The sequence below is a fragment of the Paenibacillus sp. J22P218 genome, from assembly GCF_056269195.1.
This window is the reverse complement of the sequence record NZ_JBWDNL010000003.1, coordinates 460,503-518,173: the sequence shown is the minus strand read 5'-3', so window position 1 is coordinate 518,173 and position 57,671 is coordinate 460,503. Positions and strand designations below refer to the sequence as shown.

Genomic DNA, 57,671 nt, shown 5'->3' with positions numbered 1-57,671 from the left:
AGGCTTGATCGATAAAAACATCGCCACCGCCGACTCGAAGGCGCTTGACGGTAATGTCGCTTCCGGCGCAACGGGCGCAACGGTAGGCAATGCCGGCGGCGGCATCGGCAAGTGGCAGCCGCTTGTCGCGGCTAACGATCCGAAGGCCGTGCTCGTCGCAGCTCCTTATCCGGTTCTTAAGAAGGGCGATACGCCGAAGTTCGGTCAGAAGCATAAAGCGTACGCGTCCGAAGGTACCGTTGCCATCACGACTGCAGCGCAAAACCCTGAGCTTGCCGTTCGTATGCTGGACTACGGTTACAGCGAGGAAGGCCGCATGTTCTTCAACTTCGGTACGGAAGGCGTCAGCTACGAAATGAAGGACGGCTACCCGACTTATACCGATCTATTGATGAAAAATCCGGACAAGCTCGCTCCGGCGCAAGCGATCTCGCTTTATGCCCGCGGCAGCTACAACGGTCCGTTCATTCAAGACAAACGTTACGCCGAGCAGTTCTTCGCCCTGCAAACGCAGCGCGACGCGGTGAACATCTGGCAAAAGACGGACGCGGACAAATACAGCTTGCCGCCGATTACGCCTACGCCGGAGGAGAGCACCGAGTTCGCTACGATTATGAACGACGTGAACACGCTCGTGGACGAAATGACGCTCAAAATTATTTTGGGTTCGGATTCCCCGGACCAGTTCGAAAGCTACGTGCAGAAGATGAAGTCGCTTAACTTGGATCGCGCAATCGAAATTCAGACTGCCGCCTTGGAGCGCTACAACAACCGGTAACAGCAAGGTTAGACGTAAAGGAGGGGGCGGGGCGGCGCTGACCGCCGCCCTCGTCCCATTTTTTGGATCGAGGTGACTAGCTAGTGGTAAAAAGCAGGTTTGTGCGCGATTTTATGCTTAATAAATATTTGTACATCATGATGATTCCCGTTCTTGCCTATTACGTCATCTTTCATTATGCACCGATGTACGGCGCGCTGATCGCATTTAAGGAATATTCGCCGATGAAGGGCATTCTCGGCAGCGACTGGGTCGGTCTTAAGCATTTCTACGATTTCTTCAACAGCTATTACTTTGTTCGCATCCTTAAGAATACAATCGTCATCAGCTTATATTCGCTAATCTTCGAGTTCCCCGCGCCTATTCTGCTCGCGCTGCTCATCAACGAGGTTCGCAGCAAGTCGTTCAAGCGCGTCGCTCAGACGATCACGTATATGCCTTACTTCATATCGCTCGTCGTCATCTGCGGGATCATTACCGACTTTACGAATGCTGACGGCATTATCAATAGACTGCTCATGACGCTTGGTTATGACGGGCAGGCGATGCTCCAGAAGCCGGAGCTGTTCCGCCCGATCTACATTTTGTCGGAAATCTGGCAGCGCATCGGTTGGGAGTCGATTATTTATATCGCCGCGCTGATGAGCATCGACCAGGAGCAATACGAAGCGGCAAGAATGGACGGCGCGAGCCGGTTCAAGCAAATTTTCTACATTACGCTGCCCGGCATTATGCCTACGATTGCCATCATGCTCATTCTTCGCATGGGCAATCTGCTCAACGTCGGCTTCGAGAAAATCATATTGCTGTACAATCCGGTCACGTACGAGACGGCCGACGTCATCTCGTCGTTCGTCTACCGGAAGGGCTTGCTGGAGTTCGGCTGGAGCTACAGCTCCGCGGTCGGCTTGTTCAATTCCGTCATTAACCTGATTCTTCTGATTACCGCGAATTATATTAGCCGCAGAGTCAACAAAAGCAGCTTATGGTGAGGTGAGGCAAAATGAAAAAAGATACGAGTCTGCAAGAAAGAGCGTTCGACATCGGCATATACGGCATTCTAAGCTTACTGGTCATCGCTACGCTGTATCCGCTCCTGTACGTGCTGTTCGCGTCGTTCAGCGACGCGGGTCAGCTGATCGTGCACAAAGGCATTCTATGGAAGCCGGAAGGGTTCTCTATTGCCGCCTATAAGAGCGTGTTCGACAATCCAGGCATCATGATCGGCTACAAAAATACGCTGTTTATCCTGTTCTTCGGCCTTATGCTTAATCTGCTCATGACGGCGCTTGGCGCTTACGTGCTGTCGCGGAAGAACGTACTTTGGAACAACGCGTTCATGATCGTCATCGTGTTCACGATGTTTTTCAGCGGCGGCTTGATCCCGCTTTACCTCGTCGTGAAGGGCGTAGGCCTGCTTGACTCGTTATGGTCGACCATCGTGCCGTTCGCAATCAGCACATTCAATCTGATCATTATGCGTACGGCGTTCATGGGCATTCCCGATACGCTGGAGGAGTCGGCGAAGATCGACGGAGCGAACCATTTTACGATTCTATTCCGGATCATCATTCCGCTTTCCATGCCGGTTATCGCCGTTATGATTCTGTATTATGCGGTCGACAAGTGGAACGGCTGGTTCTACGCTTCGGTATTCATTAAGAGCCGGGAGCTGTTCCCGCTGCAGCTCGTGCTGCGCGAAATTCTGATCGCGAACTCGACCGACAGCATGTCGGCGGGGGCCTCGGCAGGAGACCGCCATCAGATCGGCGAAACGATTAAATACGCGACGATTATGGTCGCTACCGTGCCGATTCTTTGCGTGTATCCGTTCGTACAACGTTTCTTCGTCAAAGGCGTTATGGTCGGCTCGCTCAAAGGGTAACGGGATTCACGTAGTCCATTAACAAATTGTACGGGGAGAAGGGAGCTTGCACTGGATATGCAATTGCATTCAACGAGCAATATAACGGATATTCCGTCCATCTGGCAGGACATTCAGGCCAAGGTCGATCAGATGATCGCGTTAATCGGCGCGAAGTCGCCGCATGTGGCGGGGGCAGACGGCAAATACGACGACCAGCGCATCGACTGGTGGACGTCGGGCTTCTGGCCGGGGCTATTATGGGTCATGCACGAGGTGACTGGCGAAGATCGATATAAAGAATCGGCATGGGAGTGGGACGAGAGGCTGGAGCGCCAGATGCTTCTGCCGAACTCGTTCGACCACGACGTAGGTTTTCACTTCCTGCCGACCGCGGTTGTGAAGCACCGTCTCACTGGCGATGAGGATGCGAAGCGCCGCGCTCTGTTCGCGGCGAACTTCCTGGCCGGCCGATTCAATCTGAACGGCCAATTCATCAGAGCTTGGAACGGCAATATGCATGGCTGGTCCATTATCGATACGAGCATGAATCTGTCGCTGCTGTACTGGGCGTCGCTCGAAAGCGGCGATCCTCGCTTCGCGCAGATCGCGACGGCGCACGCGAATACGGTGTTGAAGCACTTCATCCGCGAGGACGGCTCGGTTCGCCATATCGTCTGCTTCGATCCGCTCACGGGCGAATATGACGAGACGCTCGGCGGCCAAGGCGCCGCGCCCGATTCCGGCTGGAGCCGGGGAGCGGCATGGGCGCTGTACGGCATGGCGAATACGTATCGCTATACGGGCGATGCCGCCTATCTGCGCGCTTCCCAGCGCGTCGCCCACTATTTCCTCGCGAATCTGCCGGAGGACCATGTTCCGCATTGGGACTTCCGCGCAAGCGAGACGCTGGAAGGCGAGCCGCGCGACAGCTCGGCGGGCGCGATCGCCGCTTCCGGTCTGTTGGAGCTTGCGGGACTGCTCGCGGAGAAGGAAGGACGCGTCTACCGTGAAGCGGCGGAGCGGATGCTCGGCTCGCTTTATGCGAATTATGGCACTTGGGACGACAACGAGCACGAAGCCATTCTGAAGTATGGAACGGGGCATAAGCCGGCGGGGCAGAACGTCGATGTGTCGCTGATCTACGGCGACTACTTCTTCGTCGAGGCGATCGCGAAGCTGAACGGCTGGAAGCAGCGGGTGTTCTAGTCTAAGCAGCATAAGAAGCATGGATAGCTCGAATGGACTTTTCCATTCGGGTTATTTGTGCTGTTATGGCGCTGTTTTGAGGGCGTGTGGACGTTTCGTCAATCGTTTTGAATGTTTTGCGCATTCCTCGTTCCGCGGTCTTTTGGTTATAATAGGGGTCTAATAGGCAACTTGCAGGCGAGGAGACTTAGCTTGAATATTCGAGAGATATGGCAGAAGCGAAAAAGCATTATCGTCACATGGCTCATTTCATATAGCGCTGTTCTGTTTGTTCCCATCCTGATCAGCTTGATCGTTTATTCCCAATCAAGCGCGGCGCTCAGCAGCGAAATTCACCGTGCCAACGATTCGCTGCTGAAGCAGGTCCGCTATACCATCGATAATCAGATCGATCTGATGAAGCGGCTTACAATGGAAATGACTTGGAACGCGAAGCTGCAGACGCTTATGTATTCCAGCCGCTCGGAGGCCGACGCCCAGTTCGAGGCATACCAGCTGGTGAAGGAATTCCGGATGTACCAGACGTCCTATGCGGCAATCGACGAATTTTACGTGACCTGGGAGCGGGAGGGCGCCGTGCTGCGTTCCGGCAACGTCAGAGACATGGAAACCGCATATTATACCCTGCATCGCACCGGCAAAATGAATTATGAGCAGTGGGTATCGGCCATCGAGCAATCCGAGCACAATCAATTTATGCTTCTTCCGCATCTGGATGCCGCGCCGCCGCAGACGGCGATCGCGTATATTACGCATCTGCCGAAGGACTTGAACGGCAAGGAAGCGGGAACGGTCGTCGTTATGGCCGACACGTCGCGGTTCCTGGATGCGATCGACAACATTTCCGGCTTCAGCGGCGGTTACGTGCTCATTATGAACCGCAACAATGAGGTATTGCTCTCCAACTTGCCGGAGCAGTCGGGTGAAGACGTCATCCTGGACAGCGTCCAAAGCGGCGGGGAAGCGATGCCCGCCTCGATGAAGGCTGGGGATTCGGAAATCTTTTACGTGCAGTCATCGGTATCCGATCTGAAGTATGCGCTCGTCATTCCGAGCAGCATCTACTGGGAGAAAGCGGAGTACGTGCGCAAGTTCACGTTCGTCAGCGTATTGATCAGCATTATGGGCGCGGGCGTGCTGACGTGGTTTTTCATGCGCCGCAACTATTCGCCGATTCAGCAGCTCGTCAGGCTGTTGTCGGACAAGAACGGGACGGAGGAGCGTACCGAGTGGAACGAACTCAGCTTCATCCAGCGGGCGATCAGCAAGACGAGAAGCGAGAAGGAAACGATCGCGCAGCAGCTGCAATCCCATCAGAATGTATTGCGCTCGAATATGATCAACCGGCTGATGAAGGGGAAGCTGGATTCGCCGATTCCGTACGAGGAAGCGTTCAGGTCGTTCCATATGAAGCTGTTGTCGGATGAGTTTGCCGTTATTTTATTTGTTGTGGAAAATGATGAAAGCCTATACGAGAAGCTGCCGGGCATCGATACGAACGATCGGCGGAAGTTAATCCAGTTTATTATTAGCAACGTTGTCGAAGAGCTGGTATCCGAGCATGGACATGCCGGCTACGTTGCGGAAATCGACGATATGATGGTTTGTCTGGTGAGCTTATGCGAGGAGAGGGCGGAATCTTACAAGAACGATTTGCATGCGATCGCAACCGATGCGCAACGCTTCCTGGTGCGGTACGAGATGGATCTTACCGTATCTGTCGGAGGCAAGCATGCATCCTTGGCCGGTATTGCCGCGGCTTACCGCGAGGCGGTTGATGCGATGGAGTATAAGATGGTGCTCGGCAAAAAAGGGATCATTACGTACGACGACATTCGCGTGAATCCCGAGGAAGCGGTACAATTCGGGTATTACTATCCGCTGCAGGCCGAGCAGCAGTTAATTAATCTCATTAAGATTGGCGACTTCGAGCAGGCTTCAGCCTTCATGAACGATATTATGGATCGCAATACGCAGAAACCAATCCTGTCGCTTACGCTCGCCAAGTGCTTCATGTTCAACCTGGTCGGTACGATGGTTAAGGCGATTAATGAGCTGGGCGACGGAGAGGGAAGCGTGCTGAGCGACAATCCGCTTTGGATGGACAAGATCATCGCTTGCGACACGATTCAGGAAATGCGGCAGGAGTTGGTGACGCTGCTGAAGAATGTATGCGCATTCGCGTCGGTAAGGATGGAGTCCAATGTTACGATGGAGCGTGCTGAGTCGCTCCGCGAACTGACAGCCGGCGTGCAACGGCATATTGAGCAGCATTACGGCGATTCGAATCTGAATGTAAATACGATCGGAGAGCATTTTGACCTGAAGGGCAGTTATTTGTCTAAGCTATTCAAGACGCAGACGGGCGAAGGGCTGCTGGATTATTTGCATAAGCATCGCATCGTACGGGCGAAGGAATGGATGGTCTTGCATCAGGAATCGGTAAGCGACGTTTCGAAGCTGGTTGGCTACAATGACGCGGCGACGTTCATTCGGGTTTTCAAGAAATACGAGGGCATTACGCCGGGCAAATATAAGGAAATGCATGATGGGAAGCGGATTACGCCGTGAAAGAGGTGAAGGGAAACATGGAACGACGGTATCGCGCGAGAAGTGTGATCTTGATAATGCTAGTCGTTGCTCTGCTGCTCGCAGCATGCAAGCAGACTGATGACGCGGCGGTTTCGCCTTCGCCTACTTTACAGCCTGCGGGCGATGGAAGCACCCTTACGTATTGGGCGGAGCTGAACGGCAACGCGGCTAGCGTGAAGCCGAGCTTCCAGGACGTCCCTTTCTTCCAAGAGTGGCAGAAGCGTACGGGGGTGAAGCTGCAGTTCATTCAGCCGCCTGCCAATCAAGCGAAGCAGGCCATCAATGTGTTGCTTGCATCGGGGGAACTGCCGGATGTCATCGAGTACGAGTGGGCGAACTTCCCCGGCGGACCGGAGAAGGCGATTAAGGACGGATATATTTTACGGCTTAACGATCTGATCGATCAGTATGCGCCTAACCTGAAGAAGTATCTCGCGAAGCATCCGGAGATCGATAAGCAGATTAAGACGGCCGATGGCAGCTATTACGTCTTTCCTTTTATTCAAGGCGACGTTAGGCTGCGCACGTATCAAGGTCCGATTGTCCGCCAGGATTGGCTGGACGAGCTGGGGCTTCCGCTGCCGAGAACGATTGATCAGTGGCATGACATGCTTGTGGCGTTCAAGGAGAAGAAGGGCATAGAAGCGCCGATGTCATTCCTCGGTACGCCGAACCCGTTGTTCGGTATCGAGAATGGCGGTTTCGTTGGAGCGTTCGGCGTTAAGAAAGGGTTCTATCTGGACGGCGAAGGAAAGGTGAAGTTCGGACCCATAGAGGCGGGCTATAAGCAGTTTCTAGCTTTGTTCCGGCAGTGGTACGCGGAAGGGCTGCTCGATAAGAACATGGCCACAGTCGATACGAAGACGCTGGATGCCAGCATGATTACCGGCCGGAGCGGCGCTACGATCTGGAATGCAGGGGCGGGCATCGGTACATGGACGCCGATCGTCAGAGAGCTGGATGAGAAGGCAAGCTTCGTGCCCGCGCCGTATCCGGTGCTGCATGATGGGGAACGCCCGAAGTTCGGTCAGCGCGTCTATTCTTATATGAGCAGCGGAGGAGTTGCCATCTCGGCCAAGAGCGACAAGGCGGTGGAAGCCGTCCGCATGCTGGACTACGGGTACGGACCTGAAGGGCATCTGCTCTTCAACTTCGGTATCGAAGGCGTCAGTTATACGATGGAAGGCGACAAGCCGACGTATACGGACCTTATTCTTCGCAACCCGGACAAGCTTGCGCCGGCCCAGGCGCTTGCGATGTACAGCCGCGCCAGCTACTTCGGACCCTTCGTGCAGGATGTGCAATATTTGGAGCAGTACTATATGATGAAGGAACAGAAAGACGCGATGGTAGTCTGGTCAGACACGGATGCGGATAAATATATGATTCCTCCCGTTCAGAAAACCGAGCGGGAGAACGCGGAGCTGTCGGCCATTATGCAGGACGTGACGACGCTCGTCGACGAAATGTCGCTCCGCATCATTCTGGGAACCGAGCCGGTCGAAGCCTATGGCGATCTGGTTTCCCAAGTCAAAGCGCTTGGCATTGATCGGGCAATTGCAATCCAAGAGGCCGCCTTGAAACGGTATAACTCGCAATAGAAGAGCGACAGGAGGAATGGATAAATGGATTCTTTTCGCGCACTGGTGCTGGAGAAGCAGGACGAGGAAGTAACGGCGAAGGTGGGGACGTTGCGGATCGATGATCTGCCGGAGGACGATCTGCTTATCAAGGTCGCATACTCCAGCGTCAATTATAAAGATGCGTTAGCGTGCAAGACAGGGAGCAATATTGTTCGCAGCTATCCGTTCGTTCCGGGCATCGATCTCGCGGGCGTTGTCGTATCCTGTGAAAACGGACGATATCGCGCAGGTGAGGAAGTGCTAATTACAGGGTATGGGCTTGGAGTCTCGCATTACGGCGGTTATAGCGAATATGCGCGAGTGCCTTCGGAATGGGCGGTGAAGCTTCCTGAGGGCTTGACGATGAAGGCTGCGATGACGCTCGGAACGGCTGGTTTCACTGCGGCGTTATCGTTGTACGAGCTGGAACGGGACGGACTCCGGCCGGATAAAGGACCTTTGCTCGTCACGGGAGCATCTGGCGGTGTCGGCAGCATAGCGGTAGCGATGGCTTCCCGGTTAGGTTATGAAGTGACGGCAAGCTCGGGAAAGGCGGACATGGGCGAGTATTTGCTTGGACTTGGCGCTGCACGCGTCGTATCGAGGGAAGAGGTCGTTTCCCAGTCATCCGCACCGCTAGGCAAGCAGTTATGGGCGGGAGCCATTGATTGCGTCGGCGGCAAAACGCTGGCATCGATTATCGCGAGCTTGAATTATGGCGGGGCCGTAGCGGCGAGCGGCATGACGGGCGGAATCGATCTCCCGACCTCCGTTTATCCGTTCATTCTGCGGGGCGTGCGTTTGATCGGCATCGATTCGGTCATGGCGGAGATGGAGAAGCGGCTCCACGTATGGGAGCTGCTGGCCGGACGATACAAGCTGGATAAGCTGGATGCCATGAGCGAGGTTATCGAGCTGGAACAGGTTGCGGCGTATACGAAGCGCATGCTAGAGGGGGATTCGCGCAAGCGGATGGTCGTGAAAATATAAAAAAAAGCGCTATCCGCCGTAGTAAGCGGGTAGCGCTTTTTTGTCTTATCCGCGTTGCAATCTGCGTGCGCGGAATTGCTTGTATTGGAAGTACACCGTGCAGCCGATGCAGTAGCCGAGCAGCGCGGCGAACGCCGCAGCGCCCATCATCGCCGCAAAGATGTTGCCTGCCGCTGCCCAGCCGAATAACAAGCTGATCAACGACAAAGTGAGGAAGCCTACGGCAAGCGAGTTGTTGAATCGTTGCAGCTCGGCTGCTTCCGTCTGGGACTTCGCTACGAGCTGCGTAAGAAACGGACGAGCGATCCGAATGAACAGATTCGCCTTCGCCCCGAATATAAGGCCGATCACCTGAATGACGAACAATGCCGCAATAATCCATGTTGCCTGCGTAAGGAAAAACGCTATTAAGAAGATCACAATACCTGCTTGATTGCTTCGCACGTACGGAATAGGTATCTCTTTCATGTGTATACCAACTTTCCTTATCGGAATTAAACTAATTAATTTGATTATAGATCGAAGCATCGTTTTTAGCAATAGATCAGATGCTCCAGTCGAACAATATCGCAAAAAAAGGTTGCGATATCCGTCCGCATTGAAATACTCGTCCTTTTATAGCATAGTTAGGAGAAATAACCTGCCAGAGGCATGGGCAACGAATGGAAAGCGAGCGTGCGGCAATTATGAGAGTTCATATCTTGATTGCGGATGACGATAAGCATATACGCGAACTGCTTCGGTTTTTTTTGCGCAAGGAAGGGTATGAAGTGTTCGAGGCGGAGGATGGCGAGCGGGCATCGGTGCTGATGGAACAGGTGCAAATTCATCTGGCGGTCGTCGATGTGATGATGCCGGCGAAGGACGGGTTGGCGCTATGCCGCGAAATTCGGTCGTACTACGACATTCCCGTACTTATGCTGACGGCGAAGGCGGAGATGGCGGATAAAGAGCAAGGTTTCTTGGCGGGGACGGACGATTACATGGTGAAGCCGTTCGATCCGAAGGAACTGCTGTTCCGCATCAAGGCACTGCTTCGCCGCTATCAGATGGTGTCGTCAGAAGTCATTCGGCTGAATGGAGTTACCATCGATCGCGGCAGTTACGAAGTGTGGATCGGCGATGAGCGGATATCTTTGCCGTTGAAGGAGTTCCAGCTGCTGGCGCAGTTAGCGGGTCACCCGGGTCGGATTTTCACGCGGGAGCAATTACTGCAGCTTATATGGGGTTCGGACTTCATGGGTGATAGCCGCACGATCGACGTACACATAAAGAGGCTGCGTGAGAGGTTCGAAGGCCGGGAGCAAGACCTCATCCTAACAACGATAAGAGGGCTTGGCTATAAGCTGGAAGTGCCCGGCAGATGAAAATAAAGACGAAGTCGCTTTACGTCCGAATCGTGCTCACCTTCGCTTTCATCGGTTTAATAAGCAGCATAGCGGGATTGTTATGCTCCAGTATGTATTATCAGTCCAAGCTGCTCACGGGCAATGAACGGAAAGCCGTTCAGATCGGCAATGAAATCAAGACGCTGCTGGAGAAGACGCCGCAGCTTGCGATGGACAGCTACTTGGCTCATATCGCTAATCTCGGCTACCAGATTTATGTCGTTAACGATCGCAAAGAAGGAGCGTTTTACGGCTCGTCATTTCGCAGAGGAGGACTTGATCCGGCTGACGAGGAACGCGTGCTGAACGGAGAACTATATTACGGCACAGCCTCGGGTTGGGGCTGGTTGTCGGTGTCCAACCTGTTCGAAGATAGCTTGCGCAACACGGTAGGCGTTCCGATGACGGTGAACGGTGATCGTTACGCGTTGTTCATCCGCCCCGATCTGCAGCAGCAGCTTGGCGATATTCGGATTATTATGGCGGTGCTGCTGGGCAGTACGTTCGTATTCAGCCTCTGTTTGATCGTTATCTTCACGACGTATATCGTTAAGCCTATCAAAAGGCTCACCGAAGCGACGAGACGGCTGGTCGGCGGCCGCTTCGATGTTGAGGTGCCGCTCGATGTGGCACGGCAGGACGAGCTCGGGAATTTGGCGCGGCATTTTACGGAAATGGCCTTATCGCTGAGGCAGCTGGACGAGATGAGGCAGCAGTTCGTCGCCAACGTGTCGCATGAAATTCAATCGCCGCTCACGTCGATTCAAGGATTCGTGCAAGCCGTTCTGGATGAAGGTTCGACGCTGGAGGAGAAGGAACGCTACTTGCACATTATCGATGAGGAGAGCAGACGCTTATCGGCATTAAGCAAGCAGTTGCTGACGCTCGCGGCGCTCGACAATCAGTCGCGCACGCCCGATGTGACGACGTACAGGCTGGATGAGCAGCTTCGCCAAATCATCATTTTGCTGGAGTGGGAGTGGACGAGCAAGGGGCTTGAGCTGACGCTCGACCTGCCGGAGACGACAATTACGGCGGATGAGGGGCTGCTCTATCAGGTGTGGCTGAATCTAATCGTTAACAGCATGAAGTTCACGAGCAAAGAAGACTCAATCCGAATTGCGATTCAATCCGAGCAACCGGAGGCAGTTGTCGTTACGGTGAGCGATACGGGGATCGGCATCGAGGCCGACCAGGTACAGCATTTGTTCGAGCGGTTCTACAAAGCGGACAGGTCGCGGGATCGAAGCCGCTCCGGGAGCGGGCTGGGCCTGTCCATAGCGAAGGATATCGTAACGCTGCACGGAGGAACAATTACCGCGGAGAGCGAGTTAGGCGTAGGAACGATCATTACCGTAAAAATTCCAAAACACCAGCTGCAGAACGTTTTGTAACACTCCGTTCATCGTGCGTTCATATTTCCTCCCGATAATGAGGGGAAATTGAACGGACTGGAGGATGATCGCAATGTTTGGATTATTGTTGTTTCTGCATTTGGCCGGTCTCGCGCTATGGATAGGTTCACTGGTGACGATATTGGTTGTGCTGCCGCTCGTAAGGAAGAACGTGAGCACGGTTGAAGCGAATCTTTTAATTGGCAAAATAACGCGCGCGTTCAGCTTGATCTCGCACCCGAGTGCGCTGTTTGTTCTCGTATCGGGAGTACTCATGCTCATTCAGATGGAGCTGGGTTCGGACAAGCCGCTATGGCTGGACGTCATGGAGAAAGGCGGAGGCACGATCGCCTTGTTATCGCTTATATTAACGGGGATATTCGGGGGTAAGCTGAGGAAGAGGATCAACCTGGCGGGCACTGCTTCCGGAGCAACGCAAGCGTCGGCTTCGCAAGCGGTGAACCTGTCGAGTTACTTGACGGTGTCGGCGATTATGGCGGCGGCGGTAATCGGGGTGCTGCTGGTCGTAAGTCTCAAGCTCTAGAGCATCGTGCGAGCGTAGAAACTGAATAAAGATAGAGTTCCCTTGCGTTGTTTTGGCAGGGGCTCTATCTTTTTTTTTTCGCTGGCGGTCCAGCATCTCTTCTCATTGCAGAAAGTGCAATGGATGAGCATGAAGGAAGCTGATGCGGCAGCTGCCGTTGCAGAAAATGCAACGCACTGGGCTACAAAAGGCCGCAGAAGCGCTGGTGATTGGGAATCCGTTGCACAATATGCAACGAGCAAAGCGCGAAAGGCACAAACCGTCGCAATCCGTTGCAGAAAGTGCAACGGGAAGCTGCTAGATAAGAGGGCGAACGTGGCTGACTGAACATTTTGTTGGCGAAGCTTGCCCGAATTTCTGTATAATGTCTCCATAACTGACGACTGGAGCATAGAAAGGGCGGATTAAATCATGTCACCAAGGAATCCAGAGAAGGACCGCATCGCCAGAGAACGGCGCATCGAACAAATATTGGACAGCGCGCTTAAAGTGATGGCGATCAAAGGCTTCCAGCCGACGAGCATGCAGGACATTGCGAAGGAGGCCGATGTTAGTATCGGCAACGTGTATCACTACTTCGAATCGAAGGACGAAATATTCAGCGAGGTGCTTCGCAGAGGACAGACGAATTACGGGATTCATGTGACGGACATTTCGAAGACGACGTTCCCGCCGCTTACGAAGCTGACTACGATCTGCTCCTCGTGGCTGTCCATTCAGACGAGCTGGGCGTTCACCATTCTGATGCAAAGCGCGCGCTTATCCGATGCAACGCCGAATGAGATCAGACGGGCGGTAACCGATCGTTTCACGACAAATTTGCAGCCGGTTGCGAACATTATGCGCGACGGAATCGAAGACGGAACAATCATCGAGGGTGATCCGCTTCAGCTAGCGTTTTATTTCGTCAGCCTCATCCAAGGGTTAACGCTCCAGCGTATGCCGGGCTACGAGGTGCCGATAGACATGGATGTCGCTGCGATAATCCGATTGTTCGAGGCCAAGTCTTCCGCAAGCCGCTAAAAAAATGTTGTTGACAACGATTGAGAAGTCATGTAAAAATAATCAACATACAAACCGAATCAACGTTCAATTTGTGAAAACGACAATTACATCACTCGAGTCTACCAGACAACTGGAGATTTGACGTTTGTGAATTATGAACCAGGGAGGCAGCTTTAGCCTGGCGAAACGTTAAGTCTTTTTATTTTAGACATAATACCAAGTATTCAGGTATGAATAATATTTAAACCGTCTGAGGAGGGAACACATATGGCTACCGACATACTCGTTGTCCAGCAATTGAATAAGACGTTCAAAGCGCCGGCAGGCGATGTTATTGCACTGAATCAAATCGAGCTGAAGGTGAAGCAAGGCGAATTCATAACCATCATCGGTCCGAGCGGCTGCGGCAAAAGCACATTGCTCAAGATCGTCGCAGGGCTGGACACTCACTATGACGGCACGGTACTGCTGAACGGAAAACGGATTGACGGGCCGAGCATTGAGAAAGGGGTTATTTTTCAAGAGCCGCGCTTGTTCCCTTGGCTCACGGTTGAGAAAAACATCGCCGCCAACCTGTCGCTGAAGAAGCCGGAAGTGAGGAAGCGGGTTGACGAGCTGATCGAGCTGGTGAGGCTCAAAGGGTTCGAGAAATCGTATCCGCGAGAACTGTCCGGCGGGATGGCGCAGCGGGTAGCGATCGCAAGAGCGCTGCTTCGCAATCCGGATGTGCTGCTGCTGGATGAGCCGTTCGGCGCGCTCGACGCTTTCACAAGGTCGCATATGCAAGAGGTACTGCTCGATATATGGCAGAAAAACCGGACAACCATGCTGTTCGTAACGCATGATCTGGACGAAGCCGTATTTCTCGGAGAGCGGGTCGTCATCATGAATCCGCGGCCGGGCCATATTCGCAGCATACTGCCGATTGATCTTCCGTTCCCGCGGAAGCGGACGGGAATCTCCTTTCAAGAGCTGCGGACGAAGGTGCTCAGTGAATTCGAAAAGGTCGAAGGGCCGGAGATTGATGTAGGCGCAGGCATTTAATAAATTGAAATGTAACTCAATAAACCAATATACAGAAAGTTAAGGGAGAGAGATCAATTATGAAAAGATTGCAATGGTTAACGGCAGCAATAATCGTGGTAGCGGTGTTCCTTAGCGGCTGCGCTGCGAACAATGGCGGGAAATCCGAGAACGGCGGCAACAAGTACGAGGGCTTGACCGTTCAGATCGGATATCAAGGCAGCGGCGGACTATTCGGCAAGATCATTGAAGAGAAATGGTTCGAGCAAGAATTCGATAAGCTGGGCGTTAAGGTTGAATACGCGGAGTTCCAAAGCGGTCCTCCGATGACGGAGGCGATGGCTTCGAACCGACTTGATTTTGCAGGCCTCGGCAATATGCCGATCATCGCGGCGCAAGCGGCGAACATCAAGTTCAAAGTCATTTCGCAGGCGCTGGAAGGCAAGAACAACGTGGCCATCATCGTACCAAAGGATAGCGATATTCAAACGATTGAAGATTTGAAAGGCAAGAAGGTAACGGTAGCAAAGGGCAGCAACGCCTACAACTTCCTTTATCGCGGCTTGGAAGAAGCGGGGCTTAAAGCTTCCGATCTGGAAATTATCCAATTGCAGCCGGATGAAGCGCAACCGGCGTTCGAGACTGGCAAGGTTGACGCTTGGGCAACTTGGGATCCGAACATTACGCTCAATACGCTAACGGACAAAGCGCGCGTGCTGACTGACGGCGAGCAGCTTGGCGTCTTGTCTCCTTCCTTCAATATCGTAAGAGAGCAGTTCGCGAAGGACTATCCGGAGCTTGTTACGCTTTATCTGCAAGTGCTGAACAAAGCATTGGCTTGGGAAAATGACAACTGGGACGAAGCGTTGAAACGTTATGCGGATGAACGCAAAGTGCCGGAGGCGCTTATCGAGGGCATCTTCAAGCGCTCCAAGACGATCAGCATTCCGGTAACCGACGACATTATTGCCGAGCAGCAAAAAACGGCTGACTTCCAATATTCGATCAAGTCGATTCGCAACGAAATTAAAGTAGCTGATGTATTCGATAACAGCTTCATTGAAGAAGCATTGAAATCGCCGCTGAAGTAAGCGGCTGAGCATACAGGGAAAGGAGGCGTAAGTCATGGCTCAAGCAAGTACGGAGAAGTTGGCGGCGCCATCCATTGCAGCAAACAAGAGCAAATCGAAGAGACGGCCGAGCAGCCGTCTCCAGATTCAAACATTTAATCTGTTCCTAGGTATTCTGGTACCAGTCATCATTCTGGTCATTTGGCAAAGTGCCGGGATGATGGGCAAGCTCAATCCGACGCTGCTCCCGACGCCGGGCCAGATTATAGAGGAGTTCGTTAACCTGACGGCATCGGGCGAGCTGTTCCTTCATCTGCGCATTTCGTTCTGGCGCGCCTTGCTTGGTTTCCTGCTAGGCGGAGCGATCGGCTTGGCGGCAGGCTTATGGGTGGGTTTCTCGTACCGGACGGAACGGCTTATCGATCCATCGTTGCAAATGCTGCGCACGCTGCCTCATTTGGCGCTCGCGCCGTTGTTCATTCTATGGTTCGGCTTCGGCGAAGCTTCGAAAATATTGCTTATCGCCAAAGGCGCCTTCTTCCCGCTATACGTCAATACATTTCTTGGTATCCGCTCGGTTGACGGCAAGCTGTTCGACGTTGCACGCGTGCTGCAATTCAGCCGCTGGCAGTTGATCACGAAGCTGGTGCTGCCGGCGTCGCTGCCGAATATTTTCTTAGGCGTAAGGCTGTCGATCGGGGTAGCTTGGCTGGGACTCGTCGTTGCGGAAATGATGGGCTCGAGCTCAGGTATCGGCTTCCTCATTAACGATGCTAGATATTTCTCGATTACAACGGTTGTATTCGTGGGCATTATCGTCTTCGCGGCTGTGGGTAAAATAACGGACTCGCTGGTGAAGCTGCTTGAGAAACGGCTGCTGCGCTGGCAGGACAGCTACAAAGGGGGCGGCAATCATGGCTGAGCAGGTTGTTGCTAACAAGGCGAAGCCTGCAAATCAGGCAGAGGAACGCCGAGATTGGTTGGATTTTTTCCCGAAATGGACGCATGCATGGTTAGTGCCCATTGTCATCGTAGCGGTGTGGCAATTCGTGAGCGGCTTGGAGCTGCTGCCTAGAACGATGCTGCCATCGCCTGTTCTTATTGGGAAAAGCTTCATCGATCTATGCGTCAGCGGAGAGCTGTTCGAGCATCTCGGCATAAGCGCTTATCGCGCTGGATTAGGTTTCCTGCTAGGCGGCGGGCTTGGGCTGCTGCTCGGGCTGTCTGCCGGACTTGGCAAAGTCGTCGAGAAGACGCTTGATCCTTCGCTGCAAATGTTGCGGACCGTACCGCTATTGTCAGTCATTCCGTTGTTCATTCTCTGGTTCGGAATCGGCGAGTTCTCGAAGGTGCTGCTCATTGGACTTGGGGCGTTTTTCCCGGTGTATGTAAATACATTTCTAGGTATTCGAAGCACAGAAACGAAGCTGTACGAGGTGACGCGGATTCTGCAATACACGAAGCTGCAGCAAATAACGAAGCTTATTATCCCTACGGCGCTGCCGAACATTTTGCTAGGCGTACGATTATCGCTTGGGGTATCTTGGCTGCTGCTCGTCGTTGCCGAAATGATGGGAACGAGCGCCGGCATCGGTTATATGATTCAGGACGCAAGAGCGTATTCGCAGACGGAGATTGTGTTCGTGGGCATTATTATATTCGCGGTATTCGGTAAGCTGTCGGACTCGGCCATACGGCTATTGGAGAAAAAGTGGCTGCGCTGGCGCGATACGTATAAAGGTTAAGCTGGTTATTAGGGGCAGTAAAGCAGAAGAGACGAGAAGGGCAGGTAACAACTATGGGAACGAGAAAAGAGCAGCTTCATCTCGGAGCATTCATCTACTATACCGGGCATCACCATGCGGGCTGGCGTCATCCGGATTCCGGCGTGGAAGGCATGTTCGACATTAACTTTTATCGCAAGCTGGCGCAGACGGCTGAGCGCGGCAAGTTCGATATGATCTTTTTCGCGGATCTGCTGTATGTGATGGGCGTCGATGAAGCGGTTGCCGGCATGCTGGAGCCGATTACGCTGCTGTCGGCATTATCGGGGGCGACGGAGAAGATCGGCCTGACGGCAACGGTATCGACGACGTACAACGAACCGTTCAACGTGGCGCGCAAGTTCTCTTCGCTCGATCATATTAGCGGCGGTCGCGCAGGCTGGAACATCGTGACGTCGCAGCAGGATGTCGAGGCGTTCAACTACGGCAAGGATAAGCATCCCGAGCACGGCCTTCGTTACGAGATGGCGCGTGAATTCGTCGATGCGGTTACTCGCTTATGGGACAGCTGGGAAGACGATGCGTTAGTGCTCGACCGCGAGGCGGGACAATTCGCGGACGGTTCGAAGGTGCGGACGGTCGACTTCAAGGGCAATTGGTACAAAACGCGCGGGCCGCTTAACGTACCGCGTTCGCCGCAAGGCTATCCGGTTCTGATCCAGGCCGGCTCGTCCGGGCCGGGACAGGATTTCGCGGCAAGCACGGGAGAGGTCATCTTCACGGCGCAGCAATCGCTGGAAGCGGCCAAAACGTTCTACGAGAGCGTGAACAGCAAGCTGGCGGACTATGGCAGGGAACGCGGCAGCATGAAAATCATGCCGGGCCTGTCGCCGATTCTCGGCGCGACGGTGGAAGAAGCGCAAGCTCGTTACCGCCAACTGCAGGAGCTCATTCCGCGTTCGGCGATTACCGGCTTCCTGTCGGCATTCCTTGGCATCGATCTAAGCGGTTACTCGCTTGACGATCAGTTGCCGGACATTCCGGATCCGGTCGAGAAGTCGAACGGCATGAAGAGCCGCGTCCAGCTTATTATGGATATGGCGCGCAGCGAGCAGCTGTCGATGCTGGAGCTTGGCAGACGGATACTTGGCGCGAGGGGACATATGCAATTCGTCGGAACGCCCGAGCAGCTAGCCGATCTAATGGAGCATTGGTTCGATGAGTACGGCTGCGACGGCTTCAACATTATGCCTCCGGTGCTGCCGGGCGGACTCGACGACTTCGTTGATCAAGTCGTTCCGATTCTGCAGCAGCGCGGTCTGTTCCGCGAAGAATACACCGGCAGCACGCTGCGCGAGCATCTGGGGCTGGAGCGTCCGGGCATCGGACATTTCCGCAACAAGTGGGCATCGGTGCAAGGAGCAGCAGCCGATGCGAGCGCGAATGAGAGTCTAGTCGGCAGCAGCAACGATGCAGCGATAGCGGGTCAGTGAGGTAGCCTCACTATTTAATGAGGCTAAGCTCACTGAATAAGGCCAGATAAGAGTCTTTAATAGAAATAGTGAAGAAAACCTCACTCGCCATGAACCTAGGTTCATGAGGAGTGAGGTTTTCTTCATTCACGTTAGGCTAGTATCTTCCTACCGGCTCCTCCCACCAGCCGAACGACACAACGGCAGGGGCGGAGCGGTGCATCGGTCCGGTCAGCGTGAACAGCAGCGATTGGCCTGGGCCGAAGATCCAGCGGCCGTCCTTCTCGCTCGTAATACTCGAGTAGCCCGGTATGACCCGGGTGGAGACGGGGACGGCGCCGAGCGTCTTAGGATCGAGCTCGCTGCCGAATTGCACCTGACCGCAAGGCGCCGGTCTCGGGTGTATCGTTAGATTCGTTGCCGATACTTCATGCGACATCATGCCGCGAGTAGGCAGGCCGTTGCAGAAGCAAATTTGCGAGACGAGAGGCTCATGCGACAAATTGCTAACGACGTATACGTCAAAAAACAGATTAACGCCGGAATGAGGCGGATTGACGAGCGCAGCCCAGACGCGGTTGGAATCCGTCGGCTGAAGCTGATCCGTCTCCCCCATGAAATACTTTCCTTGCAATGACTTGATGAACGGATTGGTGATATCGACCACGTTCGGCGGGCCAAAGGAATACATTGCTGCACCGTCCTTCCAGATTCGCTTCTATTCCACCATATGATTGGAATCTTGGAACATGCCTATAACGAGGCATCTGAGGAACGATGACAATAATTAACGGTATGAAATCATTCCTTGGAGACGTGGCTTCCCCATATTGCGATACCTTCATCGGAAAGGGCGCTGAACGTCATGACGTAAGACAACGTTCCTTCATTCCATTGACGGAGGAAAACGCCATGATAGACGATCCCGTCCACCGTGATATCGACCGTGTAGTCCCCGGTGTTCTTCCACGTTCCCTGGACGCTGCCTGTTAGGTTGCCGTCCTTCTGCAGCTCGAACATCGCGGCAGCTTTAATATCGGCGGTAATTTCTTTACCGTGGTTAATGAACTTGTAAGCCCCGACAATCTCCGCGGCATCAACCTTCTCCGCCGTCTCGCCGGTGTATCGATGCGGAGTTATGACGGGCCAGCCCTCCGTATTCATAAGCAATTGATGAACGCGAACCTCATGCGCTTCGCCGCGCGACGGGAAGCGGGTATGGAAAATAATGAAGTTTTTATTCAAGTCGGCATCGTAATAAACGGAATTATGGCCGGGAGATACGTATCCCGTTCCGATATTCGCAATTTCACCTTCTATGTTATCGAACTGGAAATTGCCTACTAACTTAGCGCCGTAGGGAGCAATAGATAAATCATCGAACAAAGTGCCGTACGCGCCGAAGGCGTTAATCATCTCTTTACCTTCCGAATCGACGTAAGGACCGTCTGGATTCTCGGATCTGGCGACACGAATATTGTAGCCGCCTATCGCATCAAGGCCGCCGTACGATAGGTAGAGGTAATAGTAGCCGGTTTCTTCGACGTACTGAATATAAGGCGCTTCTATGCGGCTATGGTTGTTGCCGAGCAGCTTCTTGCCGTAGCCTTGCCCTTCAAGCGGCAGCCCCGTCGCCGGATCAAGCTTCATAATGAAGATTCCTCCGGAATAGGAGCCGTATACCATCCACAGGATGCCGTCCTTGTCGAAGAACACGTTCGGATCAACGACGTTCGGATGGACGGTAGCATCGTATAACTTGCCGTCTGCGCCGAGATCATTCCACATGCCGGATTTGAGAATTAAGCCTTTGTCCGTATAAGGACCTTCGACGTTGTCCGCAACGGCGATGCCGAGCGCGGAGCGGGGCGAATCGCCTTTGCACATGCTGTAATACATATAGAACTTGCCGTCCGCGAGCTGAATGACGTCGCCAGCCCAGAACGTATCCGTTTCGGCCCATTCCAGTCCTTCGCTCATTTCCTTCGTTACGTTCGGTATAATGGGATTCTCGTCGTAGACGCTGGAATTCAACTGCTCCCAGCTCATTAGATCGTTCGACTTGGCGACCGCGAGATGAGAGCCGAACACATAGAACGTATCTCCGACTTTAATAATCGACGGATCGTGTACAGATGCATTTTTGAACTGAGGCTCTTTTTCTGTAACCGCTTCCAAATTATTTGCGTCAGTTTCTGCCTTAGGTACGGTCGTGGGGGCGGGGTTATTCGTATTTTGGTTACGCACGTTATTGCCGCCGCCGTTGTCGCTGCAAGCGCTCATTACTGCGAGAACGCATACGGACGCGATAAAAGCTGTTCTTTTGTTCAATGTGGTGTTCCCCCTGTTCAGATATTCAATAATTCATATAAACATTAATCGATTAATGAAATTATTATATTATTCTTCTGTCCATTTAACAAGACATAGATTGTATTGCTACTCATGAACGCAAAAAAAGAGAGGAACCGGGTCCTCTCTTCTTGAGCAGTTAATCGAGCGTTATTCTGCTTTTTTCGGAGCTTCGAACGTCATGCCCTTCGTATCCACTGTAACCTTCTTCATGGAAAGAGGATCAAGCGGCTTGTCGCTGCCATCGCGTTCTTGGGCAACGATCTCATCAACGACATCAAGGCCTTCAATGACTTTGCCGAATGATGCATATTGTTCGTCTAGCGAAGTAGCGTCCTCGTGCATGATGAAGAACTGTGAGCCAGCCGAATTAGGATCATTCGTCCTAGCCATGGAGATAACGCCGCGCTTATGCTTCAGCTTGTTCTCGAAGCCGTTCGACGTGAATTCGCCGGCGATGCTGTAGCCTGGACCGCCAGTGCCTGCTCCATCGGGATCTCCGCCTTGAATCATGAAGCCTGGAATAACACGGTGGAAAATAACGCCGTCATAGAATCCGCTTTGCACAAGCGAGATGAAGTTGTTGACCGTATTCGGAGCGACCTCTGGATAGAGCTCGACCTTGATGACCTTGTCATTGCTCATCTCTATTGTAACGACTGGATGCTTGTCCGATCCAAGCAGCTCAGGACCCTCTTCCTGCGGCGGTTCGGTGGCGGCAGCATTCTCGTTGTTGCCCGAGCCTTGGGTGTTGCCTCCGTTGTTTTCCTTGCTAGCTCCGCAGCCTGTCGTTACGACAAGCATAACGGCGAGTATGACGAGCAGCCCTGCAAATAATCTTTTATTCAACAGCATGTGTACGCATCCCCCTTGTATATGATCCACTTTGTATAATAGCATATCGATTGATTTGAATGCGAGTGCGAGTAGGGAACGGATTGCTTAAGACGGAGGATTGACCTTCTCGTAAGGGAAAGCTTTACGATGAATTCGTAGTGCTAATCGAATACGGAAGGATGATTACTGGTATGCCGGATCATGAATCGATTTATAGGACGGAAGCGGCGCGTTACGACGCGTTGATTACGAAGCAGCCTGCTTTGCAGGCATGCATCCGCGAGATTAAGCCTTATGGCGGACTGGATATTTTTGATGTTGGAGCGGGTACGGGCAGACTCGCTGCGGTGCTGGCGGGAGAGGCCCGGTCTATGGTGGCAACGGACGTTTCCGAAGCGATGCTCTCCATTGCGGCGGATAAGCTCACGGCGGCCGGGCATGCGAACTGGCGGACAATCGCCGCTGATATGTGGAAGCTGCCGCTTGCGGAGAGAAGCGCCGATCTCATCGTGGCGGGCTGGAGTATATGCTACCTGGCATCTAGCAATAATCCAAGCTGGGAACAAGATGTGGATGCGGTCATGCAGGAGCTTAAGCGGGTGCTGCGGCCGGGCGGGACGATTGTTATTTTCGAGACGATGGGGACGGGGGTTGAACAGCCGAACCCGCCGGATTTTCTGCTGAGCTATTACTCTGCATTGACGGAGAAGTACGGGTTTTCGCATAAGTGGATTCGTTTGGACTACGAGTTCGATAGCGCGGAGCAGGCAGAAGAGCTGACTGATTTCTTTTTCGGAGAAGATAGGGAGAGGGCAGATGGGGTTGGCAGCGAAGCGGCTCATGTGCCGGAATGCGCGGGGGTTTGGTGGCTATATACGTAAAGGGGAAAGTTGGGAGAGCGCGCTTAGATGAGGCGCTGCTCCTGCGTGCAGGTTAGCGAATAACGAACTTCGACACTTCGCTAATCTCGTGCATCTCGTCAATCGTCAGCTTGAAGCGCAGCGTCTTGACGTTCTGCTCGGCGTGCTGCGCTTTGGAGGCGCCGGGAATTGCGAACACGGTATCGCCATTGAAGTGAATGAGCCAATTGAGCGCGATCTGCGCGACGGTGGCATCATAGTGGGAAGCGATCTGACGCATCGTATCGATAAGCGGCATTGAGCGCTGCAGTCCGTTCGGGCGGAAGGATGCGCCGAATCTGCGAGGGCCATGAATTGATTTGACCAGCTGTGGATTGTCATGGAACTTGCCGGTTAGAATGCCTTGCTTGAGCGGCGAAAAAGCGATAATAGCGGCGTTCAGCTCCTTGGCTGTATCCAGGATGCCGTTATTCTCTATGTCACGGTCAAGCAAGCTGAATTTCACTTGATTGGAAGCAAGCCGCATGCCGTGACTGCGCAGAACGCGGTCGGCTTCAACCATCTGCTTAGCGCTGAAGTTGCTGACGCCAATATGCTCGATCATGCCGGCTTCCGCAAGCTTTATCATCTCGCCCATCTCGCTGCTTACGCTGGAGAAAGAGAACGGCTTATGAATCTGATACAAATGGATCTTCCGACCCTCGAGGGCGTTCATACGATCGTGGATCGTCCGTCCGATATTGGTTGCGGTACGAAGGACCGGCCACCATTTCGTTGCGATATGGGTATGAGCTCCTGCTGGCAGCGACTCGCGCAAAGCCCGGGCAAGCTGTTGCTCCGACTGCCCGTTGCCATAGATTTCGGCGGTGTCGAACCAGTTGATACCGCCTTCATAGCTGATTCTGACGATGTCGTTGATTGTGCTCGGATCAAGCGCGGGCCAGAACTTGCCAATCAAGCCATTCCCGTTGCTGAGCTGCCAGCAGCCGAGTCCGAGAGGAGATAACTTCATAGAAGTATTGCCGAATCGTCGATAGGTGGATTGAGGCATGGCAGCGGTCTCCTTTTGTGACAAATAACAATCGTTCTTTAGAACAGGTTAGGATTTACCGGTGATTTGTTGAATTTTGCCCAAAAGCTCATTCATCTGTTGCAGGAGCGAATGCGCCTCTTCCGGCGAGCTGTCCAGCTGACAGTAAAGCTGAGGAGGGACTTCATAAGCTTTGTTCTTCAAAGCCTGGCCTTGTTCCGTAAGCGTAACGAGGACGCTGCGCTCATCTTCGCGATCGCGGGTGCGCGTTAGTAAGCCGGCTGCTTCAAGCTTCTTCAACAACGGCGTAAGTGTGCCCGAATCTAGATAGAGTCGATGGCCGAGCGCACTTACCGATATATGATCTTGCTCCCAAAGGGCAAGCATGGTGACGTATTGTGTATAGGTTAATCCGAGCTCATCGAGAATAGGGCGGTACAGCTTCGTTATTTCCCGTGAACAGGCATAGATGGAGAAGCAGATTTGGTTATCAAGCTTTATTGTATCGTCGATATTCATAAGTACCTCCATAGATATAGGCATTGTTCATAAATAAAATGCCCCGTTACATTAATGATTATCCAATTAAATTGTATTAAATAAAATATAGTTCACACGGCTGCCGGCTGTCAACAAGGCATTAGGCAGGGTATAGGCCGCCCTGCTTGCATCAGCGTCGGGAGGTTGGACCATATTCCAATGAGGTTCTATTTTTTTATTTCCCCGTCTAATTGAAGAATATTTTTCCATTTGCGATCCATTGCCATCTTCTCGGTCGGTGTACGAAGTGAGTCTTCGTTGTGATCTCCAGCTGATTATGCTATAGTTACAGCGTTTATTTGATGTTGAATGGAGGAGTAGAGAAATGGCGCATACCGCAGAAGATGTGGCGGAATGGATGTTAAATGAAGTGAAATCGGCGGGTATCTTGCATCAAGAAGCCGCAGTCCAATATATTAAAAGCCATTTTGGCGAATCATTCATTTATGTGAACGACAACGGCAACGAGTCGATCGACAAAGAGGTGAAGAAGGCGTTCCGCAAGCTCCACCGCGGCAAAGCGGCATGGGAACGGGACGGCTTCTTCTGGGGCTGGAGCTAATATTTAATTTATGAAAAAGGACCTCAGCTTCCACGATCCGATCGTCGTGGAGTATGAGGTCCTTTTTAGTTAACTATTAAATTATAAACGTATCCCCACCAACCGCCGCGAGATGGAATAGGTATAGAAAGTATACCTATTCCGCGAAGTCTGGCTAGTTCGGGAGAAATAGAGCTAGAAAGTATATCTATTTCACATAAGAGTTACCTCGCCATGCCTCCACCAACCGCCGCGTGATGGAATAGGTATAGAAAGTATACCTATTCCGCGAAGACTAGCTAGTTTGGGAGAAATAGAGCTAGAAAGTATATCTATTTCGCATAAAAGTTAGCTAGAGAGTATATCTATTTCACATAAAAGTTACCTCACCATGCCCCCACCAACCGCCGCGAGATGGAATAGGTATAGAAAGTATACCTATTCCGCGAAGACTAGCTGGTTTGAGAGAAATAGAGCTAAAAACTATATCTATTAGAATAAGAATAAGAATAAGATGGCATCCCAGCAACAGCTATTCCAGCTTGACGCCGATTCCAAGCGATTCCGCTCGTCGCACCATATAGGCGGCAACGGTCATATCGAAAGAAGCCATGCCCATTGGACAGAACAAGACCGGTTCGTCATCGGCCCAAGCGGCTAATGCCTCGCGGCATACAACGTCGGCGAGCGAATGCGTCTGCTCCTTCGCAAGGCCGCACTCCTTATGCAGCAGCTCGATGTCGGTATTCTCGCGGCATACTTCGCTCCAGTCGTCGACAATGACCGCCTTCACCTTGCCGATGGCATCCGTCTTGAAGTCGCGCAGCGACACGTCCAGCAGCAGCGTTCCCGGCGCAGGAGGCACATCGATGTAGCGATTGCTGCTCACGGTACAGGTAATGACGACGTCCGATTCGGCGTAGAGCTGCTGCCAAGTGGCTGCGGCAAGCGTCTTGCCGCGAAGGGCGGGGTGAACGTCATCGAGCTTCGGCTCTCTAATGTCGTAGACGAGCGCGGAGTCGATGAGATCGCCGTATAGATCGGCGCACATATCGAAATGAAGTTGACCGATCGGCCCCCATCCGATAATGCCTACCTTCATGCGGCGGCCCGGATGAGCCTTCAAATAATGGCGAATGACAAGACCGCTTACTGCAGCCGTCCGTGCGGCGCTCGCGAGCGGTGCGTTAAGGATGGCATACGGCACGCCGCTCGCCGCATTGTTCAGGACTGTCACGCTATGCGCGCGAGGCAGTCCGAGATGAATGTTGCCGGGAAAGCTGGCGATCCACTTCAAGCCTGCCGCTTGCACGTCGCCGCCGATATAAGCGGGCATTGCGATAATGCGGTTGGCCGGATCATTGTAGCGCAAATAAGGCTTCAAAGGCTGGGCAAAATCGCCTTGGTCCATAACGGTGACGGCATGTTCTACGCTATTCACAAGCTCATTCCATTGCAGGCCGACCATGCGTAGATGATTATCGTTCAAATATAACACGCGCATTATCCTTTCAACGGTGAATTAGCAGTGCCGAATTGCCGTTCGATCCAGGCGTCGGAGTAGACGGTATCCAAGTAGCGCTCGCCGCGATCATGGAGAATAACGGCACAGACGGAGTCGCTTGGAATTTGATCGTAGAGACGCGTCATAGCCGCAATGACGGCACCCGAGGACGGACCGGCAAGAATCGACTCTTTCTGTACGAGCGCTCTGCAGCTGGCTGCCATTTCACGTTCTGGTATATTCATAGAAATGTCCATAAAGGACGACTGGCCGAAGGGAGGGACGATGCCTGCCCCGAGACCGGGAAACACGCGCGGACCTTTGGCGCCTCCGAATATGACGCTGCCTTCGGCATCCACAGCTACGAGCTTCGTGCCAGGCGAGTGCTTGCGCGCATACATAGAGCATCCAAGCATCGTGCCGCAGGTGCTGACGCCTCCGACAACATAGTCGACTGTCCCAAGCTTGTCTACGATCTCGCGCATCGTGCCTTCATAATGAGCGCCGTAGTTGTTTTCGTTCGCATATTGGTTCGGCCAATAGCTGCCCGGTATACGCGTAAGCAGCTCTTGCACCCGCTGCAGCCTTGCAGGCAAATATTCGCCAGTCGCTTCATCGGGCTTTGCCACGAATTCAATCTCCGCACCGTATGCTTTCATAATTTTGATGTTCTGTTCGGATGTTTTTGGGTCGATGACGCATATAAATTTCATTCCATAATAGGAGCAAATGGACGCGAGGCTGATTGCCATATTGCCTGAGCTCGATTCAATGACGACTGACCCCGGACCAATTCTTCCATCCTTGATCGCTTGATTGATAATTCGTGCCGCAGGCCGGTCCTTGGAGCTGCCGTTCGGATTCATCAGCTCTAGCTTGGCGTATACTCGTATGCCGCGCTGCTCTTCGAATAGTTTGGACAGCCGCACGAGCGGCGTTTCTCCAATAACGGCCAATATATTGTCATTCACCACAATGGTCCACCTCTCACGAATAAATCTTTTTCGCCTTCACCGCTCCTCGTTCCAATTGCTCGTTATCCGTTGCTTTCGTTACGACAATCCCGCTTAATATTCGGTTTTGAATCATTTCGCCAATCTCGGGGATTTTCTCCTCAATGGCCTGCTGAATCGTTTCTATCATTGCTTCATCCAACGTTTTGCTCTTAATATGGACGGCAAGCTTATTGCCGCTAATGCGCACCCGCAGCTCCGCATCATGCACGTAGCGGTTGACGACCTCTTCAATGTCGTAAAGGCTAATCTTCTCGCCATGCTTCAGCTCCGAGCCGATTCGCTTGGAGATGCACCTGAAGGTCTGCCTTGGCACCCCGTTCACTATATGAGTCTCAAAATCTCTCACGACGTCATAAGTGACGAATCGAATAGCAGGAAACATGGAACGAACGAAAGAAGTCAGCACAAGTACGCCTTCATTCTCCTGAAGCGGAGAGAAGCTCGGATCAATTTGTTCAGCCGGCAGCGCTTCGGCGAATAACCCTTCTGATAAAACGTATTTGCCAAGCTCATGCGAGTAGGCGGCGATAGCTCCGATCTCGATGGAGCCGTAAGTGTCGAGAATATCGCTCCGCTGAATGCCGAAGCGTTCAGCCATATTGGCTTGCCATTCCAAGGTGGCGATCTCGCCTACAACGATTATTTTTTTGATGCCGAATGCGGACGGTGCGGGAGCGGCTGCGGCGATGCCATCCAAAATGGAAGGCATAGTGTAGAGGAGGTCGGGCTTAAAGGTGTCGAGGCGAGCAATGTGCTCTTCAATGGGAGAAGAGAAGGACAAGGAGTCAGCCGCGAAACCCATCTTCTCGAAAATAGTGACGGCCGTGCTGGCCGCATGCCCAGTACCCATATCGGCAAGCGCTTTGCGTACACTCGGTAGATCACTGCCCAGCCATTCTTGGAAGGAAGTCATCTTGGCATCGATATAGCGCTCATCATCCGACTCCGAATAATAGATGGACTTGCGCTTGCCTGATGATGTACCAGACGTCCGATAAACGGATAAGCCGGGTTCCGTTCTGCTCGATACTGCATAATACCCCTGTTCAAGCACTTCGGATGTAACAAGAGGCAGCTCTGCAACATTTTGCACAGAAGTATGGAGTCCCAACTGCGCGAGCCATTCGGTGTACCAGGGATGAAGCTTGCCTATCAGCTCTACTTGTTGCTGAATCGGCATTGCTAGAGTCATAGGTATGAACCTCCTATCGCATAGATTCAAAGCTGAATTACTTAAGCATATGTTCGCGATGACAGCTCGGTTCTGTTTATGACGATAGCGGCCTAGGGCTATTTTTTGACTAGTTTAATATTGTAACAAGAGACTGAAAATAACGGAGGGATTGCGTGGACGTGTATGTGAACAAGGCGGCAACGGTTCGAAAAGCTGGCAGTATCGAGGATGGCCCAAAGGCCGAGGTATCTATTAACAGCTACTCTAGGTACCGGAGAGGGTATTCGGGGCCAAAGAAGAAATTCAAAGCAGCGAAGAGGAAACGGGGATTATCGGCTGGGAACGGTCGCCCGGTCAGAAGCAGGCATGCGGCGCCTCCTAAGAGGAAATATGTACAACAAGCGCCGGTGAAGCGCAAGGTGTCTAAACCAGTCGTTAAAGTGAGCAAATCGTATAAGGATAAATGGGCCAAGACGAAGATACTGCTACGTAACGGAGAACTGCGTCATCATGTGCCGATGACAAAACTGTTCGGCAAGCAATCCTTGTATGGAATGCTGCAAAAATTCGGTATGGTCTATGTGAAGCCGACGGGCGGTCAAATGGGCATCGGCGTTATGCGCGTGGAAGCGTATCGAGGCAAGTTTACGTATCAGAATGGGCTTCGGAAGGCATCGTTCGGCAGTTATGAGGCGCTCTATTACGCTCTTGTCAGGGAGACGAGGGGTAAGACTTATATCGTGCAAAAAGGGATTAACCTGCTTAAGCATAAAGGCAGACCGTTCGATATTCGCTTAATGGTGCAGAGGTCGCCGTATGGCGGCTGGGAAGCGACGGGTACACTCGGAAGAGTAGCTCATCCGCGCAAAATCGTAACAAACGGCAGTCAGGGCGGATCCATATACCCGACTGCGCGTCTGTTGAAGAAATATTCCGATGCGGGTTATCGCAACCGTTTGCTGCGGCATATGGACTATATCGGTCTGGTTACGGCGAAGCAGCTTCGTGCTGCATATCCGGGGCTGCGCGTGATCGGACTTGACCTCGCGCTGGATAAACAAATGAAGCCATGGATATTGGAGGTTAACACGGCGCCCGATCCTTGTCCGTTCACGCTGCTGCCTGATCAGACGATGCTGCGCAGAATCATCCGTTACGCGAGGGCATATGGCCGCACCTATGCGTTGAATTGCGGCAAGGCTAGACGCGGCGTATAAGTGTAAATAGCAGTAATGCACGCCCCTTAATCGGAATGAACGATAGATTCCATTGAAAAGGCAGTGCGGAATCGAAGGCTCTCGACCGGGTCGCGCAAGTCCCGGCCGGTGAGCCTTTCGCATTTTTCGAGGCGATAGGTGACGGTGTTGCGGTGAACGAATAGCTGCTTGGCAGTCTCGGCCAGCTGGCAATGCGTCTCGTAGAACGTGCTTAGTGTCTTCAGAAGATCGCTTCGTTCCTTGCCTTCAATATGGAGCAGATCCTTGAACGTATCCTCGTAATATTCTCTCAGCTCTTCCTTCGGGATCATACGCAGCAGGTTATTGAAGTTTTTGGCGCGGTAAGGCTGGACGAACTGTCGCTTGCGGGCATCATAGCCGGTCTGCAGAGCTTCCACTGCCTCCTTGTAGGACAACGGAATGTCTGCGAGCTGAGAGACGGGGTTGCCTACGCCCATTGATATCGGAATGCCGTGCGACAGGTGCAGGCTATCGACGACTTGCCGCATTTGCTCGAGAAACTTGCTTACCTTGCCTGCCTTCACGTCAATACTTCGCTGCAAGGCAATTAATATGCAGAAATAATCGTTTTTGGTGAACAGAACGAACCGTTGATCGAGCTTGGAAAACTCGTTCTTAAGCACATTGTAATGGCGGTCGCGTTCCGAAATGAATCTGCCGTCTGATTCAAGCGTGTTCGAGGCGTCTGCGGTATCGTAGGACGTATCACGTTTGACAACGATGCTGACGTAGTAGGGATGATTCATCAGTCTATAATATTTGATGCGATGGGTAAGCTCTTGCTCCGAGGAAATGAGGCCATCCACAAAGTCGGAGAAAAACTCATTCTTGTAACGACGCGACCGCTCCTTTACCGCTTGCCGTTTCATAAGCTCAAGCCCAATCACGTTAGCTGCTTGCTCCATCGCATGCTTGGACAAGTTGTAGTGCTCATGGCTTCGATCAATGCTTGCAACGACGTAGCCTTCGAGCTGGTAGGTCATAATCGGGTGAAACACTGACGCCGCGATTGTAAAAGGCGTTTGCGGGAGCTGCCCTCCAGGTTCGAGAGAGGAACCGATTCGCTCTTGCAGGCTAGGAAGCAAGCTGCGGTATTGCTGCGAAGCAGGACCGCCGGAGTTGCATAACAGCTTAGCTTCCGAATCAATGAGCATAACGGGCGAGCTGATGAGAAGGGACAACTCCTCAATGATGTCTTGCGTCGACTTGCCCTGCATGATCATTTGCGAAAATTGCTTATGCGTTGTCAGCGCGTAGTTCAGCTCGTCCGTCCGTTTCTCTAGAATATGACTGAGCGAGTGGCTCGATATATCGCCAAGCGATTGCTCGAGCGACAGCTCGATGACTGGAAATTGCAGCTCGTCGGCTCGCTTAATGACTTCCGGAGGCACCTCGCGGAAAAATCGTTTGGTCTTAATGGCGAGGCCGGCGCAGCCGACATTAGCCATATTCGTAACGAGCGAGAGGAGCGCATCGGGATGATCCTTCATCGCGTAGCCAGTCGTCAGAAGCAGTTCCTGCGGCTTCAAATAATGAATGATGTCGGGCGCGTCCATAATGGTGATTGATTGAACGGTGTTGCTTATTCCTTCACGGCCGGCTACGACCACGGCATTCGCGTAGACAGGAAGCGATATTAAATCTTTGAGCAGCATGGTTAAACCACCCTCTACGAAATATATGTTAGATAATATGACATGAATATATCATTTATACGAAGCTGTGTAAATGCGGGATTGTTTATTCTGTTCAATGAATAGCGTTGATTTTTGGTCAGTGTACACAATGACAATTTATTTTGCAGCGTTTATGATGAGTTTATCTATCTTTAATTGATGTCATGTAAGTTAACGGGAAAAGTGTTTTGGCTCGAATAATGAGTTGCCGCGAGTCGGCATAGAAATACATGGAGAGGGCGGGTGGATGCATTGAGCGACAGAGGGAAGCTGGATTTGTTAATCAAAAATAGTTCCGTCGTGCTGAAGGACGAGGTTCGCATTCTCGATGTTGGCGTGAAGGATGGACTTATCGTTCAGCTTGGTCATGGCATTGACGCGCCGGCACTCGAAACGATCGATGCATCGGGCCTTACGGTGATGGCCGGTATGATCGATGCTCATGTGCATCTGAATGAGCCGGGACTTGGCGCATGGGAAGGCTTCGAGAGTGGCTCGGCTGCGCTTGCTGCCGGCGGCGTGACTACTTATATCGATATGCCGCTGAACGGGGTGCCTCCTACGGTGACGGTTGCCGCTATGCAGATGAAGCTGGATGCGGCGTATGAACGATCCTATGTGGATTATGCGTTATGGGGCGGCCTTGTTCCAGGCAAGCTGCATGAGTTGAAGCCGCTAAGCGACGCTGGTGTAGTTGGTTATAAAGCGTTCATGTCAGCGCCTGGGGGAGAAGGGGAAGATATCTTCCGCGAGGTTGACGACTATACGTTGCTTGAAGGAATGAAAATCATTAAGAGCTTGAACAAAGTGCTTGCGCTGCATGCCGAGAGTGAGCCGATCGTCTCGAAGCTAGCTGACGCCGCGCGGGCGGAAGGTCGACTTGGTGCTGCTGATTACGTCGCCACGCGTCCGATTGTGGCTGAGCTTGAGGCAATCAATCGAGCCTTGTTCTACGCCGAGCAGACGGGTTGTGCCTTGCACTTTGTGCATATAAGCAGTGAGGCGGGCGTTCGAGCCATTCATGAAGCGCGCGAGCGCGGCATGGACGTTACGGTAGAAACTTGTCCGCATTACTTAGCGTTTACCTCGGCAACAATGGTGGAGAAAGGCGCGATCGCCAAGTGTGCGCCTCCAATGCGGGACAACGAGGAACGAGAGCGTCTGTGGCAAGCGGTAAGGGAAGGTCGAATCGATCTGATTGCGTCGGATCATTCGCCATGCCCGACTTCAATGAAGGAAGCGGACAACTTCTTCGATGCGTGGGGAGGGATTGCCGGAGCGCAAAGCTCGGTCGCTTTCTTTGTAGGCGAAGGTCATGTGAAACGCGGTATTCCGCTTACTGAAATTAGCCGAATGATATCCGGCGAGCCTGCGAAGCGATTTGGCCTGTATCCCGCTAAGGGAGAGATCAGATTAGGCTCGGATGCCGATCTTATTTTAATAGACTTGAACACAACCTATGTACTGCAGAAGGATCAGCTCTATCATCGTCATAAGCATAGCCCTTATATTGGCGAGACCTTTCATTGCGGCATTATGGCCGTGTATAGCAGAGGGCGTAAGGTATATGACTCGGAGACGGGACTTGGCAGCGAGAAGCGGGGAACTTTTATCCGATAGTCCATGAGAGTTCTAATTGCAGCAGTGCTTTGAAAGGGGGAGCGGCCATGGGACAAGGAATTGCAGCACACCCGCAAGAGAAGGAAGAACTGCTCGCAATGTTCGAAGAGCAAATTGTAGAAGTGCTGGAATGGTTGGCCGCATTCAGTCCGGACGAGGCGGGCGGCGTAACTCGTCTGCTGTATAGCGATACGTGGCTGAATACGCAGCATGCGCTGGCTGAGCGGATGAAGAGCTACGGTTTCGTGACGGAGTTCGACGAGGTAGGCAATCTATTCGGCAAGCTGCCGGGGCAGCATACAGAGGCCTCTTCCATATTGACGGGCTCACATATTGATACGGTCGTGCAAGGCGGCAAGTATGACGGCGCATACGGCATTGCGGCAAGCTTGCTGGCGCTGCGCTACTTGCATGGCCGATACGGCAAGCCGAAGCGGACGATGGAGGTCGTTGCGTTATGCGAGGAGGAAGGCAGTCGTTTTCCGATGGCTTACTGGGGGTCTGGCAGTATAGCGGGCAAAAGGGACTTTGAGCAGGTTGCCCATTTGCAGGATATAGATGAGGTTTCGTTCATGGATGCGATGGCGAAGTGCGGCTTCGGGGAAGGCTCTGGCCGGAGCAGTCGTCGTCACGATATCGGCGCATTCATTGAGGTTCATATTGAGCAAGGAGCGGTGCTTGAGACGGAGAACGTAGCTGTTGGCGTTGTTGACGCGATAGCCGGTCAGAGACGAATGAAATTCGAGGTGACCGGCGAATCGAATCATGCCGGCACGACCCCGATGCATATGCGAAGAGATGCGCTGGAAGGTGTCAGTGCGATGATTCTGGAGCTGCGTCGCGAAGCGACTCGGCAAGGTGCGCCGCTGGTGGCGACGGTAGGGCGGCTGAATGTATTGCCGAACGTGCCGAATGTCGTTCCCGGCAAAGTGATGTTCACGGTGGATGCCAGACATGCGGACGAAGCGGCGTTGGGTCTCTTTTGCAAGTGGGTCATGGAGACGTTCAAGCGACTCGCCGATGAAAGACAGCTTGAGATTAGCGGGATGGAATGGTTTTGCGAGAAGCCTGTCCCGATGGATGCAGGTATTATACGCCATTTGGACGAAATAAGCCGAGAGCTGAACGTTTCTTCGAAGCGGATGGTAAGCGGAGCGGGGCATGACGCCCAAATGTTCGAGCACATCTGCCCTACTGGAATGCTGTTCGTTCCGAGCCGCGGCGGCATCTCGCATTCGCCGCTTGAATATACAGCACCAAGCGAGCTGGCTGTTGGCGTGCTGGTACTGACGGAGTTGTTGTACAGATTGGGGTATGGGGAGGAAGCGTTATGAAGGTATACAAGGATTTGTCGCCATCGCCGCGTACGATAATGACGCCGGGGCCGGTAGAGGTTGACCCGCGCGTGCTGCGGGCGATGTCGTATCCGATATTAGGGCAATTCGATCCCGAGTTCACTTCGATAATGAATGAAACGATGGAAATGCTGCGGAAGCTGTTCGTTACCGAAAATGAATGGGCATTTCCGGTGGACGGCACATCGCGGTCCGGTATTGAAGCGGTTCTCGTTAGCTTAATTGAGCCGGGAGATAAGGTGCTTGTGCCGATCTATGGCCGGTTCGGACATCTGTTGACGGAGATTGCCGAGCGTTGCGGCGCCGAAGTTGTGACAATCGAGAAGGAGTGGGGCTTCGTCTTCGATACGGAGGAGCTTGTCGCGGCAATACGGACACATCGGCCTAGGCTTGTTGCAATCGTTCATGGCGAGACGTCAACTGGGCGGATGCAGTCGCTTGAAGGCATTGGACAAGTGTGCCGCGAGCTCGACGCTTTGCTTGTCGTCGACGCGGTAGCCACGATAGGCGGCGTGGCGCTGGAGACGGACCGCTTGCTGCTTGACGCGGTTATCGGCGGCACGCAGAAATGTTTATCCGTGCCGGCGGGCATGGCGCCGATCACGTACAACAGCCGTGCGGCGGCGAAGATCGCGAGGCGCAAGAAAATCGAGCGCGGCCTGCTGACGGGCAACGAAGAGGAGTCGCTGCTGCGTCCGGTGCAGAGCAATTACTTCGACCTCAGCATGCTCCAGGATTATTGGAGCTCAGCTCGGTTGAACCATCATACGGAAGCAACATCGATGCTGTATGCGCTGCGAGAAGGGCTGCGGCTTGTGCTGGAGGAAGGCCTGGAGCCGCGTTATGCGCGGCATAAGGCGCATGAGGCTGCGCTTGTCGCCGGAATTGAGGCGATGGGATTGTCGCTGTATGGCGACCCCGGCTGCAAAATGCCGGTCGTCACCTGTGTCGAAATTCCAGAGGGAATCGACGGGGAAGCGGTCAGAAGTACGCTGCTGCAGGATTTTGGCATCGAGATTGCAAGCTCCTTCGGCGTGTTGAAAGGGAAAATATGGCGTATTGGCACAATGGGCTATAGCTGCAGCAAACGCAACGTACTGCTTACGCTCGGCGCGCTCGAAGCAGCTCTGTTGCGTCAAGGTCACAAGCTGGAAGCGGGCCGCGCCGTGCAAGCGGCATTGAACGCATATGCTTGACGTCGGCTGGCTCCGGCTCGATTTTCGAGCTGGTGGCCTCGACGCGCGAAACGTGTCAGCAGACGGCTATGTTGGATAATTGCAGTAACTATAGGCGGTTTTGTGTGCTGTTGGGGGCTATGTTGGATATTTGCAACATAGCCCTTTGTTTTGTGTCCAAAAAGGCAGTTAAACGCTCGAAGTTACTGCAAAAATCCAACATAGCTCACCGCACCCGCCAATTCAGCCCAAAGTTACTGCAGAAATCCAACATAGCGCAATAACGTGGCGACGGGGAGGGTCTGAAAGAAGGTAACATTGATGATGCCGCGGTTTACCGGAGCATGTGTAGCGCATTGCCGGTCAGCTCGTAGTAGCGGGCTGTTTTGCCTTGCGAAATATTGCGCATCCAGCCTTTCTGGACAAGGGTGAGCAATAGCTTGCGGGCGGTGCGGAAATCAATGTTTAAGAGGCTGCACACATCCTTGGGGCGAACCGGCCGCCCTAGACGCCATGCGAATGCAACAGTTCCTTCTCTGCAATGGCGTTGGAACCTTCATGATCCCTACGGAGCATGTGAGGGCCGATGACGTGCTGCAAAAGCATGCGGCACAGCTCAGGTCGGCGCTCGATATCATCGAAGGAGAAATGGATCATTTTCCAACCTAGGCCCGTAAGGAAGGTGTCTCGATTCAATGAGTAGTTAAACCGCTCCCTATCCATGTCCTTGATGTGGCTTTGGAAACCGTCGCATTCAATGCCGAATTTGCCGAATGGGGTAATGTAAGCCAGGTCCAAGAATTGAGACTTTCGATTCCAATCGTAGATTTCATATTCAGGATGACAATGCTCAAAGCTGCCGAATAGCGGCCACCATACATTCTGAAGCAGAAGCCTCTCGCCGAAACCGTGACCTCTTAGCAAACGGCCTTTGCGCTCGCCTTTTCTTTTTTTCAAATGCTCCTCGATAAGCGCCTTGTGCGCCAACTCGAACTGATCCATTCCACACGCCCCCTGGTTCTGAAAACAAAAAAAGAACGCCCTCGCCAAAAATGGCAACAGGACGTTCTTCGTCTAGCTCCTATTCTACCGCATCATGGCGATGTGGGGAAGATTACTTTGTTGCTTGGCTGAATTTTAACAAAGCTTTACTTTATTTTTACTTTCGCGCGGCGTTACTTTTACTCTACTTCTATACAATAGCTTCATAGCGGATGAATGAGGCAGGAGGTGGCGGATTGGTCAAGTACAAGTGGACGTTATTGTCGACGGCGTTCGTGCTCGTTCTTGCGGCGATATTTCTCTTGCAAGGAACGAAGGATGCCGGGGCGACTGGTGATTTATCGGATCCGTTCCTTGATCCGTACGCGTTATCCTTGGCGCATCGCCATGCGGGAGCGGGATCGGAGACGGCGGCGGAGAAAAGCGTGGCGATTCGACTGGAATGGCCGGAGGGTGAACCGCAGGCGGGCGTGTCGTCCAAGCTTTCGCTATCGATTGCCGGAGCCGGCGGTAAGCCGATCGATGCATTCGATATAACGAATGAGAAGCTGCTGCACCTCATCGTAGTAAGCGAGGATCTGCAGCATTTCCAGCATGTGCATCCTGAGTACAAAGGCAAAGGTAGGTTCGAACTGCCGGCAACATTCCCTGCTAGCGGCAAGTTCAAACTATATGCGGACTTTGTTCCGACGGGGCTGAATGAGCTCACGAGAACCGGACTGGTTACGGTGAGCGGCACGGCGGCAGGTTCGGCGTTGCTTCAGCCAAGTGAGGTGCTTGAGGCCAGTGTTGACGGGATGAAGGTGAAGCTCGAGTTCTCGGATGAGCTGGCGCCTCAGACGCAAATGAGCATGACCTATACGTTTACTGATGAGAAAACGGGTGATCCGATTACGGATCTTGAGCTTTACTTGGGGGCGGTCGGCCATGTTGTTGCGATCGATCAGACAACGGAGCAGTTCATCCATATCCACCCGCTTAACTGGGCATCATCAGGCCCTCAGGCTGTGTTCGGGGCAGCATTCCCTGTAAGCGGTATGTACAAAGTATGGGGGCAATTCCAACGAAACGGTAAGACGTTCGTAGTGCCGTTCGTCATTAAGGTGTAGCGGCATTAACGATTCGAGCCTTTATCCTCGCGAATGCGAGGATGGGGCTTTTTTTTGTTCTCTGCAAGGAGCGAAGAGATCGGCAGCAACATTTTACCGAAATGAGAGGAAGTTCTTATACAACCTTTACCTTGGCCTCCGTGAATTATTACCTTTACATGTTAGGATAATTGACATAGATCGAAAGAGAAGAGGGATGCGATGGTGTGAGATAGGGGTGGGCATACATTCTAGCAATTATAACCGCACGAGAATACGTTCATAACGGAGGGAAACTATGAATAAGAAAAAGATGGTTGCATCGGTTATCGCTTTGTCTGTCGCTTTTGCCACGGTTAGCTTCCTGCCAGGAGCGTTAGGCATCGATCGACTGAGTGCCGCAGAAATCAACAAGATGGTCTATCACCCGCTGAATCCGCTAACTCCGCAGGAGATTGAGAAAGCATCGCAAATTATTCGCGATTCCCAGTATGGCAGCAAAGATATGTATTTCTCCGAGATTAAGCTCGAAGAGCCGGACAAAGCGAAGGTTTGGGCTTGGGATGCGAATCCGATCACGAAGCTGCCGAGGGAAGCGACTTTCACGCTGATTAAAGGAAGTAAGCCTTACGAGGGTACGGTTAATCTGGACACCGACAAAATTACCTATTGGAAGGAAGTCAAAACCGGCTGGCCGCTCTATACGGAGTGGGGGCAAACGGAGTCCATTGTTGAGGCGGACGAAAAAGCGGTAGCCGCGCTTGCGAAACGCGGTCTTACCGACCTGTCCAAAGTACGGTTCGCCGACGGCCCGCTGGGCGATTACGGCCCGCAACTGACGCCTCCGGGCTCGCGTCTTGCCATCTCCGTACCTCGAGTGAGCGTAGAGGGTATGGTGAACAACATGGCTCATCCGATGGACGGACTTTCCTTCCTGGTTGACCTGAATGCGAAGAAAGTGCTTAAAATTTATGAAACAGGAACGCCCCCTATTCCAACAGATCTGAACGATTATTCGAAAGTGATCAAAACAAAACGTACGGATGAAATCAAGCCGCTCATCATTAGCCAGCCTGAAGGCGCAAGCTTCTCGGTTAAAGGCACGATGGTAGATTGGCAGAACTGGAAGTTCCACTTCCGTCTTGATCCGCGTGTAGGTCCGATTGTATCGACTGTTACGTACACGGAGAACGGCGACAAGCGTAAGGTCATGTACGAAGGCGGTCTTGGCGGCATGATGGTTCCTTACGGCGATCCGGATCCGGCTTGGCTGTACAAGATTTTCATGGACGCAGGCGAATACGGCGTAGGCTTGTCGGTTCGTACGCTCAATATGGGTTCCGATGTTCCGAAAAATGCAACGTTGTTCGACGCTGCGCTTAATGACACGGCGGGCAAGGCTAACGTAATTAAAGGCGCATTTGCCTTGTTCGAACGTTACGCCGATGCGGAATGGTCGCATAACGGCGACGCAAGGGAACGCCGTGAGCTTGTGCTTCGCGCGATTGCGACAATCGGCAACTACGATTACATTTTGGACTGGGTATTCCTGCAAAATGGTTCAATCAAGCTGATGGCCGGCGCAACGGGTCTTGCTCAAGCCAAAGCGGTTGACACGAAAACGATGTCCGACCCAACGGCGGCAAAAGATACGCGCAATGGCACGCTTGTGGATAAGAACATTGTAGCGCCTACGCATCAGCATATCTTCAGCTACCGTCTGGACTTGGACGTTGACGGTGAAACGAACTCCGTTGGCGAAATTTTGCCTAAGGCGATTACGGTATCCAATCCGGAATTTGCCCGCAGCGAAATGATTATGCAAGAGAAAACATACAAAACGGAGCAAGAAGCGATTCAAAAGTTCGATCCCGACAAAATCGTACTCGTTAAGAGCGAATCGAGAAAGAACATCCTCGGAAACACGACGGGTTATCAAGTTATTCCGTTCGCGGGCGGCACGCACCCGTTCATGGAAGAACCGCTCTTCACGAAAACGGACTATGTATTGAAACGTGCGGAATTCATTAATAATCACATTTGGGTTACACCTTACAAGAAGGATGAGCTATACTCGGAGGGCAAATACACGACGCATAATACGGACACGGGTCTTGGCCTCTGGACGCAGCAAAACCGTGATATTGAAAGCGAAGACTCGGTCGTATGGCTGACAACGGGTACGACGCACGTCATGCGTGCGGAAGAATTCCCGATCATGCCTACGGAGTGGGTGACGGCTATGATCAAGCCTTGGAACTTCTTCAATGAGACGCCAACGCTTGACCTGCCGATCATTGATCCGGCTGCCCAATAACACAGGTTATCCAGACTAAATAGACTAAAGTGAAATAGCCCGTTCGCGAGCCTAAGAGGCAAGCGAGCGGGCTATTGCGCTGCTGATTTACAGATTAGGTTTGTCGGCTTGTTGCTTGCTGCGTTTGCCGCGCTTGCGCAGCCATAACGTCAGTCCCAGCGATGCTGCGGCTATAGCTGCGACAACGGCCGCGATAATGGCGTACGGGGCAGACCCGGCGGATTCGGGTTCGGTTGCCGAGGCGGCTGCTGTTTCCTCCGGCAAAGGATTCTGCTCCTGCTCCGGCTGCTCTGCGGGTGTTGCTTGCGGCTTTGGCGCTATAATTTTCAAATTGGCGAGATTATGCTGCCATAACGGATTGTCGCGCCACTGGATGCCGAGGGAATCGGCGATGGAGGACCGGACCGTCACCTGAGCCTCCTTGCCTGCGTTAAATAGGGGATGAGCTCCGCGAATGAAGGCGTTGTTAATCCGAAGCTCGCCGTCCTTCACGTTGGAGAAGCCGTGCTCGCCCGCGCTTTCGAAATGCGGGAGCAGCATATTCACCGTTCCGTTCTCCAACACGATGCTGTTGACGGGCGCTCCCCAATGATCGGAGCTGAAGAAGGTGACTTCCCCGTCAAACCCGGTCCCCGTTTCGATATAGCGTCGATCCTCTGCCGCCCCTATGGTTACGAGCTGCGTATTTATGAAGTCGAAGCCTTGCGCCCCGGTCTTCTCGATGACAACCGATCGTTTGGCTCCGTCAACGCCGAGGCCGAGGCTGATTCCCGATGGTCCAATACCGTTCTCTTCGGTCAGAAGAAGTCCTCTCTCCGAGCCGAAGTGAAACACATTGTACAGAATTTGATTGCTGACGTTTCCGAGCGTCAGGAAATCGAGCTCGTTATATCCGTAATCGTAGATGGCCTGGAAATCCTCGTCCTTAGTGGGGGAGCTCGGCCAGCTGCCGTATTTCGATTCTTGCCCCGCCGCGTAGGGAAGCGGATTGAATTGCAGATTGCTTATAATTCCGTCCTGCGAACCGCCGCCCGCCGTAACGCCGTTATGGAAGACGTGTCCGGCGGCATAGTCGACATAATGGCGGTCCGAACGATGCGAGAATAAGTCGATGCCGTTATAGACGCCTCGCATGCCGATGTTGATAATGTAAACATCGCTTCCGAGCGATTGCATCAAATAAGGATAAGACGACACCTTCGGCATTCGCTGCTCGGGATAATCGAAGACGAGGCCGCGCACACCGCTGCTATGTTCAAGCTTCAGGAACGGCTCGCCGTTCGGATTGTCTCGGTCGGCATATACTTGAATAATGCTCCCTGGACCTGTTGGTACCGAACCGTTGTCTAGCGAGCCCTTCATCTCGACGCCGGCTGGAACGACGAGGCGGCCGAGCACTTTGTATTTGCCTGGAGGCAAGAATACAACGCCGCCGCCCTCATCGCCTGCAGTGTCCAGCGCCCGCTGGATGGCCTTCGTATTGTCCGTTTTGCCATCGGCCTTCGCCTGGAACGGCGCATCCGTGACGACGTAAAGTGCCTGTCGCTTCGGCTTGTGAGCCTGAGGCGACATGACGGGGAAGACTGGGAGCTGCTTGTAGGTGACCGGCGTATGGTCGATGATGGATATATATTTCGATCGATTATCGATCATTGGATCGCCATTGAACCGATTGCTGGTTAGAATGGCCCGGGATTCTTCGCCCAAGCTTACATGCGGCGATTGGTTATTGAAATCATTGTCGGAAGCGATCAAAGTGCCTCCGTCGATTGCGACTTTTCCGCTTGTAATATCGCATTGGCGCATCATCAGCTTCGTTAACGAGGCGGAGCTCGAATAGATCGCTTTCTCCGAAGCTTCAATGCTGCAGCCGTACAGCTGCAGCGCCCCTTCCTGCTCGGAGCTTGCAACGATGCCGTTCACGCTGTGCTCGATCTTGACGTTTGTGAACATAATGCCTACCCCGCTTACTCCGTCGAACAGGATGCCGGTCTTAGCGTCTTTGATGTGCAGATCGTAATGATGGCCGTTCGGCACCGCCCCTGGCGTGGCTATGGAATGGGCGGCGTGGTAGCCTATGCCGTAGCCTTCAATAGATACATAGCTCGTATAAGACCAGTCGTTGCGCCTCATTATAATGCCGGTGCCGTTCTCGTGGATCCATTGTTCATAGGATTCGCCTCTGTTGGGCGAGCCTGGCAGCCCGGAGCCTGCCCAATACGCAGGCGAGAAATCGACCCAATCGATCCGCCCGACGTCTACAATATTATCGATCTCTATGCCTTGGGATAGCGGTGTGCCGTAAATATTTTGAATAACGGGGCTCGTTCCTCCGTTTGTATGGGAGAACACAATTCCGGAGTAAGCGTTAACAAAAGTTAGGTTAGTGACATTGCAGTTCTCGTTGCCCCATATGTTAGGTCTGCCGAGCAAGACGGAGGGAGGGTATGGGACGATATCGTCGGGCAATTGCTCGGGGTACCAAATGGACAAATCTCGAATGCCGGAGGAGGTCTCCATCGTTATGAAGGCGGGCGCTTCGGCGTCGTTTCTGCCGGCGTATGCCATGAGAACCGTCCCTTGAACGGGTTGTCCCTTGATCGGTTTGGCCCACTCGCCGCGCAGCGTTACCCCTTTCGGCAATACCAGATTGCCTTGAACGACATATTTTCCTTCCGGCAGGAACAGCGTGCCGCCGCCTAGTCTGCCTAACGCGTCAAGCAAGGACTGGAGTTTGCTGGTGACATCGGTTATGCCGTCGCCGACGATGCCGTGTTCTGGAGCGGAATAGGCGGCTATGAGCGTGGAGCTGCTTTCGTAGAGTGGTTCGATCAACTGCCAATTTGGCGCGGGATCGTTAGCGGCGTACGTAGGCGAAGGCGGTATTGCTGCGAATGCAAGCGACAGAAGAATGGCTAGCGGAATGAGTCTTGATATTCGTTTCATTACATACGCTCCTTATGCAAAAGATGGAAGGTTCGATAAGTTGTTTCCATCCTATCCCAGCCTCGGAGCCCGAACAATAAGGGAAGTATAAACAAATAGGTCTATTATTGGCTAATTAGCGAAGGGGATTTGGCAGCCTAACCGAGGGAAAGGTTGGGCTGCCGCTAAGAAGCAGCTAAAGGAATTAACAGCGAGAAGACGCAGCCGCTGCCATCTATATCGTTAAGGCTTACGGTCAGCTCGCCGCCGTGAATATCGGTGATTTCCTTAGCGATCGACAAGCCGAGGCCGCTGCCGGGAATGCGGCTGTTCCGTGACCTGTCGACGCGGTAGAAGGAATTGAAGATGAACGGCAGGGCATCTTCCGGAATGCCTGCGCCGGCGTCGGTGACGCGGAAGATGACGGCTTCGTCTGCATGCTCCATGGTGAAACGGATCGGGCAGTCGGCATCGGAATACTTAAGAGCATTATCGATGAGGTTGTCGATGACTCTCGCGATCAGATGCTTATCGCCATTGATAATTAACGGCGCTGATAGTTGCGGTCGAACAGCTGTGAATGGCCTTTTCTCCAATCGTGTGTAGGCCGTCCATTTCGCGGCTGCCGTATCGAAGAAGGCTGCGGCTTCCACGCTGTCGAATTCGGCGCTCAGCTGCCGGGTCTCCAGCAGGCTAAGCTCGTTCAGGTTTCGAACGAACTGGTTAATGGTCTGAATATCCTCATAGATCCGCTTAAGATAGATACCTGTATCGGCCGGCGCTATTGTGCCGTCCGTTATGGCGTCGATGTAACCGCGAATGAGTGTTATTGGCGTCTTCAAGTCATGCGATATGTTCATGAGCAGCTCCTTGCGCCAATGCTCCATGCGCGTAAGCTCGTCAACCCGCATCGCAAGCTCGGAGTTGATTTCACTGAGCTGCTCCGTACGCTGTTCGACCTTATGCTCGAGCTGCAGATTATGTTCGTTCTGCTGCTCCATAAGCTCGCGGATTTTCGTTGACATGCGATTAAATGACCGCAGCAGCTGATTGAATTCAAGCGTCCTCGTATCGTTCGGCGCTGCGGAGAATTGTCCTTCGCCGAGCTCGGCGAAAGCGTCCGCCAGAAGGTTGACCGGCCGCGATACTTTGGAGCGCAAGTAGAAGGCAAGCGCAACGCATAGAAAGAAAGCGACTACGCCAAGCAATGACAGTTGCATAATGAGTTGATCGCGCGTCTTCTCCGAGAGTTCCTGCGTTGCGCTGTGAATCGGCTCCAGCAGCTTATGCTCAGGAATAACGTAGCCTAGTATCCAATTGGTCGTTGGTATCGAGCGGCTGAATATAAGTTTCTGCTCGCCGTTAATTTTGAGGCTTCGATAGCTGTCTACCGTATCGTTGCTGAACAGCGTATCCAGCTTCAACTGCTCGATCTCCTCCATGCCGTGCTGCTGGGCGGCGATCAGCTCGTGGTTGCGATCGAGCAGAAGGGCGTACCCGTTCTCGTCGCCGAATCTTGTGTCGAGCACATTGTCTACGAATTGCTCGATTGTTACGTCCGCGGCAACTACGCCTCGCAGCACGCGCTGCTCATCATAGACGGGCGTCGTAGCGGTGAACATCCAGCCACGCGGCGTAATGTCATAGTAAGGCTTCGTCCAGGCGACCCGGTTAATATTCGGACGTACATTAAGCGCATCTGAATAGAAGCGGTAGGAGGTGAGGGCGAAGATCGGGGTATTCGGATTTCGCTTCGCTGAGCCATTGTATTCAGGGTAATAAAACGACCCGGCGGCCGGATGGATATAGTAGATGGACACGATATTCGGCTTGCGCGACGTCTCGGACTTGAACAGAGGGAAAAGTGCCTTGCTCTTGGCTAAGTCGCGCGCGAGCTCAGGCGATGGATAGTTGCTCGCGTTATTCGTGCGTACCGAGATGACGCCCTCGCCATTCGCGTTCTTCTCGACGAAGCGGCCCCCTTCGTTATCGTAGGAGAACACGATCGGCTTCACGTTGTTATGGCTATGCTTCAATGAGAAGATGGATTCAGCAAGAGACTTCGAGAGCAGTACGGCATCTTCGACAAGCCTGAGTTCGGTGTCGATCGCGCGAACCTGCCCGTCGATATTGGCTTCGTACATGCTTATGTAATTTTTTTCGGTCATATCCGTATTCCTTGCATTGAAGTGACTGAGCTGCGAAGTAACGGTCTTGCCGGCAAATATGGATAGAAGCAGAAGAGGGACGAGAGAGACGGTCAACATAGCCGCAAGCATCTGAAAGGCGAAGGTGCGCGGTTTAAGGGTGGAATTAAATCTCTTTAATCGGTTCATCGAACTTGTACCCGATTCCGCGTATGGTGACGATGCGCTCCGGCGCTGCGGGATTGCGTTCGATCTTCTTGCGGAGATGACCGATATGCACTTGCAGCGTCTTCGTATCGAGGCTGTTCTCGTAGCCCCAAATATGGCTTAGCAGACGTTCGGTCGTCAGCACTTGTCTCGCATTTTGCATGAGATAAGAGAGGAGTTGGAACTCCTTGGCGGACAACTCGACCTTGACGCCGTCTACGTACACCTCATGGGCGTCGATCTTGAGCTGTACATGGTCGGAAGTAATGGAGTTGGAGACAACGGGGGCTATTCTGTCGCGGACGATGCGGTTCCGGCGCAACTGCGCCTTAATGCGGGCGACCAGCTCGATCGGACTGAACGGCTTGCTCACATAGTCGTCTGCGCCGACGCTCAGGCCGACGACCTTATCGATCTCGGTATCTTTGCAGGTGAGGAAGACGATAGGCACATCGGTCTTCTGTCTCAGCCTAGCGCACAGCTCGTAGCCCTCCATATCGGGGAGCAGTACGTCAAGGACGATTAATGAAGGCTGTTCGTTCTCGGCTAGCTCGATAGCCTGCTTGCCGCTCGTCGCGCTTAAATGGCGGAATCCATCCTTCGTCAAGTACATGCCAACGAGCTCGCCGATCCTAATTTCGTCGTCTACGGTTAAGATGAGTTCTCTCGTCATGTCCGTTCACCTCTTTATGTCAAAGTTAAGAGTGCAGTGTATGTCTTAAATATAAACGCGAGAGTGAGGTTTATGCAACAAATATGTTAGTTTATATGACATAACTATACCTTGAGGGTGAACAAAAATAAGCCGATGCTTGATGCGCCGGCTTATTGCGGGATGCTATTGGCCTTACTGATTGATATAACGCTCGAAGATTGAACCAAAATCTTTTACTTTATATTGCTTATGCGTATCTACCATCCAAGTGAAGGCCGCTTTGTTAATCGCATCGAACTGCGATACGACATTGAAGTCGCCCTTGTGAACCGACTGGATCGTCGTGGATGCCATGTTCAAGCTGTTTCTAGCGAATTCGAGCGTCAAGTTATTTTCGTGCGTAATTTCGGAAATTTTCATAAGCGCTTTGTACAGATCCTTAAGCTCCTCGATATGCTTCTTGTGCACGTCGATACTGAGAACGACGGGACCGATCGTGAACTTAATCTCCACGTCGAGATCGACCGTTCCGGCTGTCTCCATCGATACATTTGCAATCGGGTTGGTCGCATACGGGTAACGTCTAAGCGTACGCTTCTTGCTCATTGCGCTCGTGCCGTCGAGATGAATGAGTGCTAAGTTCGTGAAGCAGTATTCGTCGGCCTTCGATTTGATCAGAAAATAAATTTTCTCGTCATCCTCGTGCAAGACGTAATCATCGGAATCTACTTTGTCGTAATTATTGGGATGAATAACGGAGCCTACGTCGCTCAGGCCAAGCACATCCGCTGCTATTTTGCCAAACATCGAACCAATCCTCTCTACGTAAAAATAACGTACCCACACATTATATAATAATTGCTGGAAAAAATGTTATTGATTTTGCGCTGCCGTGCTTATGCCTTCTTTGCCGCGATCGAGAAAATGACCGTTTTGCCGGCGCTGTCGACTTGAATATTGACGTTGTCATTGCCAATCGTTGTTTGCTGTGAAGCGACTTTGCTGCCGCTTTCGACGCGTTTGCAAATGTCTGCGAACAGCTCGCGGAACGCATAGGCGTTGTAGCCGAACAGCTGATTGGCGAACTGATCGACAACCTCTGAATTGCGGGCCAATGCCCCTTCGCGCAGACGGATCGTCACGCCATAGGTGTTGTATTGCGGGTCAAGCCAAATGGCGGCTTCCTCGGTTGCGGCGGAAGTGCCTGAAGCTTGGTTAGTAACGCTGTCCTTCTCCGTTTGGTCCTTGAACAGGCGCAGAGTTGTTTCGTATAAATCATGATTCGAGCCGCGCAGTTGGCCCGCTGCGCTCAGCGCTTCATAGGCGTCCCACATCCGCTTGTCCGGGAAGACGACGATTTTGTTGCCGCCGCCGGCCGTTGGTACGATGCGTTCGAGCTTCTCGGGCGATACTTTAACGGCGAGTCGTTTGGTCTTATCGGTCAGCCTGTTCAGGATAACGAGCGCTTCCGCCCGGGTAACGGTATCGCCTACGCCGAAGAAGCCGTTCGGGTAGCCGACCATAATGCCTTTGACGAGCGACTCGGCAATAAACTTCTGTTCGCGCTCGGAGGCGCCCATAATGTCGCCGTACGCTTGCGCCATCTTTTGACCGAATATGCCGTCCTCCAGAAACTCTGTTTCTTGCAGGGTGTAGTAGATGATCTCGGCGACGTTCTCGCGGGTCATGTTGGCTTGGAAGTCGCTGTAGCGGCTTTTGTTCAAGAAGTGGAGGTCGCTGGCGATTTCGATGAAATCCTTGGCCCAGTACCCGACCGTGTTCGGAATGAACGTAAAGTAGCGATAGTCCTGCTTAAGAATCGCCTGGTTCTCCGAGCTTAACGATTGCAGGAAGCCCGAGGACCAGCTTCTCGAGCCGTTCAAATGCAAATCGGAATAGGAAAAAATGAGCATTTTGATGAATTGATCGACTTGAACGGGGGCTTGAGGTTTGAAATTGCCGTCGGGATAGCCGGCAAGAACGCCGCGCTTCACCATATCGGCAATCGTCTGTTCGGCCCAGTGTCCGCGTGTGTCCTTGAAGGGAGCGGCTGCTGCGGAGGCGTGGTCGATGCCGGTGCCAAATGCGCCTGTAGACCCGAATGTCAGTAAAGTAATCGTAAAGAATAACAGAACATAACGCTTCATTAAAATCATTTCCTCCTAATTTATAAACGAATGCCTCGAGTTCTAGATAACCATATTTAAGCAAGGGAGAGAACTGCCTTTATAACTATTGCGAATGGGGTTAGTTGGGCGCATAACGGTTAGGTCGGACAGCATATCCGTCATAGGCCGAAACGACAAAAAATCCCGAACATCCGCTAATCGTTAGCGAACATCCGGGATGAATGGCATGTTTGGATCGGTTAAATTAGTCGAGGACGGCTGTGATATGAGCCTTCGTTACCGACCAGTGGGAGGCTGTCCATACTTTAGCCTTCTTGTCGATGTACAAGATTTGCGGCGATTCATGCTTGACCGAAGTATCTTCCGCGATTTGGTTCGATACCGGGCGGGACTCGATTACTTTAACGAGCAAGTAGTCTACGTCTTCGCGCGGCTTGTCGTTCAAATACTGGTTGAATTCGTTAAACGCATTCGCGCTAACCGGGCAGGTTGTGCTGTGCTTAAGGACAACGACAGGACGGGAATCGGAGCCCTCGAGCGCGCTGTTCCATTCTTCGATAGTCGTAATTTCTTTATAAGACATAATAGGTAACACTCCTTTTTGTATGATTGAATAGGCAGGACTTGTCTCCCTAGTATAACGTTAATTGCTGTTAAAAGCATCTTTGCGGCACGGTGCGATAATAATCGTCATATCGGCGTATTGCGTTTGATTGATGGTCGTGATATGATGACTTCAGGAAAAATGACCGAATTGGTTTTTTGGTCATTTAGTCAGAAATGAAAGAATGAAAAACGACAATGGTGCGGAGGTGGACAAATGGCTGTTGATCGCAGGCAACAAATCGTAGAAGCGGCAGAAAGGTCGTTCGCGTTGTTTGGCTACAAAGCGACAACAATGGACCAGGTCGCCAAGATCGCGAATGTCGGCAAAGGGACGATCTACACTTTTTTCGCGAATAAGGAAGAGCTGTTCCAAGAAATTATGAAGAAGCTGCTTCATCATATGAGATTGGTGGCGGAGACGGTCATCGACCCGAATAAGCGGTTCTTCGATAATTTATACGCAGCGCTTGAACAATTGCTTGAATTCCGCGAGAAGCATGAGCTTGCGCTTAAGTTGTCGCATGAGGTACGCGAGATTGGAACGCCAATGGCGATCGAGGGTTTAAGGCAGATTGAACAGGCTGTGGTAGGATATATTAAGACGCAAGTGCAGATTGCGATTGATAAAGGCGAGATTAGGCCTTGTGATCCGGAGATGACAGCATTCGTCATGCTGAAATTATATATGGCATTAACCGTCGATTGGAATAAGGCTTACAAGCCGCTTGAGAAGGGCGAAGTATCCGATCGGCTGCGGTTTTATTTGCAAGAAGGTTTGGTTATGGCTCCTAGGTGACTGGGATGCCTTTTTTCATCAGAAAAAGTGACCGAATGACAAAAGTGGTCACAATGTATGCGGGAGAGTGGATAATATGAAGTGGTTCGGATTGAAGCAGTTCGGCAAGGAACTGTCCGGCATCGGCAAAAACAAGATGCTGCTTATTTCGATTGCTGGAGTTATGGTCATACCGGTGATGTATTCGTCGATGTTCATTAGTGCCTTTTGGGATCCGTACGGGAATTTGGACAAAATGCCGGTGGCGGTCGTTAACGCCGATGAAGGGTATACGTACAACGAGGAGACGCTGCATATCGGCGAGGATTTTACGGAAGAACTAAAGGAAAACGAAAAGTTCGAATGGCACTTCGTAAGCAAGGAAGACGCGCTGAAAGGCATGGAAGATCACGACTATTATATGGCGATAGAAATTCCTTCGGATTTCTCGGAGAAAACAACGTCACTTACTTCCGACCAACCTGTACCTGCGCAAATTACGTATTTGTCGAATGAGAGCTTTAACTTCCTTGCTTCGCAAATCGGCAGCAAGGCCGTTGATACGATGAAGGCGGAGCTGAATAAGGAAGTGACGTCGGCGTATACGAGAACGGTGTTCGAGCAGATGGAAGAGCTGGCCGATGGAATTGGCAAGGCGGCTGGCGGTGCTACGGAAATTGCGGACGGCACGACGAAGGCGAAAGATGGCGCGAAGCTGATTCAGGAGAATCTGAGCAAGCTGGTCAGCGGCAGCGTCGCCCTTCAAGAGGGAGCGGCGAAGCTGGCGAACGGCAGCTCTGAGCTCGGTGAAGGCGCTGCTTCGTTAAGCGCCGGAACGGCTGGTCTGTCGGGCGGACTGGCGCAGCTGTCGGCAGCGCAGCAGCAGCTCGCAAGCGGCGGCGCGTCGCTTGGCGCGGGAGCGTCGAAGCTCGGCGCGGGAGCGAGCGAGCTTGCCGGCGGCTTGACGCAGCTGGCTGACGCGAGCGGCGCGCTTGCCGCGGGCAGCGAAGACGCGAAGCAGGCTGCGGGGCAGATCGCCGGCGGGCTGAGCGACTCGGCCGCCGGCGAGGCGAAGCTCGCAGCAAGCGCGGCGAAGCTCGCGAACGATCTGGCGCAGCTGGCGCAAGCTGATCCGGAGCTTGCGAAGGATGAAAGCTTCAGCGGATTGCTGACGTCGAGCAGAGAGCTGGCCGCAGGGCTTTCGAAGTCTGCAGAGGGACAGAAGCAATTAAGCTCGGGAGTGGACCAGCTTCATGGTGGTCTGGCGAACCTGACAGCGGGATTGAGTCAATTCGACGAGAAAGCGACGGCAGCTTCGAAAGGCGCGGATGAGTTAAGTAGCGGCGGCAAGCAATTGGTTGTCGGTGCGGAGCAGTTTAGCAGCGGTATGAAGCAGTTCGGTGAGAAGCTGTCGGAAGCGGCTAATGGCAGCAAGGATATTGCGGCAGGAGCGGAGAAGCTTAATAGCGGTGTTGCTACGCTTGCGAATGGATTGAATACGTTGCAGTCGAACGTAGGGCCATTCGTTGACGGATCTGTGAAGCTGGAAGACGGTGCGAAGGATATGACGACCGGGCTGCTCAAGCTGGAGGACGGCACGCAAGAGTTGTCGGGTAAGCTGAGCGAGGCATCGGATCAGACGGCGGATCTGGATCTGACCGATCCGATGGTTGATATGTTCGCCGATCCGATCCAGCTTGATGTTGAGAAAGTAAGCGAGGTCGATAATTACGGTACTGGACTAGCGCCGTACTTCTTATCGCTAGGTCTATATGTTGGCGCGATGATGCTTACGATTGTATATTCGGTACGCGATCCGATGATCCGTCCGGTTAACGGTTGGAGCTGGTTCTTGAGCAAAGCGCTGACAGTCGTGGCGATTGGTACGATTCAAGCGCTTATCGCCGATGCGGCGCTGTTGTATCTGCTCGATTTGCAAGTGACGAGTGTACCGTTATTCGTTGGTTACTCTGTGCTGACGAGCATTACCTATATGATGATTATTCAGTTCCTAGCTTCTTCGATGAACAACCCGGGCCGTTTCATTGCGATCATATTGCTTATTTTCCAATTAACGAGCTCCGCAGGTACGTTCCCGATCGAGTTGGTGCCAGACTGGCTCCAAGCGATATCGCCATGGCTGCCGATGACCTATTCGGTAGCGGGCTTTAGAGATATTATTTCAAGCAGCGATTACAGCTCGTTATGGAGCGACAGCTTGATTCTAGCCGGTATCGCATTGCTTTTCGCGCTTCTCTCGTACGGTTACTTCACGTACAGCCACCGCAAGACGAAAGGCGAGAATGCCAGCGAGACTGCGACTACGACATTAGCATAATAAAGCAATGAGTAAGTAAAGGGGCAAGGCCGGATTGCCGTGAACGGTTGTTCATAGGCGAGGGGCTTGCCTCTTTATTTTGTTTTAGTCGGCAGTTGCGGGAAATGAGCTGTAAGAGCATATATGAACTTACACGCAGGGAGTAGCTAGTGTGATTGGTCTGTAAGAGCGTATATGCGCTTACAGAAAGCTGGAAGAGATAGAGCGGATAATCGGCGCGTGATAATAGCCGACTTTATGATTGCTATTGCCGATTTACTGATATACTGTATAATCACAAGTGTTTCTTTTAAATATAGGAATATAATAATCACTCTTATACGGGGCCTATATTTCACCGCGAAACGTTAGCTTTTGCCGCCTAGGACGGCACAGAACCGAGCTGCGCAAAGAAGCAGCTAGCGGTTCGTGCGCAGCATCAGCCGTTTACGCTTGTTAGTAAAGGGGAATGCGGAATGCCGGATCAAACGATTATTCGCTTTGAACATGTTACGAAGCGTTACGATAATGACGACGCAGTACTGAAAGATGTTAGCTTCACCATCGAGCGGGGCAAGTTCTATACGCTGCTCGGACCGTCGGGCTGCGGCAAGACGACCATCCTTCGATTGATTGCCGGGTTCACGGAGCCCTCGGAGGGGCAGATTTACTTCAATGGCAAAGTCATTAACCGCGTGCCTGCGAATGAACGCCAAGTGAATACGGTGTTCCAGGATTACGCGCTGTTCCCGCATCTGAATGTGTTCGAGAACGTCGCCTTCGGACTGCGGATCAAAAAAATGAAAAACGCCGACGTCACAGCCAAGGTAAAGGACGCGCTTAGGTTCGTCAACCTGGTCGGGTATGAGTCGCGCGAAATCACTGAGATGTCCGGCGGTCAGCGTCAGCGTGTCGCGATCGCGCGCGCGATCGTGAATGAGCCGGAAATCATATTGCTGGACGAGCCGTTGTCGGCACTGGACCTTAAGCTGAGGACGGAGATGCAGTACGAGCTTCGCGAGTTGCAGCGCCGCCTGGGCATTACGTTTATTTTCGTTACGCATGACCAAGAGGAAGCGCTGGCGATGTCGGATGAAATTTTCGTAATTAATGAAGGGAAAATTCAACAGAGCGGTTCGCCGACCGATATTTACGATGAGCCGATCAACCGTTTTGTAGCCGACTTCATCGGCGAATCGAATATTGTGCCAGGCCGCATGAAGCAGGACTTTGAGGTGGAATTCGCCGGTCGTTTATTCGAGTGCGTTGACCAAGGGCTTAACAAAGACGAGGGAGTAGAGATCGTCATTCGTCCCGAAGACTTGGAGATTACGAAGCCGGATCAAGGCAAGCTCCAAGTGAAGGTCGACTCGCAGCTGTTCCGCGGCGTTCATTACGAGATATGCTGCCTGGACGAAGCGGGCAATGAATGGCTTGTCCACTCCACGCGCAAAGCAACGGTTGGCGAACAGATCGGCTTAACCTTCGATCCGGAGGCGATTCACGTCATGAGGCTTGGGGAGACGGAAGAAGAATTCGATAAGCGGCTGGAATCGTACAGCGACAGCGAGGCTGCCGATGTCGAATAGATCACGAAGCTTCTATCTCGTGCCCTATGCGGCATGGATCGTGTTGTTCGTCATTGCGCCTATCGTGCTGATTGCTTATTATTCGTTTTTTGACGTGGAAGGTAACTTCACGTTCAGCAACTATGTTAACTTTTTCACTCCTGTCTACTTGAAAATGACGTTAAGCTCGTTCTGGTACGCGTTCTTAATTACGGCGTTCTCGCTGCTCGTCTCGTATCCGACGGCGTATTATTTAACCCGCGCGAAGCATAAGCAGTTATGGCTGCTGCTTATTATTTTGCCAAGCTGGATCAATTTGCTGCTGAAGGCTTATGCGTTCATCGGCTTGTTCGGTACATACGGCTTCGCCAACTCGTTGCTTGAGGTGCTGGGCATCGGCACGCAACAAATATTGTTCACCGACTTCAGCTTCCTGTTCGTATCGGTGTATATTTTCATTCCGTTCATGGTGCTTCCGATCTTCAATGCGCTGGAGAAAATGAATCCGTCGCTCGTATACGCCGCGCGCGATCTAGGCGCGTCCTCTTGGACGACGTTCCGCCGCGTCGTATTCCCGCTGACGATCAGCGGCGTGAAGGCGGGCTGCATGGCAGTGTTCATTCCGGCGCTGTCGCTCTTTATGATTACACGCCTGATCGCCGGCAACCGGGTCATTACACTCGGCACGGCGATTGAGCAGCATTTTCTCGTCACGCAAGACTGGGGCATGGGCGCGACCATAGCCGTATTCCTCGTCATTGCGATGGCTCTAATGATGCTTCTGACAGGCAACCGAAAGCGGGGTGCGGTCGTTGCGCGAAAAAAATAAATGGTCGAACATTTATCTCGTAATCGTGTTTGCGCTGCTTTATGCGCCGATCTTTTACTTGATGTTCTATTCCTTCAATAGCGGCGGCTCGATGCGCGACTTCGAGAGCTTCACGTTCGATTATTATGTAGAAGTATTCCAAGATACGCGGCTGCTCATTATCGTGTTGAATACGTTCGTTATTGCCTTGTTGTCGGCGGCGCTATCGACCGTCCTTGGCGTCCTTGGCGCGATAGCTATCCATCAGATGAGGCGCAATCGGCCCAAGCAGACGCTGTTGACGCTGAACAACGTACTGATTGTAAGCCCGGACGTTATTATCGGCGCTTCATTTTTAATCCTGTTTACGATTATCGGCATTAAGCTTGGTTTCATGTCGGTACTGTTGTCGCATATCGCTTTCAGTGTCCCGATCGTCGTTATTATGGTGCTGCCGAAGCTGGAGGAAATGAGTTCTACGCTGATCGATGCGGCGCGCGATCTGGGCGCAAGCTCGTGGAATGTACTCACGAAGGTTGTGCTGCCATATATTAAGCCGGGCATATTCGCCGGTTTCTTCATGGCGCTGACGTATTCGCTCGATGACTTCGCCGTTACGTTCTTCGTAACGGGCAACGGCTTCTCGACGCTGTCTGTCGAGATCTACTCGCGGGCGCGTCAAGGCGTATCGTTGTCGATCAACGCGTTGTCGACGCTGCTATTCCTATTCACCATTCTGCTCGTTATCGGCTACTACTTCATTAATCGGCGGAGCAATGGCGGGGCTGGCAAGACCGGTAAGGAGGGACGGGCATGAAACAGCTGGTTAGAATGTTCGCGACCGTCATTGTGGTTGCGCTGGGGCTTATGTATTTGACTTCCTATCTGAATTCCAGCGAAGGCTATACGGGCGGCAATACGCTGACGATCTATAACTGGGGCGATTATATCGACCCTGAGCTGCTCGATCGGTTCGAAGAGGAGACGGGCATCAAGGTCATCTATCAGACATTCGATTCCAATGAGGCGATGATGACGAAGATCGAACAGGGCGGTACAACGTTCGATGTGAGCATTCCTTCGGAATACGCGATTAGCAAAATGAAAGAAGAAGATCTGCTTATTCCGCTCGATCATTCGAAAATTCCGAACCTAAAACATATCGACGATAACTTCTTGAATCTATCGTTCGATCCGGATAACGCTTATTCGATCCCGTATTTCTGGGGAACGGTTGGCATCGTCTACAACCCGGAGCTGGTGGACGGCATTGCATTTACGAGCTGGGACGATCTCTGGGATGAGCGCCTGCGCAATCAGATTCTGTTGCTCGACGGCGCCCGCGAAGTTATCGGCATGGGGTTGAACAGCCTTCATTACTCGTTGAACGATACCGACGAGGCGCATCTGCAGGAGGCGAAGGCGAAGCTCGGCACGCTGACGCCTAATGTGAAGGCGATAGTCGGCGACGAGATCAAGATGCTGCTTGCGGGTGAGGAAGCGGCGGTTGGGCTTGTGTGGTCCGGCGACGCGTCGGAAATTATGGGAGAGAACGAGAAGCTGGATTACGTTGTGCCGCAAGAAGGCTCGAACCTGTGGTTCGACAATATGGTTATTCCGAAGACGGCCCGCAATATTGAAGGGGCGCATCAGTTCATTAACTTTATGCTCGATCCCGAAGTCGCTGCGCAGAATACGGAATACGTAGGCTACTCGACGCCGAACAAGGATGCGCTGGCGCTGCTGCCGGAGGATATATCGGGCGATGAACGTTTCTACCCAAGCGAAGAGCTGACGAGTAAGCTTGAGGTGTACGACAACTTGGGCAAGAAGATGCTGGCTCACTACAATGAGTTGTTCCTGGAGTTCAAGATGCATAGCAAATAAGAGTAAATGGGGAAACATACATCATGAATAAGAAGTGGCTGAACTATGCCGGCCTCGTGCTTGTTGCCGTTATATGGGGGGCGAATTTCGGTATTTCGCGGCTTGCGATGGAGTCCTTCCATCCGATCGTATTTTCATTTCTGCGTTTCGGCGTCGCGATCCCGTTCTTCTTCCTTATCTTGAAGCTTACGGAGGGCAGTGTCGGCGTACCGTGGCGTCTCGTTCCGAAGCTGATGCTAATCGGATTGCTCGGCATTACGCTGCTTGAGATTACCGTCATGTACTCCATTAAGTATACGACGCTTGCGAACGCGTCATTGCTGAACGTAGCGCCATGGCCGATCTTCGTGGCCTTGTTCGCGCCGCTCTTCACCCGCGAGACGATTACGTCGCGGCTTGTGGTCGGCGGCGTCATCGCGATGATCGGCGTATGCTTCGTTATTCTTGGGGGCGATGAAGGCTTCGCGCTTTCGTCCGATAATATGCTTGGCAATGCGATGGCCTTCGGCGTCAGCATCATCGGCGCTTTGTTCAACTTAAGCTCGGTATCGCTTATGAAACAGTACTCCGCGCTGCGTGTGAGTACGTGGACGATTGTATTCGGCGCTATCTTCATGCTGCCGTTGACGATCGGCTCATGGGGGCAGACCGATTGGCAGAGTCTGGGGACGGAGCAATGGTTGTCCATTGCGTATAACGTACTTATCTGCACGGTGCTTGCATTTGTCGTATGGAACGCTTGTATGTTCAAAGTGGGCGCGACGCGCTCGAACTTTTTCCGTTATGCGGTGCCGGCAGCAGCGGTTATAGCAGGTTATATTTTGTTCGACGAGCGGATCGCTGCGCTGCAGATCGGCGGGGCGGCGCTTATGGCGGCCGGACTTGTATGGATCAGCGTAGAGCGCAAGAAGGCATAGGTTGGCAGGGGAATGTTTCAAAAAGACTGCTTCGAATGAGGTCATACGACCTTGCTCGAAGCGGTCTTTTTTTGTTGAGGTCAGCTGCCGTTGCTGGAATATGCCGTAACGGACTGCAGCGGCTCTATTTTGTTCCTATTTACTCTTTCTAAGCTGTTACGGACCGAACTGACTTTACTTGCCTGCCGGATCGGATATTATCGCTGATTCGTAGCTATTACGGTTCTTTCAGTCCGTAATGACGAGGGAATGGTGCAAATGCATTCGTTAGTGCCGTTCCTCCAGTCCGTAACCGTCAAACGATAGGTGGAGGACGGCTGACAAGGATAAGATACGGCGGAGGTGAGGAGATTTAGGCTTGGTTTTTGTTGGAAACCTAACATGTATTGTAACATAGTGTGAACAACCATTTTCACGTACGATTTTCGGTGAAAATACCCATATATTTAAAGTTTTTAAGAAATTCGAACAGAGAAAAACGTTGTAATGACGGCGATTATTGTTTCTCATGTCAGGTGTTAATCTATCTAACAATCAATGAAACTCTATTTAACAATGGATTAAAACGTAAAAAATTTGCATTTTTGCGATAAAAAATAGTTTCAAAAAAGATTTGAAACAGGTAAAATGAAAAAATCGGCGTTGGGTGCAGCTCTAATAGACTGCTGCGCTAAAGCGAACATTAAGAAAAAAGGACGGATACTCAATGACTGTAAGTGCAACTGCAAGT

General features: G+C 52.5%; 50 protein-coding genes (2 of these 50 cut by a window edge). 33 read left to right on the top strand and 17 right to left on the bottom strand.

The window, feature by feature from the left end:
• The 7 genes from AC0YN0_RS17010 to AC0YN0_RS16980 form a co-directional block, all read left to right on the top strand.
• Positions 1 to 778, top strand: the final stretch of a protein-coding gene (locus tag AC0YN0_RS17010) for a type 2 periplasmic-binding domain-containing protein (protein WP_442048500.1). It extends 863 nt beyond the left edge of the window; the window shows 778 of its 1,641 coding nt (coding positions 864–1,641); the start codon falls outside the window, past its left edge; it ends in the stop codon at positions 776 to 778.
• Positions 779 to 891: 113 nt separating this feature from the next.
• Positions 892 to 1,770, top strand: coding sequence for an ABC transporter permease (locus tag AC0YN0_RS17005; protein ID WP_475822518.1), 879 nt, complete (start codon positions 892 to 894; stop codon positions 1,768 to 1,770).
• A gap of 11 nt (positions 1,771 to 1,781) precedes the next feature.
• Entirely contained in the window at positions 1,782 to 2,663 is an 882-nt protein-coding gene (locus tag AC0YN0_RS17000) for a carbohydrate ABC transporter permease (RefSeq protein WP_442048501.1), read from the top strand.
• A gap of 57 nt (positions 2,664 to 2,720) precedes the next feature.
• Positions 2,721 to 3,851 carry a glycoside hydrolase family 88 protein gene (locus AC0YN0_RS16995; RefSeq protein WP_475822320.1) on the top strand — a complete coding sequence of 377 codons (1,131 nt, stop codon included), beginning with the start codon at positions 2,721 to 2,723 and terminating at the stop codon, positions 3,849 to 3,851.
• A gap of 192 nt (positions 3,852 to 4,043) precedes the next feature.
• Entirely contained in the window at positions 4,044 to 6,422 is a 2,379-nt protein-coding gene (locus AC0YN0_RS16990; protein ID WP_475822319.1) for a helix-turn-helix domain-containing protein, read from the top strand.
• A 17-nt stretch (positions 6,423 to 6,439) separates the two neighbouring features.
• Complete coding sequence (locus AC0YN0_RS16985) at positions 6,440 to 8,044, top strand: type 2 periplasmic-binding domain-containing protein (protein ID WP_475822318.1); 1,605 nt, start codon at positions 6,440 to 6,442, stop codon at positions 8,042 to 8,044.
• 24 nt (positions 8,045 to 8,068) lie between these two features.
• A complete protein-coding gene (locus tag AC0YN0_RS16980; RefSeq protein ID WP_475822317.1) occupies positions 8,069 to 9,055 on the top strand; it encodes an oxidoreductase in 987 nt (328 codons plus the stop codon).
• Between the two features lie 45 nt (positions 9,056 to 9,100).
• Here the strand turns inward: AC0YN0_RS16980 and AC0YN0_RS16975 are convergent, their stop codons facing one another.
• Entirely contained in the window at positions 9,101 to 9,523 is a 423-nt protein-coding gene (locus AC0YN0_RS16975; RefSeq protein ID WP_475822316.1) for a DUF4395 domain-containing protein, read from the bottom strand.
• A 218-nt stretch (positions 9,524 to 9,741) separates the two neighbouring features.
• Between AC0YN0_RS16975 and AC0YN0_RS16970 the strand changes: the two genes are divergently transcribed.
• The 10 genes from AC0YN0_RS16970 to AC0YN0_RS16925 all read left to right on the top strand — a co-directional run bounded on the left by AC0YN0_RS16970 (position 9,742) and on the right by AC0YN0_RS16925 (position 18,696).
• Complete coding sequence (locus AC0YN0_RS16970; RefSeq protein ID WP_475822517.1) at positions 9,742 to 10,422, top strand: response regulator transcription factor; 681 nt, start codon at positions 9,742 to 9,744, stop codon at positions 10,420 to 10,422.
• Positions 10,419 to 11,837, top strand: coding sequence for a sensor histidine kinase (locus tag AC0YN0_RS16965; protein WP_475822315.1), 1,419 nt, complete (start codon positions 10,419 to 10,421; stop codon positions 11,835 to 11,837). Before AC0YN0_RS16970 ends, AC0YN0_RS16965 begins: the two co-directional genes overlap by 4 nt.
• A 73-nt stretch (positions 11,838 to 11,910) precedes the next feature.
• Positions 11,911 to 12,381 carry a hypothetical protein gene (locus AC0YN0_RS16960; protein ID WP_475822314.1) on the top strand — a complete coding sequence of 157 codons (471 nt, stop codon included), beginning with the start codon at positions 11,911 to 11,913 and terminating at the stop codon, positions 12,379 to 12,381.
• A gap of 123 nt (positions 12,382 to 12,504) precedes the next feature.
• Positions 12,505 to 12,708 carry a hypothetical protein gene (locus tag AC0YN0_RS16955; protein WP_475822313.1) on the top strand — a complete coding sequence of 68 codons (204 nt, stop codon included), beginning with the start codon at positions 12,505 to 12,507 and terminating at the stop codon, positions 12,706 to 12,708.
• Positions 12,709 to 12,792: 84 nt separating this feature from the next.
• Positions 12,793 to 13,404, top strand: a complete 612-nt coding sequence (locus tag AC0YN0_RS16950) for a TetR/AcrR family transcriptional regulator (protein WP_475822312.1) — start codon at positions 12,793 to 12,795, stop codon at positions 13,402 to 13,404.
• A gap of 249 nt (positions 13,405 to 13,653) precedes the next feature.
• A complete protein-coding gene (locus AC0YN0_RS16945; protein ID WP_337104160.1) occupies positions 13,654 to 14,430 on the top strand; it encodes an ABC transporter ATP-binding protein in 777 nt (258 codons plus the stop codon).
• 59 nt (positions 14,431 to 14,489) lie between these two features.
• Positions 14,490 to 15,500, top strand: a complete 1,011-nt coding sequence (locus AC0YN0_RS16940) for an aliphatic sulfonate ABC transporter substrate-binding protein (RefSeq protein WP_475822311.1) — start codon at positions 14,490 to 14,492, stop codon at positions 15,498 to 15,500.
• A gap of 34 nt (positions 15,501 to 15,534) precedes the next feature.
• Positions 15,535 to 16,401 carry an ABC transporter permease gene (locus AC0YN0_RS16935; RefSeq protein ID WP_475822310.1) on the top strand — a complete coding sequence of 289 codons (867 nt, stop codon included), beginning with the start codon at positions 15,535 to 15,537 and terminating at the stop codon, positions 16,399 to 16,401.
• Entirely contained in the window at positions 16,394 to 17,224 is an 831-nt protein-coding gene (locus AC0YN0_RS16930) for an ABC transporter permease (protein WP_475822309.1), read from the top strand. The genes AC0YN0_RS16935 and AC0YN0_RS16930 overlap by 8 nt, the downstream gene beginning before the upstream one ends.
• Before the next feature lie 53 nt (positions 17,225 to 17,277).
• Entirely contained in the window at positions 17,278 to 18,696 is a 1,419-nt protein-coding gene (locus AC0YN0_RS16925; RefSeq protein ID WP_475822308.1) for an LLM class flavin-dependent oxidoreductase, read from the top strand.
• Between the two features lie 136 nt (positions 18,697 to 18,832).
• Here the strand turns inward: AC0YN0_RS16925 and AC0YN0_RS16920 are convergent, their stop codons facing one another.
• The 3 genes from AC0YN0_RS16920 to AC0YN0_RS16910 all read right to left on the bottom strand — a co-directional run bounded on the left by AC0YN0_RS16920 (position 18,833) and on the right by AC0YN0_RS16910 (position 21,882).
• Positions 18,833 to 19,366, bottom strand: a complete 534-nt coding sequence (locus tag AC0YN0_RS16920) for a DUF6143 family protein (RefSeq protein ID WP_475822307.1) — start codon at positions 19,364 to 19,366, stop codon at positions 18,833 to 18,835.
• A gap of 110 nt (positions 19,367 to 19,476) precedes the next feature.
• A complete protein-coding gene (locus tag AC0YN0_RS16915; protein WP_475822306.1) occupies positions 19,477 to 21,006 on the bottom strand; it encodes a glycoside hydrolase family 43 protein in 1,530 nt (509 codons plus the stop codon).
• A gap of 171 nt (positions 21,007 to 21,177) precedes the next feature.
• Positions 21,178 to 21,882: a peptidylprolyl isomerase gene (locus AC0YN0_RS16910; RefSeq protein WP_475822305.1), complete on the bottom strand. Its 705-nt coding sequence runs from the start codon at positions 21,880 to 21,882 to the stop codon at positions 21,178 to 21,180.
• 173 nt (positions 21,883 to 22,055) lie between these two features.
• On the opposite strand from AC0YN0_RS16910, the gene AC0YN0_RS16905 reads away from it, so the two are divergent.
• Complete coding sequence (locus tag AC0YN0_RS16905; protein WP_475822304.1) at positions 22,056 to 22,745, top strand: class I SAM-dependent methyltransferase; 690 nt, start codon at positions 22,056 to 22,058, stop codon at positions 22,743 to 22,745.
• Positions 22,746 to 22,797: 52 nt separating this feature from the next.
• Here the strand turns inward: AC0YN0_RS16905 and AC0YN0_RS16900 are convergent, their stop codons facing one another.
• Together AC0YN0_RS16900 and AC0YN0_RS16895 are read right to left on the bottom strand one after the other, a co-directional pair.
• Entirely contained in the window at positions 22,798 to 23,775 is a 978-nt protein-coding gene (locus AC0YN0_RS16900) for an aldo/keto reductase (protein WP_475822303.1), read from the bottom strand.
• A 48-nt stretch (positions 23,776 to 23,823) separates the two neighbouring features.
• Complete coding sequence (locus AC0YN0_RS16895; RefSeq protein ID WP_475822302.1) at positions 23,824 to 24,273, bottom strand: MarR family winged helix-turn-helix transcriptional regulator; 450 nt, start codon at positions 24,271 to 24,273, stop codon at positions 23,824 to 23,826.
• A 346-nt stretch (positions 24,274 to 24,619) separates the two neighbouring features.
• Between AC0YN0_RS16895 and AC0YN0_RS16890 the strand changes: the two genes are divergently transcribed.
• Complete coding sequence (locus tag AC0YN0_RS16890; protein ID WP_442048517.1) at positions 24,620 to 24,856, top strand: DUF6953 family protein; 237 nt, start codon at positions 24,620 to 24,622, stop codon at positions 24,854 to 24,856.
• 511 nt (positions 24,857 to 25,367) lie between these two features.
• Here the strand turns inward: AC0YN0_RS16890 and AC0YN0_RS16885 are convergent.
• The 3 genes from AC0YN0_RS16885 to AC0YN0_RS16875 are packed head-to-tail and all read right to left on the bottom strand — an operon-like array spanning position 25,368 to position 28,547.
• The gene (locus AC0YN0_RS16885; protein ID WP_475822301.1) at positions 25,368 to 26,333 is read right to left on the bottom strand and encodes a 2,3-diaminopropionate biosynthesis protein SbnB; all 966 of its coding nucleotides are present in this window, start codon (positions 26,331 to 26,333) and stop codon (positions 25,368 to 25,370) included.
• Positions 26,334 to 26,338: 5 nt separating this feature from the next.
• Complete coding sequence (gene sbnA / locus AC0YN0_RS16880; RefSeq protein WP_475822300.1) at positions 26,339 to 27,310, bottom strand: 2,3-diaminopropionate biosynthesis protein SbnA; 972 nt, start codon at positions 27,308 to 27,310, stop codon at positions 26,339 to 26,341.
• 16 nt (positions 27,311 to 27,326) lie between these two features.
• Positions 27,327 to 28,547: a phenylacetate--CoA ligase family protein gene (locus tag AC0YN0_RS16875; protein WP_475822299.1), complete on the bottom strand. Its 1,221-nt coding sequence runs from the start codon at positions 28,545 to 28,547 to the stop codon at positions 27,327 to 27,329.
• Positions 28,548 to 28,702: 155 nt separating this feature from the next.
• Here AC0YN0_RS16875 and AC0YN0_RS16870 point away from each other — a divergent pair, with 155 nt between their 5' ends.
• Positions 28,703 to 29,746, top strand: a complete 1,044-nt coding sequence (locus AC0YN0_RS16870) for a YheC/YheD family protein (RefSeq protein WP_475822298.1) — start codon at positions 28,703 to 28,705, stop codon at positions 29,744 to 29,746.
• A 26-nt stretch (positions 29,747 to 29,772) separates the two neighbouring features.
• Here AC0YN0_RS16870 and AC0YN0_RS16865 read toward each other — a convergent pair whose 3' ends face one another.
• Positions 29,773 to 31,422, bottom strand: a complete 1,650-nt coding sequence (locus AC0YN0_RS16865; RefSeq protein WP_475822297.1) for a PucR family transcriptional regulator — start codon at positions 31,420 to 31,422, stop codon at positions 29,773 to 29,775.
• Positions 31,423 to 31,686: 264 nt separating this feature from the next.
• Between AC0YN0_RS16865 and AC0YN0_RS16860 the strand changes: the two genes are divergently transcribed.
• Genes AC0YN0_RS16860 through AC0YN0_RS16850 form a run of 3 tightly spaced genes read left to right on the top strand, consistent with a single transcriptional unit; the run spans position 31,687 to position 35,614 of the window.
• Positions 31,687 to 33,063 (top strand): allantoinase, encoded by a 1,377-nt coding sequence (locus AC0YN0_RS16860; RefSeq protein ID WP_475822296.1) that lies wholly within the window; start codon positions 31,687 to 31,689, stop codon positions 33,061 to 33,063.
• 47 nt (positions 33,064 to 33,110) lie between these two features.
• The gene (gene allC / locus AC0YN0_RS16855; RefSeq protein WP_475822295.1) at positions 33,111 to 34,397 is read left to right on the top strand and encodes an allantoate deiminase; all 1,287 of its coding nucleotides are present in this window, start codon (positions 33,111 to 33,113) and stop codon (positions 34,395 to 34,397) included.
• Complete coding sequence (locus AC0YN0_RS16850) at positions 34,394 to 35,614, top strand: pyridoxal-phosphate-dependent aminotransferase family protein (protein ID WP_475822294.1); 1,221 nt, start codon at positions 34,394 to 34,396, stop codon at positions 35,612 to 35,614. Before allC ends, AC0YN0_RS16850 begins: the two co-directional genes overlap by 4 nt.
• A 483-nt stretch (positions 35,615 to 36,097) precedes the next feature.
• Here the strand turns inward: AC0YN0_RS16850 and AC0YN0_RS16845 are convergent, their stop codons facing one another.
• Positions 36,098 to 36,595 (bottom strand): hypothetical protein, encoded by a 498-nt coding sequence (locus AC0YN0_RS16845; protein ID WP_475822293.1) that lies wholly within the window; start codon positions 36,593 to 36,595, stop codon positions 36,098 to 36,100.
• Positions 36,596 to 36,831: 236 nt separating this feature from the next.
• On the opposite strand from AC0YN0_RS16845, the gene AC0YN0_RS16840 reads away from it, so the two are divergent.
• Together AC0YN0_RS16840 and AC0YN0_RS16835 are read left to right on the top strand one after the other, a co-directional pair.
• The gene (locus AC0YN0_RS16840) at positions 36,832 to 37,704 is read left to right on the top strand and encodes a hypothetical protein (RefSeq protein ID WP_475822292.1); all 873 of its coding nucleotides are present in this window, start codon (positions 36,832 to 36,834) and stop codon (positions 37,702 to 37,704) included.
• Between the two features lie 277 nt (positions 37,705 to 37,981).
• Positions 37,982 to 40,000, top strand: a complete 2,019-nt coding sequence (locus AC0YN0_RS16835) for a copper amine oxidase (RefSeq protein ID WP_475822291.1) — start codon at positions 37,982 to 37,984, stop codon at positions 39,998 to 40,000.
• Positions 40,001 to 40,087: 87 nt separating this feature from the next.
• Here the strand turns inward: AC0YN0_RS16835 and AC0YN0_RS16830 are convergent, their stop codons facing one another.
• The 6 genes from AC0YN0_RS16830 to ytxJ form a co-directional block, all read right to left on the bottom strand.
• On the bottom strand, positions 40,088 to 42,946 hold the full coding sequence (locus AC0YN0_RS16830; protein WP_475822290.1) for a glycosyl hydrolase family 28-related protein: 2,859 nt from the start codon (positions 42,944 to 42,946) through the stop codon (positions 40,088 to 40,090).
• 164 nt (positions 42,947 to 43,110) lie between these two features.
• Positions 43,111 to 45,261: an ATP-binding protein gene (locus tag AC0YN0_RS16825; protein ID WP_475822289.1), complete on the bottom strand. Its 2,151-nt coding sequence runs from the start codon at positions 45,259 to 45,261 to the stop codon at positions 43,111 to 43,113.
• On the bottom strand, positions 45,239 to 45,952 hold the full coding sequence (locus AC0YN0_RS16820; protein WP_475822288.1) for a response regulator transcription factor: 714 nt from the start codon (positions 45,950 to 45,952) through the stop codon (positions 45,239 to 45,241). Before AC0YN0_RS16820 ends, AC0YN0_RS16825 begins: the two co-directional genes overlap by 23 nt.
• Before the next feature lie 174 nt (positions 45,953 to 46,126).
• Positions 46,127 to 46,741, bottom strand: coding sequence for a PH domain-containing protein (locus AC0YN0_RS16815; protein WP_337104269.1), 615 nt, complete (start codon positions 46,739 to 46,741; stop codon positions 46,127 to 46,129).
• A gap of 89 nt (positions 46,742 to 46,830) precedes the next feature.
• Positions 46,831 to 48,081 (bottom strand): S-layer homology domain-containing protein, encoded by a 1,251-nt coding sequence (locus AC0YN0_RS16810; protein WP_475822287.1) that lies wholly within the window; start codon positions 48,079 to 48,081, stop codon positions 46,831 to 46,833.
• 226 nt (positions 48,082 to 48,307) lie between these two features.
• Positions 48,308 to 48,646 (bottom strand): bacillithiol system redox-active protein YtxJ, encoded by a 339-nt coding sequence (gene ytxJ, locus AC0YN0_RS16805; RefSeq protein ID WP_337104271.1) that lies wholly within the window; start codon positions 48,644 to 48,646, stop codon positions 48,308 to 48,310.
• A 237-nt stretch (positions 48,647 to 48,883) separates the two neighbouring features.
• Between ytxJ and AC0YN0_RS16800 the strand changes: the two genes are divergently transcribed.
• The 8 genes from AC0YN0_RS16800 to AC0YN0_RS16765 form a co-directional block, all read left to right on the top strand.
• Complete coding sequence (locus tag AC0YN0_RS16800) at positions 48,884 to 49,465, top strand: TetR/AcrR family transcriptional regulator (protein WP_475822286.1); 582 nt, start codon at positions 48,884 to 48,886, stop codon at positions 49,463 to 49,465.
• A gap of 76 nt (positions 49,466 to 49,541) precedes the next feature.
• Complete coding sequence (locus tag AC0YN0_RS16795) at positions 49,542 to 51,782, top strand: YhgE/Pip family protein (RefSeq protein ID WP_475822285.1); 2,241 nt, start codon at positions 49,542 to 49,544, stop codon at positions 51,780 to 51,782.
• 455 nt (positions 51,783 to 52,237) lie between these two features.
• Entirely contained in the window at positions 52,238 to 53,350 is a 1,113-nt protein-coding gene (locus AC0YN0_RS16790; protein WP_442051868.1) for an ABC transporter ATP-binding protein, read from the top strand.
• Entirely contained in the window at positions 53,340 to 54,158 is an 819-nt protein-coding gene (locus AC0YN0_RS16785) for an ABC transporter permease (protein WP_475822284.1), read from the top strand. The genes AC0YN0_RS16790 and AC0YN0_RS16785 overlap by 11 nt, the downstream gene beginning before the upstream one ends.
• Complete coding sequence (locus AC0YN0_RS16780) at positions 54,142 to 54,954, top strand: ABC transporter permease (protein WP_475822283.1); 813 nt, start codon at positions 54,142 to 54,144, stop codon at positions 54,952 to 54,954. Before AC0YN0_RS16785 ends, AC0YN0_RS16780 begins: the two co-directional genes overlap by 17 nt.
• Entirely contained in the window at positions 54,951 to 56,024 is a 1,074-nt protein-coding gene (locus AC0YN0_RS16775; protein ID WP_475822282.1) for an ABC transporter substrate-binding protein, read from the top strand. Before AC0YN0_RS16780 ends, AC0YN0_RS16775 begins: the two co-directional genes overlap by 4 nt.
• A gap of 23 nt (positions 56,025 to 56,047) precedes the next feature.
• Positions 56,048 to 56,941 (top strand): DMT family transporter, encoded by an 894-nt coding sequence (locus tag AC0YN0_RS16770; protein WP_475822281.1) that lies wholly within the window; start codon positions 56,048 to 56,050, stop codon positions 56,939 to 56,941.
• Between the two features lie 706 nt (positions 56,942 to 57,647).
• Positions 57,648 to 57,671, top strand: partial view of a Glu/Leu/Phe/Val family dehydrogenase gene (locus AC0YN0_RS16765; protein WP_475822280.1) — the 5' portion only. The gene runs 1,248 nt beyond the window's last position; 24 of the gene's 1,272 nt are visible here — the first part of the coding sequence; it begins with the start codon at positions 57,648 to 57,650; the stop codon falls past the right edge of the window.

Coding starts and splice junctions, on each gene's coding strand:
- AC0YN0_RS16920 (WP_475822307.1), bottom strand. CDS start 19,366: ATGTATTCCTTTGGCCCGCCGAACGTGGTCGATATCACCAATCCGTTC.
- AC0YN0_RS16930 (WP_475822309.1), top strand. CDS start 16,394: ATGGCTGAGCAGGTTGTTGCTAACAAGGCGAAGCCTGCAAATCAGGCA.
- AC0YN0_RS16865 (WP_475822297.1), bottom strand. CDS start 31,422: ATGCTGCTCAAAGATTTAATATCGCTTCCTGTCTACGCGAATGCCGTG.
- AC0YN0_RS16810 (WP_475822287.1), bottom strand. CDS start 48,081: ATGAAGCGTTATGTTCTGTTATTCTTTACGATTACTTTACTGACATTC.
- AC0YN0_RS16900 (WP_475822303.1), bottom strand. CDS start 23,775: ATGCCTCAATCCACCTATCGACGATTCGGCAATACTTCTATGAAGTTA.
- AC0YN0_RS16770 (WP_475822281.1), top strand. CDS start 56,048: ATGAATAAGAAGTGGCTGAACTATGCCGGCCTCGTGCTTGTTGCCGTT.
- AC0YN0_RS16960 (WP_475822314.1), top strand. CDS start 11,911: ATGTTTGGATTATTGTTGTTTCTGCATTTGGCCGGTCTCGCGCTATGG.
- AC0YN0_RS16775 (WP_475822282.1), top strand. CDS start 54,951: ATGAAACAGCTGGTTAGAATGTTCGCGACCGTCATTGTGGTTGCGCTG.
- AC0YN0_RS16940 (WP_475822311.1), top strand. CDS start 14,490: ATGAAAAGATTGCAATGGTTAACGGCAGCAATAATCGTGGTAGCGGTG.
- AC0YN0_RS16830 (WP_475822290.1), bottom strand. CDS start 42,946: ATGAAACGAATATCAAGACTCATTCCGCTAGCCATTCTTCTGTCGCTT.
- AC0YN0_RS16965 (WP_475822315.1), top strand. CDS start 10,419: ATGAAAATAAAGACGAAGTCGCTTTACGTCCGAATCGTGCTCACCTTC.
- AC0YN0_RS16835 (WP_475822291.1), top strand. CDS start 37,982: ATGAATAAGAAAAAGATGGTTGCATCGGTTATCGCTTTGTCTGTCGCT.
- AC0YN0_RS16820 (WP_475822288.1), bottom strand. CDS start 45,952: ATGACGAGAGAACTCATCTTAACCGTAGACGACGAAATTAGGATCGGC.
- AC0YN0_RS16790 (WP_442051868.1), top strand. CDS start 52,238: ATGCCGGATCAAACGATTATTCGCTTTGAACATGTTACGAAGCGTTAC.
- AC0YN0_RS16970 (WP_475822517.1), top strand. CDS start 9,742: ATGAGAGTTCATATCTTGATTGCGGATGACGATAAGCATATACGCGAA.
- AC0YN0_RS16800 (WP_475822286.1), top strand. CDS start 48,884: ATGGCTGTTGATCGCAGGCAACAAATCGTAGAAGCGGCAGAAAGGTCG.
- AC0YN0_RS16785 (WP_475822284.1), top strand. CDS start 53,340: ATGTCGAATAGATCACGAAGCTTCTATCTCGTGCCCTATGCGGCATGG.
- AC0YN0_RS16980 (WP_475822317.1), top strand. CDS start 8,069: ATGGATTCTTTTCGCGCACTGGTGCTGGAGAAGCAGGACGAGGAAGTA.
- ytxJ (WP_337104271.1), bottom strand. CDS start 48,646: ATGTCTTATAAAGAAATTACGACTATCGAAGAATGGAACAGCGCGCTC.
- AC0YN0_RS16975 (WP_475822316.1), bottom strand. CDS start 9,523: ATGAAAGAGATACCTATTCCGTACGTGCGAAGCAATCAAGCAGGTATT.
- AC0YN0_RS16875 (WP_475822299.1), bottom strand. CDS start 28,547: ATGACTCTAGCAATGCCGATTCAGCAACAAGTAGAGCTGATAGGCAAG.
- AC0YN0_RS16950 (WP_475822312.1), top strand. CDS start 12,793: ATGTCACCAAGGAATCCAGAGAAGGACCGCATCGCCAGAGAACGGCGC.
- AC0YN0_RS16825 (WP_475822289.1), bottom strand. CDS start 45,261: ATGAACCGATTAAAGAGATTTAATTCCACCCTTAAACCGCGCACCTTC.
- AC0YN0_RS16995 (WP_475822320.1), top strand. CDS start 2,721: ATGCAATTGCATTCAACGAGCAATATAACGGATATTCCGTCCATCTGG.
- AC0YN0_RS16955 (WP_475822313.1), top strand. CDS start 12,505: ATGAGCATGAAGGAAGCTGATGCGGCAGCTGCCGTTGCAGAAAATGCA.
- AC0YN0_RS16795 (WP_475822285.1), top strand. CDS start 49,542: ATGAAGTGGTTCGGATTGAAGCAGTTCGGCAAGGAACTGTCCGGCATC.
- AC0YN0_RS16890 (WP_442048517.1), top strand. CDS start 24,620: ATGGCGCATACCGCAGAAGATGTGGCGGAATGGATGTTAAATGAAGTG.
- AC0YN0_RS16985 (WP_475822318.1), top strand. CDS start 6,440: ATGGAACGACGGTATCGCGCGAGAAGTGTGATCTTGATAATGCTAGTC.
- AC0YN0_RS16845 (WP_475822293.1), bottom strand. CDS start 36,595: ATGGATCAGTTCGAGTTGGCGCACAAGGCGCTTATCGAGGAGCATTTG.
- AC0YN0_RS16910 (WP_475822305.1), bottom strand. CDS start 21,882: ATGCTGTTGAATAAAAGATTATTTGCAGGGCTGCTCGTCATACTCGCC.
- AC0YN0_RS16945 (WP_337104160.1), top strand. CDS start 13,654: ATGGCTACCGACATACTCGTTGTCCAGCAATTGAATAAGACGTTCAAA.
- AC0YN0_RS16925 (WP_475822308.1), top strand. CDS start 17,278: ATGGGAACGAGAAAAGAGCAGCTTCATCTCGGAGCATTCATCTACTAT.
- AC0YN0_RS17005 (WP_475822518.1), top strand. CDS start 892: ATGCTTAATAAATATTTGTACATCATGATGATTCCCGTTCTTGCCTAT.
- AC0YN0_RS16850 (WP_475822294.1), top strand. CDS start 34,394: ATGAAGGTATACAAGGATTTGTCGCCATCGCCGCGTACGATAATGACG.
- allC (WP_475822295.1), top strand. CDS start 33,111: ATGGGACAAGGAATTGCAGCACACCCGCAAGAGAAGGAAGAACTGCTC.
- AC0YN0_RS16905 (WP_475822304.1), top strand. CDS start 22,056: ATGCCGGATCATGAATCGATTTATAGGACGGAAGCGGCGCGTTACGAC.
- AC0YN0_RS16935 (WP_475822310.1), top strand. CDS start 15,535: ATGGCTCAAGCAAGTACGGAGAAGTTGGCGGCGCCATCCATTGCAGCA.
- AC0YN0_RS16815 (WP_337104269.1), bottom strand. CDS start 46,741: ATGTTTGGCAAAATAGCAGCGGATGTGCTTGGCCTGAGCGACGTAGGC.
- AC0YN0_RS16895 (WP_475822302.1), bottom strand. CDS start 24,273: ATGAATATCGACGATACAATAAAGCTTGATAACCAAATCTGCTTCTCC.
- AC0YN0_RS17000 (WP_442048501.1), top strand. CDS start 1,782: ATGAAAAAAGATACGAGTCTGCAAGAAAGAGCGTTCGACATCGGCATA.